This is a genomic window from Nocardia sp. NPDC057668, assembly GCF_042799795.1.
Classification (GTDB): domain Bacteria; phylum Actinomycetota; class Actinomycetes; order Mycobacteriales; family Mycobacteriaceae; genus Nocardia.
This window is the reverse complement of the sequence record NZ_JBHVIC010000008.1, coordinates 308419-363991: the sequence shown is the minus strand read 5'-3', so window position 1 is coordinate 363991 and position 55573 is coordinate 308419. Positions and strand designations below refer to the sequence as shown.

The window sequence follows — 55573 nt, the reverse complement described above, 5'->3', positions numbered from 1 at the left end:
GGGCCGAGCGCTCCAGGGACAGGCCCGCGGAGTGGCCGGTGAGGAAGCCCGCGCGGAAGCCGTCGCCGACGCCGGTCGGATCGACCTTGGCGTTGTCCGGGACCACATCCACGTGCAGTTCGGCGCCGTCGCGATCGACGATCTTGGCGCCCTTGGAGCCCAGGGTGGTGACCCGAATGCCCACGCGCTCACCGACTTCGGCCTCGGACAGGCCGGTCTTGGACAGCAGCAGGCCCCACTCGTACTCGTTGGTGAACAGGTACGCGGCGCCGTCGATGAGCGAGAGCGCCTGCTCGCCGTCCAGGCGGGCCAGCTGCTGGGAGGGGTCGGCGGCGAACGGGATTCCGGCCGCGCGGCTCTGCTCGGTGTGCCGGACCATCGCGTCGGGATCGTTCGCGCCGACCAGAACCAGCTCGAGCTCGCGGTCCGCGGCCAGGTCGCCGATGGCGATCTCGCGGGCCTCGCTCATCGCGCCCGGATAGAAGGACGCGATCTGCGCCATGGACTCGTCGGTGGTGCAGACGAAGCGGGCGGTGTGCGCCTCGGTCGAGATGCGCACGGCCGAGCAGTCCACGCCGTTGGACTCGAGCCACTGCCGGTACTCGGCGAAGTCGGGACCGACGGCGCCGACCAGCAGCGGGGTCCGGCCGAGCAGGCCCATGGCGTAGGCGATGTTGCCGGCGACGCCGCCGCGGCGGATCACCAGGTCATCGACGAGGAAGCTGAGCGAAACGTGCTGGAGCTGATCGGCCAGCAGCACATCGGAGAACTTCCCCGGGAAGCGCATGAGGTGATCGGTGGCGATCGAGGCGGACACGGCGATGGTCACGGGCGTCAATCCTTCAGGTGACATGCGCTGCGCACACCTGGTGCGGGACGCGAGCCGGCGGTGGGAGGGTGCGGAACGTGCTGTACGTCACGGCCGCACTTCGAAAATACACTGAGCAGAGCACACGACAGCGCGGAACATCTCCGGGGAGATGTTCCGCGCTGGTTCGTCAGATCAGTTGAAGCTGTCGCCGCAGGCGCAGGAGCCGGTGGCGTTGGGGTTGTCGATGGTGAAACCCTGCTTCTCGATGGTGTCGACGAAGTCGATCGAGGCGCCCTGGATGTAGGGGGCGCTCATGCGGTCGACCGCGAGCTTGACGCCACCGAACTCGACGACCAGGTCGCCATCGAGGCTGCGGTCGTCGAAGAAGAGCTGGTAGCGCAGGCCGGCACAGCCACCGGGCTGCACGGCGATGCGGAGCGCCAGGTCGTCACGGCCCTCCTGGTCGAGCAGCGCCTTCGCCTTGGCGGCAGCGGCGTCCGTCAGAGTCGCACCATGAGCGGTGGTGGTCTCGTTCTGCACAGTCATGAACTCTCCTAAAGGACCTGTTTTCAACCCGTGAGAAGCGCACGGCTCGTCCGCTGTCAACGCACCTTCGCGGGCGGCTATTCCCAATCGTACGCGGCGGCTATTGCAACGGCAGGCCACGGGTTGTGGTCGCTACAGAGTAGCCGGTCGGCGCGATGACACACAGAACGGACCGACCGGAGTTTTCTCCCGGACACGCCATCGAATAGCCTGGTCGGCGTGAAGTTCCTGCGCCGTGGCGAGACCAGCCCCTCCGAGACCAGCGCGGCCGAGGCCGGTGGTACGGCGACGGTCGCGGATCGTCCGACGACCGCCGGTAAGGGCCGTCCCACGCCCAAGCGGCGCGAGGCCGAGGCGCGCAAGCGCGGTCCGGTCGCGCCCGCGCCCAAGACCTCGAAGGAGGCGCGGGCCCGGCGCAAGGAGCTCAAGGGATCCCAGACCAAGGCCGAGCGCAAGGCGTCCTCGGCCGAGCGGCGCGCGCAGGTGCAGGATCGCCGGTCGCGCATGCTCGCCGGTGAGGAGCAGTTCCTGCTGCCGCGCGACAAGGGGCCGGTGAAGGGTTACGTGCGCGACATCGTCGATGCCCGCCGCAATCTGCTCGGGCTGTTCATGCCCCTCGCGCTGGTGTTGATCCTGAGCATGATCCTCTCGCCCGCGCTGCAGGCGATCGTGACGCTCGGCATGCTGATCATGATGCTGTTCATGATCATCGAGGGCGTGGTGCTCGGCAAGATCGTGAACAACCGTGTGCGCGAGCGGTTCCCGGATGCGAGCGAGTCCAGCTTCTCGCTGGGCTGGTACGCGTTCGTGCGGGCCTCGCAGATTCGCCGCATGCGTGCGCCGAAGCCGCGGGTCAGCGCGGGGGACAGCGTCTAGAACGCCGGTACGAAAAGCGCGAGGCCGCCGGGTATCCGGCGGCCTCGCGGCATTTCGGGGTGGTCGGCGGGCGGGTGCGATCGGCGGGTGCGCGACGCCGTGCGATTGCCGCGCCGTGCCGCCGATCGCTCGCGACACCGGGTGTTCGTGCGGCTCACCCGTGTTCGCGCACGGAGGCGATGGCGCGGATCTCCATGGACGTGCGGTCTAAGTCGCGGTCGGTGACGCCGGTGGATCCCCGGTACTCCCGGGCGGATTCGCGGTGGAAGGGGACGGCCCGGCCGGCGGCGGCGAACAGGGCGGTGAGGCGTGTGAACATGGCTGCTGCTCGGGATTCGGTCGTCGCGGGCTGGAATGCGCCGGTCGGGGCGCGGTGTTGCAGGGTGGGGGCGATGGCGGTCATACGTGGTCCTCGCTGTTCCGGAGAGATTCGGTGGCGCCGTACGCCATGGCGGCGTAGGTGAGGTAGCCCAGGGCGCTCATGGCGGTTCCGGCGGTGGTGATTGCGACGAGCGGGTGCATGGCAGTAAGTTTTCTTTAGTTCAGTTCCTGCCAACAGTGGCTGTTCTGACATTGTTCGCAAAGATCCAGCCAGGTAGGGTGGGGCCATGCTTTCCAAGGTCGCCGTCGTGCTCAACGACCGCCTCGCCATGTTCGAATTCGGCGTGGTCTGTGAGGTTTTCGGGCTGGATCGCACGATGGACGGCCTGCCCGCGTTCGACTTCCGGGTGTGCGGGGTGGAGCCCGGAAAGCCGCTGAGCACCTCCAGTCCGGGGATCAAGGTGACGCCGGAGTACGGGCTCGAACAGCTGCTGGACGCGGATCTGGTGGCTATTCCGGCCTTTCCGTTCGCGGCCCTGCAGAACGTGGACGCGCGGGTCGTGGACGCGGTGCGGGCGGCCGCGGACAACGGGGCCACCGTGCTGACCGTGTGTTCGGGCGCGTTCCTGGCGGGGGAGGCCGGGCTGCTGGACGGGCGCAAGTGCACCACGCACTGGCGGTACGTCGAACAACTGGCGCAACGGTTTCCGCAGGCCACCGTCGATCCCGACGTGCTGTTCGTGGACGAGGGCACGCTGATCACCAGCGCGGGGACCGCGGCCGGGATCGACGCGTGCCTGCATCTGGTGCGGCGCGAGCTGGGGAGTTCGGTGGCCAATGCCATCGCCCGGCGCATGGTGGTGCCGCCGCAGCGCGACGGCGGGCAGCGGCAGTTCATCGAGCGGCCCGTGGTGGATTGCAGCTCGGACAGTCTCAGTGACACCCTGCACTGGATGGGCGAGCACCTCGAGTTGCCGCACACGGTGGAATCGCTCGCCGAGCGGACCGCCATGTCGACCCGGACCTTCGCGCGCCGGTTCGCGGCCGAAACCGGGACCACGCCGGTGAAATGGCTGACCGGACAGCGGATTCTGCTCGCCAAGCAATTACTGGAGGACACCGAGCTGGATCTGGAGTCGCTGGCGCATCGGTGCGGGTTCGGATCCGGGGCGCTGCTGCGCCATCATTTCCAGCGGCTGGTGGGGATCGCGCCGGTGGAATATCGGCGCAGGTTCGGGGCCCGGGTGTCCTAGCGTGCGGGGTTCGCGGCGCGATCGTCGCGGGCGGTGGCGGCGGTGTGACCGCGCGGGCGCGCGGCGGGTCGTGCCAGTCGGCCCGCGGGGCGGTGCGGTTGATACCGTGCTGACGTGTCGCACACTGCTCAGACAACCGATCGACCGCTGCGGACGCTGGTGCTCGGTGGAGCCCGGTCCGGGAAGTCGGCCCTCGCGGAACAATTGGCCGAAGCCGCCGCGGGCGCGGCCGGGCGGGACGGGGCGGTGCGCTATATCGCCACCGCGGTGCCGGATCCGGGTGATCGGGATTTCCTCGAACGTATTGCGGCGCATCGGGCCCGGCGGCCCGGGCACTGGACCGTGGTCGAGGGCGATCCGATCGCCGCGCTGGGCACGCCGGCCGCCGCCACGCTGATCGATGATCTCGGGACCTGGCTGACCGCGCGGGTGGACGCGCGGGCGGCGTGGGGTTCGCCGCGCGGGACGCTCGCGCCGGATTTCGACGCGCTGGTCGCCGCCGTCACCGCGTACGAGCACCCGCTGGTGATCGTGAGCCCCGAGGTCGGGCTGAGCGTGGTGCCGTCGTCACCGTCGGGGCGGTTGTTCCGGGACGAGCTGGGGACGCTGAACCAGCTGCTGGCCGCGGTGTGTGACGAGGTGTACCTGGTGGTGGCAGGGCAGCCGCTGCGGCTGAAGCCGGATCTCGCGGGCGCGGCGACCGCCGTTGTGACGGGTGCGGTCGCGGGTGTGCCTGCCGCGCAGGCGTTCTCGGCCTCCGATGCCGAGGTGCAGGGACCGGCCGACTTCGATGTCGCGCAGGTCGAGGGGGTGGAGGCCGCTGGGGCGCAAGGGGTCTCGGCAGCCGAGGCGGTGAGCCCCGAGGTGTTGCTGCGGCCGAATTCTGTGCAGAGTCAGGTGCGGGCCGCCGGGACGGCCGGGGGCGCGGAGTCGAAGGATGAGGCGGATGCGCCCGCCACCGGCGCGGGCTCCGTGCCCGCGGGCGGTGCGGCGGGGAACGGTGCGGCTGCCGCGGCTGCCGTGGCGGTCGGCGCGGGTGTGGGTGTCGCCGGGGATTCGGCCGGCGGACTGGACTTTTCGAAGAAAGAGGTCGCCGAGGTTTCGTTCGGGGCGGTGCCCGGGCCGGACGCGGCGGTGCGGCTCGCGGCCGCGGAGCGGCAGGGGTCGCTGACCAAGCCGGGCGGGGCGCTGGGGCGGCTGGAGCGGCTGGCGAACTGGGTGGCCGCGTGCCAGGGCGTATGCCCGCCACGGCAGTTCGAGCGGGCGCGCGTCGTGGTGTTCGCCGGGGATCACGGGGTGGCCGAGCACGGGGTGTCGGCGTACCCGAGCGCGGTGACCGGGCAGATGGTGGCGAACTTCCTGGCCGGTGGGGCGGCGGTGAACGTGCTCGCGCGGGTGGCCGATGCCACGGTGCGTGTGGAAGACATTGCGGTGCAGGGCGATACCGCGCCGGAGATCTCGCGGCACAAGGTGCGGCGGTCCAGCGGGTCCATCGATCGGGAGGACGCGCTCACCGCCGAACAGGTGCGGGCCGCGCTCACGGCGGGTGTCGCGATCGCCGACGAGGAGATCGACTCCGGGGCGGATCTGCTGATCGCCGGGGATATGGGAATCGGCAACACCACACCGGCGACGGTCCTGATCGCGACGATCACCGATACCGAGCCGGTCATCGCGGTGGGGCGCGGGACCGGGGTCGACGATGCCGGGTGGATTCGCAAGACCGCCGCGATCCGCGATGCCATGTGGCGGGCGCGGCCGTTCGCGAAGGAGCCGATCGACCTGTTGCGCACCGCGTCCGGGGCCGACTTCGCCGCCATGGCGGGGTTCCTGGCGCGCGCCGCCGAGCGCCGCACGCCGGTGATCCTGGACGGGGTGGTGGTGACCGCCGCCGCGCTGGTGGCCAATCAGCTGGCCTCGGGCGCGAGCGAATGGTGGGTCGCCGGGCATCGCTCGAGCGAGCCGTCGCACAAGATCGCCCTCGACCGCCTCGGCATGGAACCGCTGCTGGAGATGGAGATGCGCCTGGGCGAAGGGTCGGGCGCGCTGACCGCGCTGCCGCTTCTGCGCGCGGCCGTCGCGACCCTGGGCGAGATGGCGACCTTCGCCGAGGCGGGCGTGAGCACCGCCGACGCGCCGGAAACCGCCGGTGCCTAGTGCCCCGGCACCGACCGCCGGGCCGAGCGGCTCGGCGGGAAGCAACGTTCGGCGGAACCGTCCGAGGCCGCGAATGCGCATGTGCGCTGAAGTGTGTAGCTGCGAAGGCGACTTCGAGATATGCGCGGCGGGTGGGGTGACAGGCGATTCCGCTCGGACTGCGGGGTGCGGTCGTGACCGTGCCGAGCTGCCTCGCCGCAGCCCTGGTGCGCGGCGGCGACCACGACCCGCACCGCCTCCGGCGCAACGGGGTTGGCGTCCGCGGCGGCACAGCGCCGGCGAGCGGGGTCGTTCTTGTCGCCGACGCGTCGGTCTGTGCGGTGGTGTGGCACGCAGGCCACCTGTGAACAATGCGGAGCTCAGCGGCTGGGCGTTCCGGGGGATCAGCGCCGGCCGGGTGGGGGTGCGGTGAACGCTGTGCGGCTGGTGGTGTCGTGGCTGACCGTCGTTCCGGTGCGAGGGCCGGAGACGGTGGATCGGGTGGGGGCGGGGCGGGCCATCGGGCTCGCGCCGGTGGTGGGGGTGCTGCTCGGGCTGGGGGCGGCCGGGTTGCTGTGGGGCTTCGACGTTGTGGGCGGGGTGGCGCTGCTCGGCGGTTTTCTGGCGGTGGCGGGGCTGGGGTTGATCACACGGGGAATGCATCTCGACGGGCTCGCCGACACCATGGACGGGCTCGGGAGCTACGGGTCGCCGGAGCGGGCCCGGGAGATCATGAAGAGTGGCGGGGCGGGGCCGTTCGGGGTGGCCGCGCTGGTGTTCGTGGTTGCCATGCAGGCGGTTTCGTTCGGGGCGCTGGCCGACGCCGGGCGGTGGGCGGGCGTGGTGCTGGCCGTCGCGGTGGGGCGCGTGGCCGTGGTGGTGGCGTGCAGGCGGGGTATCGAGGCCGCGCCGGGGGCGGGATTCGGTGCTCTGGTCGCGGGGACGCAGGGGCCGGTCATCGCACTCGGGTGGGCCGGAATCGCCTTGGTGGCGGGGGCATTCGTCACCGATCGGTGGTGGGTCGGGCCGGCGGGGGTCGCGCTCGCACTGGGGCTCGCGTGGGTGCTGGTGCGGCATTGCGTGCGGCGGTTCGGCGGGTTGAACGGCGATGTGCTCGGCGCCGCACTGGAACTCGCGGTCACGGTGAGTGCCGTCGCGTTCACGCTCGGCTAGTTCCGCCCCGGCGGTGCGGGGTGGTGCGGGGTCGGCCCGCGCCGGGTAATTCGATTGCGGCGCGGCGGCGGCGTTCCTAGGGTGGGCGCCATGCCATGTCACTACTGCGTGCGTTTCCGTTCCGCCCGGGCTCAGGCCCGCTAGCGGACGCAGGCGTTCTCTCGCGCGTCCGCAGGCGCGGCCCAGGGCCCTTCGAGACCTCCTATCTCTCGAAGCCCCGGAAGGGCACACGCTGTGGCGCAAAAATTCTCATCCCATACCTCCGGCTACCGGAACTACTCCCATACCCAGGGCAAGGTCGGCGCGAGCGGCGGGCACACACCCCGCGACCGCGCCCGGCGTGAACTGTCGCAGAACTTCCTGGTCGATCCGCGAGCCGTGGAATCGATCGTGCGGGCCGCCGAACCGAGCGGTGTCGTGCTCGAACCCGGCGCGGGCGACGGTGCGGTGACCGTGGCGCTGGCCGCGCGCGGAGCCCGGGTCACCGCGTACGAGATCGATCCGCTGCTGGCGGCGAAGCTGTCCGCGCGGACCCGCGCGGACGGTGGAATACGGGTCGTCCGCGGCGATTTCATCAAGGCCCGAGCCCCGCGTGAGGCGTTCGCGGTGGTCGGGAACATCCCGTTCTCCCGAACGGCCGCGATCGTGGACTGGTGCCTGAACGCGCCCGCGCTCACCTCCGCGACCCTGCTCACCCAGCGCGAGTACGCGCGCAAGCGCACGGGCGACTACGGGCGCTGGAGCCTGGTCACCGCGGCGACCTGGCCGTGGTTCGGCTGGGAACTGCGGGCGAGCGTGGGCCGGGACAGTTTCCGGCCGGTGCCCGCCGTGGACGCGGCGATCCTGCGCATCCAGCGCCGGGCCGAACCACTGGTGGGTGATCGCGCGGCCTTCACCGCACTGGTGGAGCTGGGCTTCACCGGGGTCGGCGGGTCGGTGCGGGCGTCACTGCGCACCCGATACCGGGGCGTGGACGCGGCGCTGGCCGCGGCGGGGATCGCACCGGACACGGTGGTCGGGTACGTGCATCCCGAGCAGTGGATCGCTGTGTACGACTCGCTCACTTCGTAAAGTCCCAGGGCCGAGTCGATTCCGGTGAATCGGCTCGGCCCCGGGAATTGATCGGCCCGGCGGAGTAATTCGAATTCGGACCGACCGGACGGTCGTTTGTATGTATTCGACTGCGGCATAACAGTTTAGTTGCTGTACGCAATCCGACCGGCCCGCAGCCCCGAATATGTTGATGAATGAGTTCCCCCGTGGCCTGGGAGGCGGAGTCGATCATGGCGTTGCAAATGGGTGCGCTCGTACTGTTCGCGGCGGTGGCGGTCGCGGTATTCATACTCGGCGATCGGATGCGTCCGGCGCGGTGGCGGCACGACGACGACGAAGCCTCCAGCACCATGGTGCTGGATCTGGTGAATATGTTCTTCGCCGCCATTGTGGCCTTCGTGGTCGTCATTCTGTGGCAGCAGTACGACAATGCGCACGCGCACACCGTGGCCGAGGGCAAAGCCCTGGTGGTCACGTATCAGGCGGCCAATGATCTGCCCGAGGCCGATCGCAAAGAGATTCAGTCGCTGGTGAAGGAGTACACCGAGGGCGTCATCACCGACGAGTGGAAATCCATGGACGAGGATTCCGCGCTGAGCGAGACCACCCAGGCGACCTTCGACGATCTGCGCGCCGCGGTCGGCGGGGTGAGTTCGCCGGATCCGGATGTGAAGGATCTGGTCGAAAAGGCCGACGGGGCACTGGATGTCATCGCCGAGGCCCGGTACGACCGCGCCCTGGACGCCGAATACCGGCTGCCCACCTTCATGTACATCGCGCTGTGGTTCGGCACCGGCATGCTGCTGGTGGGCACCGTGCTGTCGGGGATGGCGGTCACCAAGCGCAGCATCCTGATGACCGCGCTCTTCGGGTTCGTGGTCGGCGCGGTGATTCTGGCCGTGTACCAGCTCGATCGGCCCTTCGGCGGCGGCAACGTCATCTCCAAGGAAGCCTATGAGCTCGCGATCTCGCGGTTCGAGCAGATTCCGGCGCCCGAACCCGCACCGGTCCGGGTCGATCCCGCCGTGAGCGTGACGCCGCGCTGATCGGGCGGGGCCGGACGAGTCATTCGCACAAGGCATTCGGAGACAGACGATGGGGCGAAAACAGCGAGCCGCACGCGGGCTGGCGGTAGCGACGGCGGTTCCCGTGGCCGCGATTCTGCTGGCGGCGCAGCCGGGATCGGCGCTGGCGCAGCCGGATCTGCCGTCGATCGGTGAGATTCTCAGCGGTAGTGCGGGTTCGGCGGGATCCTCGGGCGGCGAGATCGACGCGCCGTCCGGCAGTGCGCTGGGACTGGGCACCGGAAGCGGCGCGGCGGCGAGCGGGTCCGGGGGCGGACTGCCTTCGGGCGGTGCGCTCGGGCTGCCCGATGCCGCCGCGGCCGTGGGCATTCCGCTGGGCAGCGGTAGTGCGGCGGGGATGCTCGAGCCGGTGTTCGACGCGGCCGAGGCCCTCGCGCTCAGCACCGGGCACGCGGCGGCGGCCGCGCCGGGCACGCTCGGGGAGTCCCTGGGTTTCGAGAACGGCAGTGTGCTGACCGCGTGCACGGGCAGTGCCGTGGTCGGCAGCGCCGTGCTGGCGCTGGGAATCTTCACCGGCAGCGGCTTCGGTTCCGGGCTCATCGGGCCCGGATTCGTGCCCGGCTCCAGCGGTTTGGTCGGGCCGGGGTCGAGCGGGCTGGGCAGCGTGGTGGTCGGCAGCGCCGTGCTGGGCAGTGCGGGGCTGACCTGTCTGCTGCTGTTGCCGATGCCGCTGGCGTCGCCGGGTATTCCGCTGGGGTTCCCGGCCGCGCCGGCCGCCGCGCCCGCGCCCGCCCCCGAGGTGATTCCGGCGGTGGTGCCCGAGCTCGTGCCGTTCCTGCCACCGCCGCCGCGGGTGGTTCCCCCGCCGCCGCGGGCGTTTCCGGCGAGTGAACCGCTGCCCGAGCCCGAGCCCTGGTCGGCGTTGCAGATGATGACCGTCATCGTGTTGACGATCATCGCCGCGACGCGCGCCAAGATCGCGCGCAGTCGCGGGGAGTGAGGGTGCATCGCCGCGTCGCGCACGCCGGCCGCTGTTCGGCCGTGCGCGGGCCGACCCGGTAGCCGCTGCGGGCCGGGCCGAGTCGGGCGGCGGCGGCGCGATCGTAGGATGGGCCGATGACCGGATCGGAAGGGGTGCGCGGTGGGCGGTGAGGACGGCGCGAACGCCGGTGTGCCCACCCGGACCCTGGTCGAGAGCATGCTGCGGGCGGATTCGACCATCGATGCCGGTGAGCTGTACGCGGTCGGCAACGCGCTGGGCATGAGTGATCAGCAGGTGCGGCTGTGCGTGCGCCGGTTGATCGGCGACGGGCAGGTGACGCAGGAGGGGCGCGGCCGCAAGGCGGTGCTGCGCGCCACCGAGGCGCTGCGCCGGTCGGTCGCGCCGAACGTGGACTACCTGCGGTACATGTACGCGCAGGATCGCGGCGACGCGCCCTGGGACGGCGTCTGGCACCTCGTGGCGTTCGCCGTGCCGGAGTCGGTGCGCCACGCCCGGGATGCCATGCGGGACAGGATCGTTCACCTCGGCGGGGCCCCGATTCAAGGCGGGCTGTACGTGTGCGCGAATCCGTGGGAGGCGCGGATCGCCGCCGCGGCGGCGGAATTCGCGGTGGGCGAGTTCATCACCACGATGACCTCCACCGACCTGCGGATCGGGGCGGTCGGCACGCCACGTGATCTCGCCGCGCGACTGTGGCCGCTGGAGCGCCTGGCGGCCGGGCAGCGGCGGCTGGCGCTGGCGGCCGAACGCCACCTCGACCGGCTGCACGCCGCCGAACCCCTCACCCCCACCGAACATCTCACCATCGCCGTCGAGCTGGCCGCCGAGTTCGACCGCGCCACCGATCCCGATCCGCTGCTGCCCCCGGAACTGCTGCCGTCGCCGTGGCCCGGTGCGGCGGCGCGTGAGCTGGTGGCGCGCTGCTGGGCCGAGTTGCTGAAAGCCCGTGCGGGCGAGTCGATTCAGCTGTTCGAGGTCTATGCCGAGGTACTCGGCGAGGTCGCCGCCGGGCGCTGACTCGGGCCGGGCGACCACTGCGTCGTCCAGTGCGGGCCGCGGTGCGCGCGGGGGTGCGGGATACGCGCTCGGTTCCGCACCGCCGCGCCCGGTCTCGGCGGGCAGGGAATCGATCTCCCTCTGCTCAGCGCCCTCGACACCGCTGCCGGTCCGGTCGGCGCCGCGCCTGTTCGCCGGCCTCCAGGCCGGCCGGCCTGTTCGCCGGCGGGTGGTTGCGGCCCGCCCTCCGAGCTGTCGATCATGCGATGCCCGGTGGCGATCGCCTCACCTCGCATTGCCGAACGGACTCGCGCAACCATCGAGCTCGTCCGGGTCCGCGCTGTCTGTGACGCCCTGTCCGTAGCGGGTGTGCCGCGTGAACGGCGGGCAGGGAGCAGGAATCGATGAGAGCTTCTGTCCGCGAGTTGATTCCGCCGCCGATGCTGTGGATGGTCCGGAGCAGGCCTCGGCGGTGTGGGCGATTTCCCGTAGCGCAGTATCGTTCGTGATACCGTCGATCGTATTGAATATGAACGATCTTGAAGGTTGGGAGGACCTCATGCGGGTGTTGGCACTGGGTGGAGGCGGGGCGATGGGGGCCGTTGCCGTGCGGACCGCCGCCGGGTTGGCGGGGGTGTCGGAGATCGTGGTCGCTGACCGCGATCTCGCTGCGGCGCAGCTGGTTTCGTCGACGCTTACCGCAGAGACCGTGCCGGTTCGCGCCGAGCGGGTTGACATCACCGATCCGGGTGAACTGCGGGCGGCGCTCGATGCCGCGGACGTCGTGCTCAATACCGTTGGGCCGTACTACGAATTCGGTGTCGGCGTACTGGGCGCGGCCATCGAGACCGGAACCCACTACCTCGACATCTGCGACGACTGGGAACCCACGCTCGAGATGCTCGAGCTCGACGAGCGGGCGCGGGCCGCGGGGGTGTGCGCGGTCATCGGCATGGGGGCCAGCCCCGGGGTCAGCAATCTGCTGGCGCTGGCGGCGGCGCGGGAGTTCGAAGTGCTGCGGGACATCTACACGGCGTGGCCGGTGGACGCCGGCGGGATGAATCCGGACATGGGGGAGCTGGTGGGGCCGCAGGGGCGGCCGTCGGCGGCCGCGGTGCACTGGATGCAGCAGTTGAGCGGCACCGTCGCGCAGGTGGGGGACGGGCGGATCGTGCGCCGGCGGCCGCTGCGGGCGGTGCGGCTGGACCTGCCGGGCGGGCTGGGCGGCACCGCGTACACGTGCGGACATCCCGAGCCGGTGACGCTGCACCGCACCCTGCGGCCGACGGGGGAGTCGGCCAACCTCATGGTCGTGCGGCCATCCACGGCCGCCTACCTGGATTCGCTGCGCCGCGATCTCGACGCGGGCCGGCTCACCAATGCCGAGGCCGCGGCCCTGGTCGCCGCGCCGGGCGTGCTGCGCGGCCTGCGGGCGGCCTTCGCGTCGCTGTGGTTCGCCTCGCCCCGGACGCTGCCGCCCTTCTTCGCGGTGGCGACCGGGACCCGGGAGCGGCGCGCGGAGACGGTGCTCGCGCGCCTGCCCGCGGCCGTGGAAGCCTTCGTCCTGACCGCGGACATGGCCACGGTCACCGGGGTTCCCTTGGCGCTGGGCCTGTCCCAGGTCATCGACGGCGGCGCGCTCGTGCCCGGGGTGCGCCCGCCCGAGGCCGTGATCGAACCGCGGCGCTTCTTCACCGACCTCGCCGCTCACCTCGGGCTCCCCGAATCCGGCGACGTGATCCTGGAAAGAGCCTGATACCCAATGGAAGTCCCTACCTACGGAACTTCTCCTCGAGCTCGGTCGCGGTGGCCTGGAGATCGGCCGGGGTGTTGTATTTGAAGATGCCCCGGTAGCCGGACTCCTCCTTGATGGCCTGCTCGACCGCCGGATCGTGGTAGATCTCGGTCAGTTTCAGGTACGTCGGGTTGTCCTTGTCGGCGGCGCGGGCGGCGAAGACGTTGATGTACTGCTTCAGGTCCGGGCGCTCGGGATCGTCGGTGTAGATGATCTCGTTCGCGGTCAGGCCGGCAGGGCGGGCGAAGGTGTCGTCCACGAAGGCGGCGGCCACGCTGCCCAGGGACTGCGCGGTGAGCGTCGGGTCGATGGGGGTGAGCCGCACCTTGGAGGCCGCCGGGTCCACGTCCTCGAGCTTGGAGTCCCAGCTCGCGCCGTTCTTCAGCACGACCAGGCCGGCCGCGGCCAGGCTCAGCAGCGGCCGCACCTGATTCGCGGGATTGTTGCTCAGGGTGATCTCGCCGCCCCGTGGAATGTCCGTCACCGACCTGTACTTCTTCGAATACAGCGCGAGCGGGAAGACCTCGGTCGCGCCGATGGGTACCAGGGTGTCGTTGTTGCGGGCGTTGTAGTTGGCCAGATAGCGCACGTGCTGGAACTTGTTGAGATCCACCTGTCGCTGCGAGAGTGCGGGATTCGGCTGGTTGTAGTCGCTGAAGCTGACGTACTCGACCGTGATGCCCGCGTCGGCGGCCTTGCTCTTGAAGACCTCCCAGTGCGGCAGCGCGAGATCGTTCACACCGATGCGCACCACGTCCGAGGGGTGGTCCCTGCCACAGGCGGCAGTCAGGGTCAGCGCGAACAGGAGTGGAATCACCAGAAGACGGCGCATTTGTCGCATTTTTGGCAAAGTAGCCGCGCGGAGGCGCCCTGCGGCAGTGTTTGGATCCGGGGGATCGCAACCATTGCCGGTCGGTTGCCGGTGGGCTTGCATGGTCGGGTTCAGTTTCGACGACCATGCGGGAGCGCGAGTGAAATTCCATCGGGTACTGGCGATCCCGGTACTGGTAGCGGCCGTCGCGACGCTGGGGCTCACCGCCTGCGGCAGCGACGAGGAATCCGCCGACGTGGTGCGCATCGGCACCACCGAGTCCGATCCGCAGTGGGACGTGTTCGAGAGCAAGGCGAAGGAGCAGGGGATCACGCTGAAGATCACCCGGTACTCCGACTACTCGCAGCCCAATACGGCGTTGGCGCAGAAGCAGATCGACGTGAATCTGTTCCAGCACCTGCAGTTCCTCGGACAGTTCAACGTTGCCAACAACGAGGATCTGACGCCGATCGGGGCCACGCAGATCGTGCCGCTGGGGCTGTACTCCAAGAAGCACAGGACCCTCGCGGACATCCCGCAGGGCGGTGAGATCGCCATCCCGAACGACCCGACCAATCAGGCGCGGGCGCTGTTCGTGCTGCAGTCCGCCGGGCTGCTGAAGCTGTCCGGGGATGTGCGCCAGCCCTCGCCCGCCGAGGTCGACAAGGGCGCGTCCAAGGTCAAGGTGACCCCGGTCGACGCCGCCCAGACCGCGCTGTCGCTGGCCTCGGTCGACGGCTCGATCATCAACAACACCTTCCTGCAGAAGTCGGGCATCGACCCGAGTTCGGCGCTGTACAAGGATGATCCGAAGAGCCCGGGCGCGGAGCCGTACATCAACACCTTCGTGACGCGGGCCGCGGACAAGAACAACGCCACGTACCTGAAGCTGGTGCAGATCTGGCACGACCCCGAGGTGCAGAAGGCGGTGTCGGAAACCTCCAAGGGCACCTCGGTCGAGGTGACCCGCGCGGGTCCGGAACTGGAGCAGATCCTGGCGCGCGTGCAGCAGACCATCCGCGAGAAGAAGTGAGCGACCCGGTCGCCGACGGCGGGGCGGACGCCCACCCCGCCGTCGAATTCCGTTCGGTCACCAAGGTTTTCCAGGCCGGTAAGCAACGGCACACCGCGCTCGAGGACATCGATCTGCGTATCGAGCGCGGCGAGATCTTCGGCGTGATCGGCTACTCGGGGGCTGGCAAGAGCACGCTGGTGCGGCTCATCAACGCCCTGGAGAAGCCGACCAGCGGGCAGATCCTGATCTCCGGGGACCCGATCACCGGGGTTTCGGAGTCGCGGGTGCGGCGGCTGCGGCGTGACATCGGCATGGTGTTCCAGCAGTTCAACCTGTTCCGATCCCGCACGGCCGCGGGCAATGTCGAGTACCCGCTGAAGGTGGCGGGCTGGCCGCGCGACAAACGCAAGGCCCGGGTCGCCGAACTGCTGGAGTTCGTCGGACTGACGGACAAGGCGCGCAGCTATCCGGATCAGCTGTCGGGCGGGCAGAAGCAGCGCGTGGGCATCGCCCGCGCGCTGGCCACCTCGCCCACCCTGCTGCTGGCCGACGAATCCACCTCGGCGCTGGACCCGGAGACCACGGGGGAGGTGCTGCGGCTGCTGAAGAAGATCAATCGCGAGCTCGGCGTCACCATCGTGGTCATCACCCACGAGATGGATGTGATCCGGGCGGTCGCCGATCGGGTCGCGGTGCTGGCCGAGGGCCGAATCGTGGAGCTGGCCAGGACCTTCGACGTGTTCGCCGATCCGCAGGCCGCGCCGACCCGCTCCTTCGTGGAGACCGTGCTGCACAATCGGCCCACCGCCGAGGAGTTGCGCAGACTCGGCGAGAAGCACGCGGGCCGCCTGGTCACCGTGGATGTCGACGACGAGCGCGGAATCGGCGCGGCGCTGACCGTGGCCGCGCGGGCGGGCGTCGCTTTCGAGGTGGTCTACGGCGGGGTGAGTTCGTTGCAGGACAAGACCTTCGGCAGCATCACCCTGGCGCTGGACGGACCCGAGGATGCCGTCGCGCGGGTCGTGGACGACCTCGAGCGCGGCGCCGAGCATCGGAAGAGCGCGTGAACTACGCCGCCGTCCCCACCGATTGGGACAAGCTGCAGCCGGTGCTGATCGAGGCCATCGGCACCACGATCTACCTCGTGCTGCTGACCTTCGTGGTCGGCGGGCTCATCGGCCTGGCCCTGGGCACCGCGCTCTACACCACCCGCAAGGGCGGACTGCTGGCCAACGCGCCCATCAACCTGGTGCTCAACTTCCTGGTCAATGTGGTGCGCCCGATTCCGTTCATCATTCTGCTCGCGGCCCTGGGACCGGTGACGCTCGAAGTCGTCGGCACCACGATCGGCACCGAGGCCGCCGCGTTCGTCATGATCGTGGCCGCCTCGTTCGGCATCGCCCGCATCGTGGAGCAGAACCTGGTCACGGTCGACCCGGGGGTGATCGAGGCGGCGCGGGCCATGGGCGCGACGCCGCTGCGCATCATCGCGACGCTGCTGATCCCGGAGGCGCTGGGGCCGTTGATCCTCGGCTACACCTTCATCATCATCGCCATCGTGGACATGTCCGCCATGGCCGGCACCGTCGGCGGCGGTGGCCTGGGTGACTTCGCCCTGGTCTACGGCTACCAGCGCTTCGACTGGCAGGTCACCCTGGTGGCCACGCTCATCATCATCGCGGGGGTGCAGGCCATCCAGTTCGTCGGGAACTGGCTGGCCCGCAAGGTGTTACGCCGCTGATCGACTACTGCGACTGCCGCATTCCGGCCTCTCGACCCCACCCGCTGACGCGCAGGTCGAGGGGCCGGAGCCGGTCGTAGTAGATATTGCGGAGCTGTTCGGGCGCCGAGGGGCGTTCGGGATCCACCTCGTCGATGGCGAACGAGATCGCCGCCAGCTCGCCGAGGAAGTCGTCGCGCTGGCCGGGAAGCTTGGCGCGGTCCTGGGCCTCGAGGCGCGGATTCGATTGCAGGTCGCTGTATTTGGCGCGAATGGCGATATCGGTCTCGTCCATGCGCTCGCGCAGCCAGCCGCGCAGCGCCGAGGGGGTCTGCTGCATGATGACGATCTCGCGGATGGCGGGAATCCGCATGCCTTCGCGGATCAGGTCGTCGAGCTTCTCGTTGACGCGCGGCCAGGCCACGAAATCGCCTGCCGCGTAGGCGGCCCGGCCCTGCGCCTCGAGGTCGTCGCGGCGCAGCCGGAAGGCCGGCGCCGAATCCGGTTCGGTGCGCTGCAACAGCAGGATGATCTCGTCGATCTGACGCAGATCGCGCTCGAACTCCGAGAGCGGGGGCTCGAGGTAGTCGTCCGGCCCGTGGCTGTTCAACAAACCCTGCACGATGGTCTCGGCCTCGAGCAGCAGGTGGTGCGCCTTGGCCTGATCCTGGGTGCGCAGGATCAGGGGTTCGAGCGCGGACAGGCGCTGTGCCATTTCGGGTTCGGCCTTGGCGGCCTCGGCCCGGTGCACCTCGCGGCGCACCTGCTGCCAATCCGTGCGCACACTCGCGGCGCGGGTACGCAATTCGGACCAGGGGGCGACCTCGCGCACCGGGATCTCGATCGCCGCGGTGGCCGAGCGATCCAGGTGCGGGATGCGTACCGCGGCGTGAATGGTCCAGCCCGCCGCGAATTCCAGGGTCAGCTCGACCGGGGTGCCGGGCTCGAGGTTGTCGGGCAGGTCGCGAATCTTCACCTCGCCGATGGGAATCCAGCCCTCGTACAGGCGCACCGCCAGGGTGGTGCCGCGATTGGCGGTCTCCAGGCGCTGATAGACCCGGTGCGGAATCTTGGTGCCGGCCTTGACCACTCGGCACAGCTGGCGGTCCAGCATCTCCACCGAGAAATCGTGGGCCAGGATGTCGCCGGCCAGATCCGGTACTGCCGGGCCGGATTCGACCCGCACGCTCAGGCGTTCGGCGGCGATCTCCGTGCCGTCGGCCAGTACCCGGATGGTGCATTCGCCACTCGGGAGCGGGATTTCGATGAACAGGAACGCGCCCTCGTCATCGGTGATGGTCTCGCGCACGGGTTCGCCGCCGTCGGGGTGCACCTCGACCACAACCTCGGCGGCCGCGATGTGCTTGCGCAGCACTCGCCCCGCGATGTCGGCGCAATCCCCCTCCGGCACCAGCGGTTCGAGCTCGAGCACGCTGCCGCGGCTGGTCAGGTTCCCGGCTTTGAGCGCCGCGCCCACCGCGACCACCAGTTCGGGATGGAACAGGCGCGGGGTGACCCCGAAGCGCTCCGCGAGCAGCTCGGCGACCAGCGGGATCCGCGAGGAGCCGCCGACCAGCACGATCTCGTCCAGATCGCCGGGTTTCAGCCGCGCCTTGTCGACCGCGTCGGCGCAGTGCTCGAGGGTGCCGCGCACGAAAGCGTCGATCATGCGCTGGAATTCGTGTCTGCCCAGCGGCAGGTTGATGCTCATGGGCGTGCCAGCACGGTCCTCGAGATCCTGGCTGACGATCTCGGTCTCGGTCTCGCGGGTGAGGTCGTGCTTGGCGGTCTCGGCCAGTGACAGCAGCCGGGCCTGGCGTTCGGCGTCGGCGGCGTCGCCGGGTTCGGTGCGCAGGTCGTAGGCGGGCAGCTGGGCGATCATCCACTCCACGATCGCCTGATCGAAGTCGTAACCGCCGAGGTAGCGGTCGCCGTCGAAGGAGCGGCTGGCGAAGCCCTCCTGCGCGTCCCAGGACACCACCGAGGTGTCGAAGGTGCCGCCGCCCAGGTCGTACACCAGGAAGCGGCGGCGCTCGGCGTGCGTCTCACCGGTCTCGTGCATGTGGGCCAGGGCCGCGGCGACCGGCTCCATGAGGGTTTCGGCCACCTCCAGCCCGGCCTCCGCGCCCGCCCGGGTGGTCTGGGTCTTGGCGCTGGTCTCGAAGTAGGCGGGTACGGTGACCACCGCGCGGTCGATCGGCACGCCCAGGGTCTGCTCGGCCACGGACTTGAGGTGGCGCAGCAGGTGCACCGACGCTTCGAGCGGGGTGAGGATCGCGTGGCCCGCGGTGACCAGGGCGTCGGTGCCCATGTTGCGCTTGAAGAACATGGCCGGCGGCGAACCGGGCAGGCGCGCTTTGCGTTTGGCGAGCGCGCCGACCAGCGGGGCGCCGTCGGCGCCGATCCAGACCGCGGACGGCGTGGTCAGCGACAGATCCGGATTGGCGACGATGAGCGCGCCGCCCAGCGGGCGCAACCGGCGGGAGTCGATGAGCTCCTGCTTGTTCGGGATGTCCGCGTCGGCGGGAATGGCGAGGCAGCAGTTGGTGGTGCCGAGGTCGATGCCGGCGACGATGCTCATGCGAGGGGCTCCTCATGGGTACGCGGGGTGGCGGGTTCGTCGCCGGTGGGGTGCGGCACCAGCGCGGGCAGCACCGAAAGCCGCAGTCGCAGTTCGGCGGAGCCCGGCGGGGGCGGCGGTGCGGCGGACAGGGTGCGGCTGAACTCCAGCAGCTCGGCCAGCTCGGCGAGGTCCTCGCCCGCGGCTTCGGGCCGGTGGGTGAGCAGGTCGGCCCGCAGCCGGGCGAGCGGGGTCGCGAGTTCCTCTTCGGCCGCGTTGATCTGCGCCACCGTCAGGGTCTCGCCGAAGAGCGGGAAGCGCTTGGCGTCGTAGGAGATCCGCTTGCGGCGGGCGGCGATGCGGGCGCGGGTGGTGGCCCGATCGGCGCCGGGATCGAGGTCCAGGATCTGAAAGGCGGTCTCGTAGTAGGGATTGCGATCGCGCCAAGCCCAGGGGTTCACGATGTGGTTGTCCTGTTCACGCTAGAAGAAGCCGATGGCGCTGCCCTGGGAGTAGCGCGCCCACTGACCCGCGCCGACCAGGATCTTGCGGGCCTGGTCGTAGGGGCTGTGGTCGGGAAGTCCCAGGGTCAGTGCGGTATTGAGGTGGTTGGCGGCGATCCGGAAACCGGCGCGATCCTCGAAGGGATTGCTCTGCAGCCGGTCGATGGTGGAGATCACGATGGCCAGGCCCAGCCAGAACTCGTGCCGGGCCAGTTTGGCGGCGAAGGCTTTACGGTCCGCGTCGTCCAGTCGCGGGCGCAGCGCCGAACTCAGCAATTGCCCCGGGGTGAGGCCGAGTTCGGTGCACAGCGGGCGCACCATGGTCTCGACGCGCTCGAGGACGGTGCGCGCCTGCTCGGCCCATTTGTCGCCGCGGCGCTGTGCGGTCTCGGCGGCTTCGATGCCGACGTCCAGGGCCTGTTCGGCGAGCGGGACGTTGTCCGCGTCGATCTCGACCCACATCTGGGCCTCGTCGAGGGCGCGTTCGAGGTGGCCCTCGCGGGTCGAGCGGCGGATCTGCGCGCCCGCTTCGCGGGCCAGCCGGGTCCGGGCGCGGGTCAGCTCGTCCGCGGCGAAGGGCGCGGTGCGAATGAGCTCCAGATGCGCACGGGCCCTGGGGAGTTGGTCGCGGCGCAGTTCCAGGACGCGGGTGACGTGCGGCTCCAGCAGCTGGCCGGGCAGTTCCGCGCGCGCCCGGTCGACGATGAGCGTGGTCTCCTCGGGGGTGCCGTCGGCGGTGACCGCGAGCGTACGGGTGCGCAGCTCGTCCCAGAAGTCGTCGGCGGCGTGCAGCCGGGACCACAGCGCCAGGGCCTCGCGCCAGGCCTCGAAAGCCTCGGCGTCCCCAACGATTTCGAGGGCGTACGCGCGGGCGTGGGCGGCGACGGCGAGGTGGTGCAGGCCGCGGGCGTCGGCGGTCTGCCCGGCGTCGCACTCGCGCCACAGGCGCAGCGCGGACGGCGTCCACGGGTGGATATCGCCGCCGGTGCGCAGTTCGGCGTAGGCCAGGCGCTCCAGGGGGCGTTCGGCGGCGCGGGCGCGGCGGGCGGTGGCGATCTCGGCGATTCTGGCCGCGGCGGCACGCAATCGGCCGGCGTCCTCGCCCTCGAGCCCGGCCAGCAGCCGCGCGGCCCGGGCCAGCGCGCGGTCGGCGTCCCGCGGCGCGTCGAAGAGTTCCGCGCGGGCGGCCTGCGCCAGGTCTGCTCCCGCCACGGTGATACGCAGCTCGCGCAACGCGTCGTCCGCGCCGGTGCTCGCACGGCCTACGTCCGTGCCGGTCGAGTCCGTACCGACGTCCGTACCGCCCACGTCCGTGCCGGTCGCGCCGATGAGTTCGGAGACCAGTTCCGGCGCATGGTGCGCGACCGCGGTCAGCAGGGTCGTGGGATCGAGCAGGGTGCGGGTGGGCCAGGCGCTGCCGTGCCGGGCGAGCAGGGTGCGCGCGCCCCGGGTGACGAGCTCGACGTCCGCGTCCAGCGTGCCCAGCGCCAATTGCCCGTTGGCCAGCAGGGTTTCGTCGGCGGAGGTGGTGCCCAGCAGCCGGCGCAGGTGTTCGCGCGCGCCGTCGCGGTCGTCCGCGCGGAGCCGGTCCAGGGCGGCGAGCAGGAGGGCGGTGGGCAGCAGACGCGGCTCGCCCGCCCGCAGCACCTCGGTCAGCCGGTCGCCGGGCGCGGTTCCGGACATGACGGCGGCCGCGCTCACCACCAGGTTCCGGTAGGGGCTTGGCGTGCCGGGGCCCTTCAGCTTGTCGCCGGCGGTGATGCCGCGCGCCAGACGGTGGTACGCGCCGATGTCGTGCAGCGCGCGAATGCGTTCGGCCGCCTGCTCGCCGCCGCCGAAGCGCTGGGCCAGTTCGTAGCGCCGGGCGGCCTCGTCCTGTTCGCCGCGTTCGGCGGCCAGATCGCCGACCAGCAGGAACCAGTCGGGTCTGCTCGCGGGTCCGAGCGCGTACAGCAGCAGCCATACCGGTGAGGTGGGGCCGGTGAACTGGTAGTGCTCGAATTCCTTGTCCAGCAGGCCGGACAGATGCCCGCGGGCCGCCCGCCGGAACTCGTCCGAGACCGCCGGACCCGGGGTGCGCACCGAATTGGCCAGCCACGCCGCGAGTTCGGCGTCCTCGGCCAGCAGGCCGCTCACCGAGAACCAGGTGCGCGCGAATTCGGCCGGGGCGGGCTCGCGCAGCCAGGCGCCGAACACCTCGTGCGCGGCGCGCGGGTCGACGGCGCAGCGGTCGGCCACCTCGCACAGCAGGCGCACGGCGGCATCCGGTGCGGTGGGGGCCGCCTCGACGAGCCGGGCCAGCACCCCGGCGCGATCGCGGGTGAGTTCGGCGTCGTCGTAGCGGTTCAGCAGCGCCTGGACCGCGGCCAGGACCGCGCGGGTGCGCACGGCGGGGTCGGTCTCCTGTTCGGCGCGCGCCACCTCGGTCTCGAAGACCGAAGGCCCCGTGGGGCGTTCGTCGCGCCGCGCGCCCCGCGCCGGCTCGGGCGTCGTCTCTCGCACCGGTTCGACCGGTCGCTCCTCGCCGCCCCGCGACCATGGCCAGTTCACGCGAAAACTCCTGCTGGAGGGCGGTATCGGGAAAGCGTGCCGGGGATAGCCACCCGAATCCGCCCCCTGCCCAAGTCGAGAATATCCCTCGCCCGGCCCTTTTCGTCAACCCGTTCGTTCCGGTCGGTCGCCGCGCCGGGGCGGCTGGGCCCGCCTTCCTCGGCGGCGACCGGTCGTGATTGTCGTCCGTGGTTGTCGCCTGCGGCCTGTCTGCGGCTATGTCCTGCGCCCGCCCGCCGTGGTTGTCGCCGACGGCCCGCCCGGTAGCGGTTGTCGCCTGCGCCGGCCGGTCGTGATGGCCGCGTACAGCCTGCCCGCCCATGGTCGTCGGGTCCGGTGCGCGTCGTGACCGTTCCGCGGGCGCGGTGCGGTCTAGCCGCGCTTCTGCACCGCGATCGCCGCCTTGCGGGCCGCGACCTGGACCGGGTCCCACACCGGGGAGAACGGGGGCGCGTAGCCCAGATCGAGGGCGATCATCTGTTCCGCGGTCATGCGGGCGGTCAGGGCCACCGCGGCGATGTCGATGCGTTTGGCAGCGCCCTCGCGGCCCACGATCTGCACACCGAGCAGGCGGCCGGTGCGGCGTTCGGCGAGCATCTTCACCGTCATGGGGGCGGTGCCGGGGAAATAGCCGGAGCGGCTGGTGGATTCGATGGTGACGGTCACGAACTGCAGGCCGACCGCGTGGGCGTCCTTCTCGCGCAGGCCGGTTCGGGCCACCTCGAGTTCGCAGACCTTGCTGACCGCGGTGCCGACCACGCCGGGGAAGGTGGCGTACCCGCCGCCGATGTTGGCCCCGATGATCTGGCCGTGCTTGTTGGCGTGGGTGCCCAGCGCGATATGGCGTTCGGTGCCCGAGACCAGATCCAGTACCTCCACGCAGTCGCCGCCCGCCCAGATGTGCTCGTGCCCGCGCACCCGCATGGCCAGGTCGGTGAGCAGGCCGCCGGACGCGCCGAGCGGGAGCCCGGCGGCGCGGGCCAGATCGGTGGCGGGGCGCACGCCGATGCCCAGCACCACCACGTCGGCGGGGAACTCCGCGTCGGCGGTGGCGACGGCCCGGACCCGGCCCGCGTCGTCGGTGTGGACAGCGATGAGCTCGGCGTCGCACAGGACGCGAATGCCCATGCCGTCCATCGCCTTTCGAATGAGCACGCCCATGTCGGGATCGAGCGTCGCCATCGGCTGGGACCCGCGGTTGATCATGGTGACCTGGTAGCCGCGATTGATCAGGGCCTCGGCCATCTCCACGCCGATGTAGCCCGCGCCGACCACCACCGCCCGGCGGCCGTCGGTGGAATCGAGGGTGTCGATCAGCGCCTGTCCGTCGTCCAGGGTCTGCACGCCGTGCACCCCGGGCGAGTCGATGCCGGGGATGGGCGGGCGGATCGGAGTCGCGCCGGTGGCGATGACCAGATCGGTGTAGTCCAGCCAGCTTTCGGCCCCGGTGGTCAGATCCCGGGCCCGCACACGGCGGCCCGGCGGGTCGATCTCCACGACCTCGGTGCGCATGCGCAGGTCGATGTCGCGCGAGCGGTGCTCCTCGGGCGTGCGGGCGATGAGGTGATCGCGGTGCTCCACGTCCCCACCCACCCAGTACGGAATGCCGCAGGCGGAGAAGGAACTGAAGTTTCCGCGCTCGAAGACCACGATCTCCAGCTCCGCCGCCGGCCGCATGCGACGAGCCTGCGAGGCCGCCGACATACCCGTCGCATCCCCACCGATGACCACCAGGCGATCGCTCATGGGTACGACGGTACGGCGCGGGGCGCGCGGGCGGTCGCGCACATGCCGAACCGTCCCCGGTGCGAGGTTCGCGCACCGCCCTTCGGGGCCGCCGCGAACCTGGTAGTACTGGACTTCGTGAGTATCGATGACATGGACGATGACAAAGTCCTGGAGCTGGCCACGCGCATCTTCGATTTCGCGCGCCAGGGCGACGCCGCACAGCTCGCGGCCTATCTCGAAGCCGGGGTGCCGGTGCAGCTGACGAACGCGCGCGGCGACAATCTGCTCATGCTCGCCGCCTACTACGGGCACGCGGCGGCGGTGGACACGCTGCTGGCCCACGGCGCGGACCCCAACGTCCTCAACGACAGCGGTCAGACCCCGCTGTCCGGCGCGGTCTTCAAGGGCGACACCGATGTCATCGGCGCGCTGCTGGCCGCGGGTGCGGACCCCGACGCCGGGGCGCCCTCGGCCCGCGAGACGGCGATCACCTTCGAGCGCACCGATCTGCTGAGGCTCTTCCCCTAGCCGGGGCGCGACGCGAAGGAGCGCCCGCCGCGGCGGACGCTCCCCGTGTTTCGGTACGCGGCTACACGTTGACCGGGTAGACCGGCTCCTGGATCTCCGGCTTGATGCGGTCCTCCACGAAGATGCCGTGCCAGATCATGAAGACCAGCAGCGTCCACAACCGGCGCGAATGATCCACCGGGCCGGTGCGGTGCGCCTCGAGCATGGCCGCGATGGCGGCCTTGTTCAGCAGGTGGTCGGTCTGACTGTCGGCGATCTGCTCCCGAGCCCAGTCGTGCAGCTCGGGGCCGCGCAGCCAATGCCGCAGCGGGACCGGGAAACCGAGCTTGGCGCGGTTGAGCACGTGCGCGGGCACGATGTCGCCCAGCGCCTGGCGCAGCGCGTACTTGGTGGTCTGCTTGGTGATCTTCTGTTCGAACGGAATCTTCTCCGCGACCTTGAAGACCTCGTGATCCAGGAACGGCACCCGCAGTTCCAGGGAGTTCGCCATGGTCATCTTGTCGGCCTTGACCAGGATGTCGCCGCGCAGCCAGGTGAACAGGTCCAGGTGCTGCATGCGCGCCACCGGGTCCATGTCGCGATGCTGGCTGCCGTAGATGGGGCCGGTCACGTCCTGATGCGTCCACTCGGGGCGGAAATCGCGCAGCACCGAACGCAGTTGGGCGTCGTTGAAGCTGCGGGCGTTGCCGTAGTAGCGATCCTCGAGCTTCAGCGAGCCGCGGTGCAGCAGGCTCTTGCCGCGGGTGCCCTCGGGAATGCGATCCGAGAGCTTGCCCGCGAGCTTGCGCAGCCCGCTCGGCAGGTACTCGAAGGGCTTGAGCGAGAGCGGTTCCCGGTAGATGGTGTAACCGCCGAACAGCTCGTCCGCGCCCTCGCCCGAGAGCACGACCTTGACGTGCTTGCGCGCTTCCTTGGCCACGAAGTACAGCGGCACCAGCGCCGGGTCGGCGACGGGTTCGTCCAGGTACCAGACGATCTCGGGGATCGCGCCCGCGAAATCCTCGGGGGTGACCGTGCGGATGAAGTGCTTGGCCCCGATGGCGGCGGCGGTCTCGGCGGCCACGTCGGCCTCGGAGTAGCCCTCGCGCTCGAACGCCGAGGTGAAGGTCAGCAGATTCGGGTTGTGCCGGATCGCCAGCGCCGCAATGGCGGTGGAGTCGATGCCGCCGGACAGGAACGAGCCGACGGTGACATCGGCGCGCATGTGCTTGGCGACCGAGTCCTCGAGCGCCTCGGCGATCTCGCGGTACCGGTTGGCCGGGGTGTTGGGCCGGACGCCGGTCGGGCGGGTGGTGGGGACGTGCGGGTTCACGTCGTCGGGCTTGCCGAAGGGCACCACCCGGAACCGGGGATCGAAGTAGCGCGTGATGCGCGGGGCCGCACCGGGTTCCACCCAGGCGTAGCAGCCCGACTCCAGCCGCCGGATGTCCCGGTGCAGCGTCTCGGGCTCGGGCACGTACTGCAGCACGGTGTAGTGCTCGAGCGCGCGCGGATCCAGGGCATCGGAGAGTTCGAGCTCGGGCAGCAGCTCCAGGACGCTCTTCTTCTCCGAGGCGAAGGCGGTGCCGCCGGGGCCGGTCGCCAGGAACAGCGGCTTGATGCCGAACGGGTCGCGGGCGATGAAGAGCTTGTTCAGCTCGGTATCCCAGATGGCGAAGGCGAACATGCCGCGCAGGCGCTTGGTGGCCTCGGGACCCCAGTAGTGGAAGGCGGCGACGATCGTCTCGGAGTCGCCCTCGGTGGCGAACATGGGGGAGTCGCCGAACTCGGCCCCGTGCGCGGCGGTCAGTTCCTCGCGCAGCTCGAGGTAGTTGTAGATCTCGCCATTGAAGGTGAGGGCGTAGCGTTCCCGGTTCTCCGGCGGGCCCCAGCGCAGCGGCTGGTGCGAGTGCTCGATGTCGATGATGGAGAGGCGATTGAAGCCGAAGATCATGCGATCGTCGTTCCAGGTGCCCTTCTCATCCGGGCCCCGGTGGCGCTGGCAGTGCAGGGCCTCGTACACCTGCGCCGCGGTGGTCTCGACCGTCCGCCCGTCCGGGGTAGTAGCCGTCTGAGCCGTCAGAAATCCGAGCAGTCCACACACTGCGGGCAGAACCTCGTTTCCGGAGTCAAGGGAAATGCGGGGATGTTCGCGCGTCGGCACGCGAAACGTACTGTCCGAGTATGCCGCACGCGTGCCGATCACGCCGCGAGAGGCCGTATCCACGGCTTATGAGCTTTCCGGAGTGTCGAAGCGGACCCCATCACAATGACCGGCCAGGTTTGGTCTACGCTGCGTAGTACTCGGGAACTCCTGGACCGGATCGCGCGTTGTGCGCGAACCTCGCCGGGAGCTCCCAAACGTGCTGTAGTTGTGTCGCCCGGCGGAAGGGAGCCCGGGCGACGCCAGTCGAATAGACGACCAGGAAGGCGTTGAGCGTGGCGCACAAGGCGAGCGAAGCGATAGGGGCACGATCCGCCCAGGGTCGGCAGGGCCGCATCCTTCGGCGGGCCGGGCTGGCGGTGTCCCTCGGGATGACCGCGATGCTCGTCTCCGGCTGCTCGATCGACAACCCGTGGCTGCGATTCGGTTGGCCCTCGGGTGTCACCCCGCAGGCCACGAAGATGCGGGAACTGTGGACCTGGTCCGTGATCGCCGCTCTGGTGATGGGCGTGCTGGTCTGGGGTCTGACCTTCTGGACGATCGCGTTCCACCGCAAGCGGCCGAACTCTCCGGAGTTCCCCCGCCAGACCGGTTACAACGTGCCGCTCGAGCTGAGCTACACGGTGGTGCCGTTCTTCATCATCGCGGTGCTGTTCTACTTCACCGTGGTCGTGCAGAACTACGTCCACGAGAAGGTCGACAACCCGGATGTCGTGGTCGATGTGACCGCGTTCCAGTGGAACTGGAAGTTCGGTTACCAGAAGGTCGACTTCAAGGGCGGCTACCAGTTCGACGGTGTCGACAAGGCCCGCCAGGGCATGAACACCGAGATCCGGGAGAAGTACGAGGAGCAGGTCAACGAGCACGGGCACCCCTCGCCCGGCCCGAACAACGGCCTGCCGGCCAACGACATCTCGTACCTGAACTACGACCGGGTCGAGACCGTCGGCACCTCCAACGAGATCCCGGTGCTGGTGCTGCCGACCGGCAAGAACATCGAGTTCCAGCTGGCCGCCGCCGACGTCATCCACTCCTTCTGGGTGCCTGAGTTCCTGTTCAAGCGGGACGTCATGCCGAACCCGAAGGAGAACAACTCCGACAACATCTTCCAGATCACGAAGATCGAGAAGGAAGGCGCGTTCGTCGGGCGTTGCGCCGAGATGTGCGGCACCTTCCACTCGATGATGAACTTCGAGGTCCGGGCGGTCTCGCCGGAGAAGTTCGAGCAGTACCTGAAGGCGCGTGAGGCGGGCAAGACCAATGCCGCGGCGCTGTCGGAGATCGGCGAGGAGCCGGTGGCCGTCACCACCAAGCCTTTCAACACCGACCGTACGGCCCGCGGCGCGGGCCTCACGGAAGCCAAGTGAGGACTGAACTGACATGAAGGTCGAAGCTCGCATCTTCGAACTGATCACGGTCTTCTTCGTGATCGTGGCCGTGGTGTACGGCTACTTCACCGCCCAGTCGCGCACCGGCGTCGAATGGGCCGGTACCACCGCCATCGTGCTGTCGGCGGGACTGTCCCTGATCGTGGCCACCTACTTCCGCTTCGTCGCGCGCCGCCTGGACCTGCGTCCGGAGGACTTCGAAGAGGCGGAGATCGTCGACGGCGCCGGCGACCTGGGCTTCTTCTCGCCCGGTTCGTTCTGGCCCATCCTGCTCGCGGCCGCCGGTTCCGTGGCCGCCCTGGGCTTCGCGTTCTTCCAGTACTGGCTGATCGCCGTCGGCGTCGTGCTGATCCTGATCGCCTCGGCCGGTCTGGTGTTCGAGTACCACCTCGGACCCGAGAAGCACTGAGTTCGAACCGCTGAACCCGCGAGCGCCCCATCCGAATCCGGATGGGGCGCTGTGCTTTGTCGCGGGGGTGTACCGGCTGCTCGCGCCGCTCAGATCCCCAGGGCGTGCCGGAGCCGGGTGCGCGGCGTCAGTCCCGTCAGGGTGAGCAGGGCGCGCGGGAAGCGCGGCTGCATCGTCGACGGGCGGGTGCGCACCGCGGTCTCGATCCAGCGCGCCGCCTCATCGGGGTCCGCGGTGTACTGCCCGCCGTGGCGGTCCGATGCCGTGGCGTCGATGTGTACCGCCGGATAGTGGACCGTGGTGACGTGGATGCCGCGCGGGGACAGCTCGGCGTCCGCGCACTGCCCGAACGTGGTCCAGGCGGCCTGGGAGCTGGCGTAGGACGCGAAGTTGGGAGCCGGGCCGGTGGCCGGGCTCCACGGGCCCACATTGATCACGTGCCCCGAGCCGCCGGCCAGCATGGCGGGCAGCAGGCCCAGGGTCAGGCGCAGCGGGCCGAAGTAGTTGGTGGCCATCATGCGCTGATAGTCGGCGAAGCGGTCCAGCGACTGCAGCACCGGGCGCCGGGCGGGCCTGCCCGCGTTGTTGATCAGGACGTCGACGCTGTCGAACTCGGCGCGCAGCCAGCGCACCAGCTCGTCCACGTCGCCCAGGGCGGAGATGTCGCAGCGGTGCCAGTGCGCCTGCCCGCCGGATTCGATGATGGCGGCGCAGTCTTCGATGAGCAGGCTCCCGCGGCGCGCGACGAGGAGTACCTCTGCGCCGCGGGAGGCCAGTAATCGCGCGGTCGCGCGACCGACCTCGGAACTCGCGTCGGTGATGACAATGCGTTTGCCCGCAACGGAACCGGCGGGGTGCGTGCGGCGGGCAGCACGAAATTCGATCATGGGACGGCAACCTTCACTCACGTTACGAGAGCTGAATGGTGCACCGGCATCCCGCCGACGTTACCGATGCGGACCGCGCCCAAGGGCTGCTGGAGCGTTGCCAGTGGTGCGGCAGCCCACATCCTAATCGGTGGGGTCGTACCGCCGGGCGCGTTCGGCGACGCAGATCTCGTCGATCGAGGAAACGATGTCGCGCAACAGTTCCGACGGCAGCGCGGCCGGGCGCAGGCGGCAGGTGAAGGTGATGAAGCCGTGCTCCTCGCCGTCCAGTTCCTGCAGGTAGCGCGACCGCACGCCGTAGGTGAGCGCGGAGATGACGGTGAAGCAGCCGGTGGCCTCGCGGTGCCCGGAGAACAGGTCGTGCAGGCGGTGGAAGACCCGCGGATAGGTCGACAGCGGCGCGAAGACCGAGATGCGATAGGCCGCACCGCGTTCGGAGGAGCTGATGACGGTATCGGCCAGATACTCCGCGTCGCGCAGCGTCAGCACCTTCGGAGCGAACATCAGCGCGCCGGCGGCGGCGTTGCGAACCGGCATGCCCGCCCGGCCGCCCGCGGACGCGGCGATGGCGCCCAGCGACTTACGCGCGCGCGAGCCCACCTCGCGTCTGGCGCGCAGTGAGAGGTTGGGCGCGGTGGGATGCAGGCTCGACCACTGGCCGAAGCGCACGGTGCCCAGCTGCACCTTGCCGGTGCCGACCGGGCGCGAGACCTTCAGCGGCGCGGTGTCGACCCAGCGGCCCACCTGCAGCAGCGCTTCGCCGGGGGACTGGATCTCCTTGAACGCCTGCTCGACGAAGGTGTCGAAGTCCAGGAAGCGATGCGCGTCGGAGGTGAGCCAGGTGCGGTCCTTGTCCACATCGGTCACCTCGAGGGTCAGCGCGGTGATGATGCCGGTGCGCCCGCCGCCGCCCAGGATGCGCCGGAAGCGCTCGACGTGGTGATTGCGCCCGCAGGTGCCGAAACGCCCGTCCTGATCGACGTATTCGAGCTCGACCACGTTGTCGCTGAACATGCCGAAGCGGTGCGAGGCGGCGCTGAGCCCGCCGACCGCCGCGAAGCCGCCCGCGGTGATGTCCCGATGGTCGCCCACGATCGGCAGGCCGAGCCCGTGCGCGCCCAGGGTGCGGTCGATGTCGGACAGACGGGCGCCCGCCTGCACCCGCACCGTGCGCGCGTCCGCGTCCACGACCTGAACGCGGTTCATCTTGCGCATGGACAGCACCGAACCCTGATCCGGTGGTGAGAGCTCCTCGTCCGGGCGCTCCCCACCGCGGATGATCAGCGGTTTCGTCGACTTGCGCGAATCCCGAACGGTCCGAACCACATCCGCGGTGTCGCGGGGGAGGAATTCTTCCGGGAGGGTGGAGACGGGCGTGCTCATGGCGCTACAGCTAACCATAGTCACGCGCATTGTGCTCGCGGATGGCGCGTCGTCTCAGTGAGCGGGGTCCAGACGCCGTGTGAACAGTACGTTTCCGGTTGCGTCACACAGGTTTACTGTGAGTTCGCTGGACCGGCCGTCGATGGTGACTTCGCCGAAATGCTGGTAGGCGCCGTCGAGCGGGGACGTGTTCTGGACGGGCGGGGCGTGGACGAAAACGGCCTCGGGGCCGAAGGTGCCGTCCAGCTCGTTGGGACCGAACGCGCCGGCGTTGAGGGGGCCCGAGACGAACTCCCAGAACTCGTCGAAATCGCCGACCGCGGCGCGGGCGGGCGAATAGTGGTGCGCGGCGGTGTAGTGCACGTCGGCGGTGAGCCAGACGACGTTGCGCACCCGATCGGATTTGATGGCGCGCAGCACCGCGGCGATCTCGGTTTCGCGACCCGACGGCGCGCCCGGATCGCCGTTGGCCGGACCTTCGAACGCGGTGTTCCCGTCCTTGACCGCCAGGCCGAGCGGCAGATCATTGGCGATGATCTTCCAGGTGGCGCGGGAATCCCGCAGACCCTCGATGAGCCATCGGGTCTGGGCCGCGCCGAAGATCGTGCCCGCGGGACCGCGGTTCGCGCCGTTGGCGTCCTTGTAGGTGCGCATGTCGAGCACGAAGACATCCAGCAGCGGGCCGTACGAGATCTTGCGGTAGAGGCGGCCGTCGGCGGCCTCCTTCGGCTCCACCGGCATCCATTCGTGGAATGCCTGCCAGGACCGGGTGGCGAGGGTGTCCATGGAGCGTTCGGTGTAGCCCTTGCCCTCGGCGATCTGCCCGCCGGGATACCAGTTGTTGACCGTCTCGTGGTCGTCCCACTGCACGAGCTGGGCGACCGCGGCGTTGAAGCGCAGGTAGTTGGCGTCGGTGAGGTTGTAGGCGTAGTTCCCGCGGAACTGGTCCAGGGTCTGGGCGACCGCGCTCTTGGCCTCGGAGACGGTGTTACGCCAGATCCGGCCGTCCGGGAGGGTCACCGATTCCGCGAGCGGGCCGTCGGCGTAGATGGCGTCACCCGAATGCAGGAACAGGTGCGGATCGCGGGCGGCCATGGCGGAGAAGATCTTCATACCGCCCAGATCCGGATTGCTGCCGTAGCCCTGGCCCGCCACGTCGCCGGACCACAGCAGCGTGATGTCGGCCGGCGCGACGGGGGCGGTGCGGAAGACGCCGGTGACGGGCTCGGAGGTCGCGCCGTCCTCGGCTTCGAGGGTGACGCGGTAGTGCACCTGTTGTCCGGCGGGCAGTCCGTTGACGCGGATCCGGCCGGTGCCGTCGGTGGCCGGGGTCAGCAGAGCGCCCTCGAAACGACGTGCGTCCCTGAAGGATTCGGTCGCGGCGGTTTCGACGATCAGGGTGGCGGGGCGGTCCGCGCGCGCCCAGATCAGCGCGCCGTCGGTGCGCGGGTCGCCGACCGCGACGCCGTGCGTCAGGCGCGGGCGCTCGCGCACCAGGGCCGGGCCGCCGTTGGTCGAACAGGCCGACAGGGCGGGCGCGACCAGCAGCCCGGCGGCGGAGGCGCGCAGCAGGGTGCGGCGGGAGAGACCGAATTCGCGTGCGGGGAAGAGCGAGGCCATGGGCCGACCATGGCGCAGCCAACGCAACATCGGCTGAACTCTGCCGTGCGGTCCGGCGAATCTTCGGCAACGGGGCGACGTGTCGTGCGCGGGTTCGGGTTCGGGCCGCCGGATATCCTTCGGCGCGCGCGGGTTCGGATCGGTAGGGTCCTACGGCGTGGACAGAGCGCAATTGACGGCCGAGATCGCGGCGGGTGCGTCGCCGGAGCTTCTCTTCTTCTGGGGGCACACCCGTACGCCCGGTCACGCCGTGGGCAAGTGGGTGCTGAGCCAGTGGTGGCCGGTCGAGTTCACCGTGGACGGGCAGAGCTACGGCAGCGCCGAGCATTTCATGATGGGGGAGAAGGCACGGCTGTTCGGCGACGAGGAGATGCGTGCGAAGGTCCTCGCGAGCGAGACGCCCGCCGACGCCAAACGGATCGGGCGCGCGGTGCGGGGATTCGATCAGGACGCGTGGGTGGCGCATCGGTACGACATCGTCCTGCGCGGCAGCATCGCCAAGTTCGGGCAGCACACCGAGCTGCGCGACTTTCTGCTCGCCACCGGGGACAAGGTGCTGGTGGAAGCCGCACCGCGGGACACCATCTGGGGGATCGGCCTGGGTGCGGAGAACCCGGCCGCCGCGGATCCGGAGCAGTGGCGCGGGGAGAACCTGCTGGGCTTCGCGCTGATGGACGCGCGGTCCGCGCTCGTCTCGGCGACCTAGGCGAGCAGCGGCCCCGCGTGCGTGCGGGCGGCCAGGTCGGCGAAGACCGCGGCGGTGCGGGAGCCGGGCGCGGGGCAGTAGACGATCATGCGCTGGTCGGTGTCGGCGATGTGCAGGACCTGGCATTCGAAGTCGAGGGGGCCGAGGCCGGGATGGTCGACGCGTTTGGCGTGGCCGCGCCGGACCTCGACGTCGTGGGCGTGCCACATCTGCGCGAAACGCGATGCGGTGCCCAGCAGTTCGGTGACCAGGGCGGCCAGGGCCGGATTGCCCGGATAGCGGGCGGAGGCGGCGCGCAGGTCCGCGACGGTGGAGTGCGCGAAACCGACCATGGACTCGTCCGACCACAGCGGATGATCGAGTGGTACGGCGAACATCCAGCGCACCATGTTGCGCTCGTGGCCGGGCACGGTGTCGAGATCGCCGATGAACGGGACCGCCAGGGCGTTCCAGGCCAGGATCTCGTAGGTGGCGTCCACCACGTAGGCGGGGGTGCCCATGGTGTCGAGGATGACCCGGACCGATTGCGGGATGGTGCGATCGGGCCCCGCCACCGCGGGCGGATTCTCCCCGCCCACGCGGAAGAGGTATTCGCGCTCGTCGGCGGTGAGCATGAGGGCGCGGGCCACCGCGGCCAGCACCTGACGCGAGGGCTTGGCCCCGCGCGCCTGTTCCAGGCGGATGTAGTAGTCCACCGAGATGCCGGCCAGCTGAGCGACCTCTTGCCTGCGCAAACCCGGTGTGCGGCGGTTGATTCCGGTGGGCAGCCCGACATCGGCCGGGGTCAGGCGTCCCCGCCGGGTACGCAGGAACGACGCCAGTTCGCTTCGATCGGCCATGGGTCCAGTGTCGGGCACGTCCGCCCGCGGTGGGTGGTACAACTTGGCCCTCCCGGGCGTGCGCGAGCGGTGTGAGGCTGAAACCCATGACGACAGCACTCATTACCGGGGCCAATCGCAGCATCGGTTTCGAAACCGCCCGTCAGCTCGCCGAGCGGGGGCTGACCGTGTTGGTGGGGGCCCGCGACGCCGAGCGCGGCCGGACCGCCACCGAGAAGTTGAAAGCCGAAGGCGCGCAAGCGCATTTCGTGCAGCTCGACGTGACCGACGCCGAATCCATCGCACGGGCGGCGGCGTGGATCGAGGCCGAGTTCGGATCGCTGGACGTGCTGGTCAACAACGCGGGGATCCTCGGCGGCTTCGACCTGGACGGCAAACCCTCCAACACGCGGGTGCCCACGTTCGCGCAGACCCTCGAGACCAATGTGTTCGGCGTGGTCGCGGTGACCAACGCGCTGCTGCCGCTGCTGCGCCGGGCGCCGGCCGCGCGCATCGTGAACGTCTCCAGCGAGGTCGGCTCGATCGCGGGCATGCTCGATACGCGGGGTCCGATGTGGCCGATGGTGAGCATCTCCTATCCGGTGTCGAAGGCGGCGCTCAATATGGTCACCGCCCAGTACGCCAAGGAACTCTGGGACACCCCGATCAAGGTGAACGCGGCCAATCCGGGCTACTGCGCGACCGATTTCAACGGCAACACCGGTTTTCGCACGGCTGCCCAGGGCGCCGAACCGTCGGTGTATCTGGCGACTCTGCCCGCGGACGGGCCCTCCGGGCAGTTCTGGGGCTACCTCTGGGGTGGTGACACCGAGTACGGTCTGCTGCCCTGGTGACGATTTACGTGACCGTCACCGGCGGGAAACGGACACTGTTGGTCAATTGACCAGTATTGGTGTCCGGTCGGGCATACCCTTGCGACCCGGCTCGACTCGGCGGAAGGATGCCCGTGAACATAGGCCGCAGAACAGTGCTCAGAGGTGCGGCGATGGCCGCGGCGGCGGGACTGGCCGGAGCCGCCGCGGCCCGCGCCACACCCGGTGCGCCCGGGGCGAACCGGGACGCCGAGGTGATCGTGGTCGGGGCCGGGCTGTCCGGCCTGGCCGCGGCCAAGGCCCTGCGCGCGGCCGGGCAGCGGGTGCTGCTGCTCGAGGCGCGTGACCGCGCGGGCGGGCGCGTGTTCAACGCCACCACGCGCGGGGGCATCGCCGTCGACGGCGGGGCCGAGTTCCTCGGGCCCACCCAGGACCGCATCGCGGCGTTCGCCGCGGAGTACGGGGTGCCCACGCTGCCCACCTACAACCGGGGCGAGTCCATCTTCGCGATCAACGGTGCGCTGCACCGGGTTCCGGCGGCGGTGCCGCTGCCCATCCTGCCGGGCACGGCCGAGACGGCGCTGGCCATGGCTCGCATCGACGCCACCGCGCTCGGATTCCCGGTCGGGGAGCCGTGGCGGCATCCCGAGGCCGCGTACCTGGACTCCATCACCTGGCAGGACTGGATCGACGCCAACGCCGGAACCTACGAGGGCAAGCTGTTTCTCGCCCTGGCCCAGAGCGCACCGCTGTCGGTGCGGCCGCACGAACTCTCGGCGCTGTTCATGATGAACTACTTCGCCGCCTCCGGAAACGAGAGCAACCCCGGCACTTTCGCGCGGCTGCTCAGCGTGGAGGGCGGCGCGCAGGAGCGGTTCTTCGACGGCGGCGCGGCGCTGGTGCCGCTGCGGATGGCCGAATCCTTCTCGGACAGTATCGTTTACGGAGCGCCGGCGCGCGCCATCGAACAGCACGAGGCCGGGGCGTCGGTGATCACCGATCGGGGGACCTTCCGCGCGGCGAAGGTGGTGGTCGCCATGTCGCCCGCCATCAGCGGGCGGATCGAGTACCGGCCCGGACTGCCGAGTGAGCGCGTCGAACTGACCCGGGGCTACACCATGGGCCGGATCGCCAAGTTCCTCGCGGTCTACGAGCGGCCCTTCTGGCGCGAGGACGGGCTCTCGGGGCAGGTCGTGGGCGACGGCACGCCCATCGACGTCACCTACGAGAGCTACGGCCAGGGGCACCACATCCTCATGGGCTTCATCTCCGCCGACGCCATGGCCGACCTGGACGCCCGGCCCGACCGGGACCTGGTCGAGACCGGGCTGGAAAGCCTGGTGCGGTACTTCGGCCCCCGGGCCCGGTCCGAGGCCGTCGACTACGGATTCAAGAAGTGGGACAACGATCCCTACTCGTGGGGCGGGCCCACGGCCACCACGCGCCCGGGGATTCTCACCCGGTTCGGTCCCGCGCTGCGCGCCCCCGTCGGTGACATCCACTGGGCGGGCACCGAAACCGCGGACTACTGGCAGGGCTACATGGACGGGGCGATCCGCAGCGGTGAACGGGCCGCACGGGAGATCCTGGCGCTGTGATCGGCTGCGGGACGGGCGGATTCGGCGCCCCGATCGACCCGGAAACGCGAATGCACTCCTGGCGAAGGGATTTCGCCGGGAGTGCATCGTCGCTGGGACGCGTCAGTTGACCACTTCGATGATGTCGCCCGGATTCACATGGTTGTAGAGCCGCTCGGCGCCCTCGGGCACCATGCGGATGCAGCCGTGCGACTGCTCCTCGATCGGGCCGATATGGGTGGCGATGTCACCGTTGAAGAACACGGCCCAGAGCATCTCCGCGTGGTGCATGGTGCTCCAGTGGTACTCCTTCTTGAAGGCCACGTGGAACACCCCGGGCGGGGTCTCGTAGCCGGGCCGGCCGTGGGAGATCGGCGTCGGGCCGTAGGTGACGTTGCCGTCCTCCATGAGCCACGCCTCGTTGCGCGACAGGCTCATGCAGACCCGGGCGCCCTGCGTGGTGCAGGGCGCGACCACCGGGGCCGGTGGGCTGGGAATGATCGACGGGACACCCGGAATATCGGGTCCGCCGGGCCATAGCGGTTCCGCCTGGGCGGGAGCCGCCATCAGCACGGCGGCCGACGCGATTCCGGTTAGCACCGCCGCTCGGGCGATAGGTTTACGGAAGATGGTGCCGCTCATATGTGAACCTCGCTCTTCCCGGGCGCAAGAGTGCGCGGCGGTGACCGGTGATCAGGTCACCTGGTGGTCATGCAAAGGAACTATCACCGCATCTTAAACGGGAATTGTGAGGATTCGGGCGGAATCGGCACCCTGAACAATTGGTGGGTACACCGCTCGGAACCGGCTCTGACCGGGCGGTCGGCAGCTTTGCCGAACTGTGATCGGAAATCACTCGGCGGGGTTATTTCGCTCGTGTAGAAGCAGGAGCAGATACGCCGCGACCGTTTGCGAATCGACGATTACGCCATTCGCGATCATCGTTTCCACTTCGGTCCTGGAGAACCACGCGGCGCGCATGTCCTGTTCGGAGGGCTCGCGTTCGGGTTCGCCCGCGGTCAGTCCGGTGGCCAGCACGACGTGGCCGTAGTGATTGCTGGTGCCGGGCGCCGGCGCGATCTTGCCGAGCAGTGCGAGATGCGCTGCGCGCAAACCGGTTTCCTCGCGCAGCTCCTGCCGGGCGGCGGCGATCGGATCGAAGGGCGTGCCGGGCACCGTGCCGCCGGGGAACTCCCAGCTGCGGCGGCGCAGCGGATACCTGAACTGTTCCACCAGGTGGAATCGATCGCCGTCGCGCGGAATGACGATGGCGAAGTGCGCCTTGTCGATGTAGGCGTACAGCCCGTCGCCGTCGGGTCGGCGAATGATGTCCTCGTGCAGGGTGATCCAGGGATTGGTGTAGATCTCCCGCGATGAGATGGGGTCCATCGCGCAATCCTGCCGCATCGGGTGCGCACGGCGGCGCACCCGCCTCAGGGACGCAGGCTCGCGGTGATCGATTCCGCGGCGGTGACGGTGGCCGCGGCCAGCTCGCGCAGGGCCGCGGCGGGCAGGTGGGCGTCCGGGCAGCTGACCACCGAGGCGATGACCGCGCCGGCGGGCCCGAAGATCGGGGCGGCCACCGAGACCACGGCGTTGTTCTCACCCAGTTCGTCGGGCAGGTAATCGATGGTGATGAGTTCGGTGATCATGGCGCTGAGGCGGTGCCGCAGCGGGTCGGTGACGGGGGAGTGCCGCAGCGCGGACAGCGCCTCGAGCATGGGGGCGGAATCGTCGGCCAGGCGCTCCACCGAATAGCCGCGCGAGGCGATGGCGTCCAGCACCGTGGCCAGGCGGTCCCGATGGGCCGGGTCGGCGGCGGCGAGCCAGGCGCGCCGTTCGGACTCCGGCGCCCAGGCGATGAATTCGCGGCACACCGGGGGTGCGAAGGGTATGCGCCTGGCATGCCGGATCCACGGCACCGAGGGTGTGCCGATGACCTCGGTGACGGCGATCGTGTCGCGTTCGCGTTCGGCGAGGAAGACCGGTACGCCCCGGTCGGCGGCGAGCGCGCGCATGGCGTCGGCGGCCGTGCGGCGCAACGGGAACGCGGCCTCGGCCCGCCGGGCCACCGACATCAGGCCCAGGCCCAGGGCGTAGTTGCCGTCCTCGTCGCGGACCGTCCAGCCCTCGGCGGTGAGCTGGGTGAGCACCGCGTGCGCGGTGGCCCGGGACATGCCGGTGGCCCGGACTATGCGGGCGAGCGAGAGCTGTTCGGCCGCATGCCGGGACAGCAGTTCGACGGTCTGCACGACGCGGCGGGTGGGCGGGGAGGGCGCGCCCGTCTCGCTCGGGCCGGCGGTAGCGGAGGCGTCCCGGGCGCCGTTCGACGCGGCGGCGGTGCGGGCCTCGGTCACGGTGTCCTCGATTGCTGTGCGGCGGAGGGGGTTCGGTCCATTCAACAGCAGTCCCGGCGGTCGCACGCGGGGCCGGGTCCGGGTGTCGCGGTGCGAACGGCGGGCAGCCCGCGCCGGGCAATTCGGCGCGGGGTATTGACCAGTACTGGGCAACCGACCTATCGTCGGTGTCACATTATCGAACAATAGCGTCGAATATTCGACACCGCAAGTCCCGGGCACACGACGCTCCGGGCAACGGCGGGGGCCGGATCGGCGCGGCGAGTGAGTGAAGCGAATGCGCGCGGGATACGAGCTGACGCACCTGGACGCCCTGGAGGCGGAATCGGTGCACATCATTCGGGAGGTGGCCGCCACCTTCGAGCGGCCGGTACTGCTGTTCTCGGGCGGCAAGGACTCGGCGGTCATGCTGGAACTGGCGCGCCGGGCCTTCTGGCCCGCGCCGCTGCCGTTCCCGCTCATGCACATCGACACCGGCCGGAATTTCGACGAGGTGATCGACTTCCGCGATCGCACCGTCGCCCGGCTCGGGGCGCAGCTGCTGGTCGGCAGCGTGCAGGACGACATCGACGCCGGCCGGGTCACCGAGAAGGCCGGGGAGAGCCGCAATCGGCTGCAGACCGCGACCCTGCTGCGCGCCATCCGGGAGAACCGCTTCGACGCGGTCTTCGGCGGGGCGCGCCGCGACGAGGAGAAGGCCCGGGCCAAGGAGCGGGTCTTCAGCTTCCGCGACGAATACGGGGCCTGGGATCCGCGGGCGCAGCGGCCGGAAGTGTGGAACCTCTACAACGGCAGGCACAACAAAGGCGAGCACATCCGGGTGTTCCCGCTCTCGAACTGGACCGAGCTCGACATCTGGGAGTACATCGACCGCGCCGAGGTGGCGCTGCCGTCGCTGTACTACGCGCACCGGCGGCTCGTGCTCGAGCGGGACGGAATGCTGCTGGCGGACAACAGATTCGTCACCCCCGGACCCGGCGAACCGCTGGTCGAACACAGCGTGCGTTTTCGCACCCTCGGTGACGCCGACTGCACCGGCTGCGTGGAATCGACCGCCGCCACCCCCGCCGAGGTGATCGCCGAAACCGCGGTCACCCGGCTCACCGAACGCGGCGCGACCCGCGCCGACGACCGCATCTCCGACTCCGGCATGGAGGATCGCAAGCGAGAGGGCTACTTCTGATGCGCCGCAACCTATTGCGCCTGGCCACCGCCGGCAGCGTCGACGACGGCAAGTCCACGCTCATCGGCCGCCTGCTCTACGACTCCAAGGCGCTGTTCACCGATCAGCTCGACGCCATCGAACGCGTGAGTCTCGGGCGCGGCAGTGCGCAGCCGGATCTGGCGCTGGTCACCGACGGGCTGCGCGCCGAACGCGAGCAGGGCATCACCATCGACGTCGCCTACCGCTACTTCACCACCCCTCGTAGGAAATTCGTCATCGCGGACACCCCCGGGCACGTGCAGTACACCCGCAACATGGTGACCGGCGCGTCCACCGCGGACCTGGCGCTCATCCTGGTCGACGCGCGCAAGGGCGTCTCCGAGCAGACGCGGCGGCACGCGTTCCTGTCCTCGCTGCTGGGCGTGGGGCACCTGGTGCTGTGCGTGAACAAGATGGACCTGGTCGACTGGTCCGAGGAGCGGTTCGAGGAGATCCGTTCCGAGTTCGCCGATTTCGCCACCAAACTCGACGTCGGCGACCTCAGCTTCCTGCCGGTGTCCGCGCTCACCGGCGACAACGTGGTCGAAACCTCCACGCACACACCGTGGTACGCCGGACCGCCGCTGCTGCGGCACCTCGAGGAAGTGCACATCGCCTCGGACCGCAACCTCATCGACGCGCGGCTGCCCGTGCAGTACGTCATCCGCCCGCACGGGCAGAGCGAGCGCTCCTACGCGGGCACCATCGCCGGGGGGATCTTCAAGCCGGGCGATGAGGTCGTGGTGCTGCCCTCGGGGCGCGGCAGTCACGTCAGCGAGATCTGGGGACCGGGCGGCGGCAAGATCGAGGAGGCGTACGCCGGGATGGCGGTCTCGCTCACCCTCGACGACGACATCGATGTCGGTCGCGGCGACATGCTCGCCCGGCCCGGCAATCAGCCGCATCAGGATCGCGAACTCGACGCCATGGTGTGCTGGTTCTCCGACACCACCGTGCTGCGCGCCGGGAACGACTACAGCCTGCGCACCGCCACCCAGGCCACCAAGGTGCGGGTCACCGAACTGGACTACCGGCTCGACGTGAACACCCTGCACCGTGAGACCGAGGCGGAACAGCTGGGGCTCAACGACATCGGGCGACTCACCCTGCACGGCCGCCAGCCGGTCATGTTCGACGCCTACCGGGACAATCGCGCCACCGGCAGCTTCATCCTCGTCGACGACGCCACCAATCAGACCGTGGCCGCGGGCATGATCACCGGGCGCACCCCGGGCAAGCTCGAGACCAGCAGCGACCGCGGGCACCGCACCAGCGGGCGGCGGCCGCGCCCGAACCTGGTGTGGCACAACTCCAAGGTCGATCGCGAGCAGCGGCTGAGCGCGGGGGCGACCATCTGGCTCACCGGGCTGTCCGGGTCCGGAAAGTCCACCATCGCCGTGGAATTGGAGCGCCAGCTCATCGCGTCGGGCCGGCCCGCGTACCTGCTGGACGGGGACAACCTGCGGCACGGACTGACCAGCAACCTCGGATTCACCGACGAGGATCGGCGCGAGAACATCCGGCGCGTGGCCGAGGTCGCGGCGCTGTTCGCCGACGCGGGCACCGTCGCCATCGTCTCGCTCATCAGCCCGTTCCGGGAACAGCGCCGCGACGCGCGAAAGCTGCACGACGACAAGCGATTGCCGTTCTATGAGGTCTTCGTGGACACGCCCCTGGCAGAGTGCGAACTGCGCGATCCCAAGGGCCTGTACAAGCGCGCCCGCGCCGGGGAACTGCGCGAGTTCACCGGCATCGACTCCCCGTACGAGCGGCCCGAATACGCCGAACTCACCATCACCCCGCAGGCCGGGACACCCGTCGACATCGCCCAACTGATCCGCCGCGAACTCGGCGGACTCTCCGAGAGGAATGGCTGAGGCCAGATGGCACAACCCGATATCGAGCAGGCCGAACTACCGCTGACCGAGCCGTTCCTGGCCGCGGTCGCCGAGGCCGAGAAGCTCATCGCCGCCGCGGAATTCATTCGCGACGAGCACGACCTCGCCGAGGGCTACGACTACCTGCAGGGCAGCATCGCCGCCGTGCTGCAGCTCTCGCGCGCGCACGGCACCTCGCACCCGTACTTCGTGTCCTCCACCGGTCCGTACGCCAAGATGGGCCTGGACAACCCGGACACGCTGTACTACCACGCCAATGTCGAACCGGGCGCGGAGTACCTGCTCACCGGCGTGCGCGGCAGCACCGTCGATCTGAGCTTCCAGGTCCTCAAGGGCGACTACACCGCCACCGATGTGCCGGGCGGACAGGACGCCTTCGACGATCGCCGCCTCGACATCGCCGCGGACGGCAGCTACCAGCTGCGTTTCGGGCCGCCCAAGGAGAATCCGGAGCCGAACTATTTCGTGCTCGGCGAGGGCGCGTCCATGCTCGCGGTGCGAGAGGTGTACGGGGACTGGCTGTCCGAGCGCAAGGGCACCATTCGCATCGAACGGGTCGACACCGTGGGCACCGCGCCGGTCGAGCCCGACGTGACCCAGCTGCGCAAGCGCTACCGGGCCGCCGGGCGCATGCTGCTCACCCGCGTGCACACCTGGTTCAACTTCCCCAAGTGGTTCTACCTGGATCTGCCGGTCAACACCCTGACCGAACCCCGGCTCACCCCCGGCGGATTGAGCACCCAGTACTCCTCGGTCGGGCACTACGACCTCGCCGACGACCAGGCGCTGATCATCACGGTGCCGAAATCGCAGGCGCCGTACCTGGGTTTCCAGCTCGGCAGCCGCTGGTACATCTCGCTGGACTACGTGAACCACCAGACCAGCCTCAATCACGCACAGGCGCAGGTGGATCCGGACGGGCTCGTCCGCCTGGTGGTGTCGGCGCGCAACCCCGGCATCGCCAACTGGATAGAGACCACCGGTCGCGGGCGCGGCATCCTGCAATTCCGCTGGCAGCGCGTCGACGCCCCGGTCACCCCGGATCAGGGTCCCGCGTTCGAGCTGGTGCCGTTCGACAAGGTGGCCGAACGGCTGCCGCACTTCGCACACAATCGGATCGACGACGCGGGGTGGCGCGAACGAATCGCCGCCCGTCAGCGTGGTTTCGCGGAAAGGATGCTGGGATGAGCCGGCTCGAAACAGGACTGCTCGCGGGCAAGGTCGTCGTGGTCAGCGGCGTCGGTCCGGGGCTGGGGCGGTCCATCTGCCTCGAGGCCGCCGCGGCCGGGGCCAAGGTCGTGCTCGCCGCTCGGACCGAGGCGCGGCTGAAGGAGGTCGCGGCCGAGGTCGAGGCCGCCGGCGGCGAAACCCTCAGCGTGGTCACCGATATCACCGACGCCGACGCCGTCGCGAACCTGGTGGCGCGCACGCTCGAGGCATTCGGGCGGGTGGATGTGCTGGTGAACAACGCGTTCTCGGTGCCGTCCATGAAACCGCTCGCGCGCACCGACTACGCGCAGATCACCACCAGCCTCGATCTCACCGTGCTCGGGAACCTGCGGATGACACAGGCTTTCACCGAAGCGCTGACCGAGACCGCGGGCAACGTGGTCATGATCAACTCGGCGGTGTTGCGGCACTCCGAGCCGCGCTACGGCAGCTACAAGGTCTCCAAGTCGGCGCTGCTGGCGCTGTCGCAGACCCTGGCCACCGAGCTCGGCGAGAAGGGAATCCGCGTCAACAGCGTTGCCCCCGGCTACATTTGGACCGATCAGCTGAAGTGGTACTTCGGGGAGATCGCCAAGAAGTACGGGATCACCGAGGAACAGGTGTACCAGCAGACCGCGTCCAAGTCCGACCTCAAGCGGCTGCCGCTGCCGGACGAGATCGCGCAGACCGTCGTGTTCCTGGCCTCGCCCTGGGCCAACGCCATCACCGGCCAGACCATCGACGTGAACTGCGGCGAATACCACGTCTGACCAAGCTTTTCCGGGGTCCACGGCAGCTGCGCAAGGCTGTCGCGGACCCCGGTTCGACAAGGAGTTACCTGAATGAGCGCACGCACCACCGTCGGCACCGTCGAGGATCTGCACGCCTCGGCCACCCGGGTCTGCGGCCTCGAGGATTTCGGCGGCGACGACCACCTCGAGGGGCTCGGCGTCCTGCTGGAGTCCTACCAGCGCGACGCCGGGCTCACCGAACTCGGCTCCAAGATGAGCCGATACTTCCTGCGCGGGGCGCTCGTCGCCCGCGCGCTGAGCGAGGCGTCCTGGAAGGCCAATCCGGCCTACGCCGACACCCCGGTCCAGCGGCCGATTTTCGTGACCGGCCTGCCGCGCACCGGCACCACCGCCCTGCACCGCTTGCTCGCGGCCGACCCGCAGCATCAGGCGCTGGAGATGTGGCTCGCCGAACTGCCGCAGCCGCGCCCGCCGCGCGAGACCTGGGCCGACAACCCCATCTATCAGCGCATCGACGCCGGGTTCGCCCAGCACCGGGTCGAGAACCCGGACTTCATGGGGCTGCACTACATGAGCGCCTCCGACGTGGAGGAATGCTGGCAACTGCTGCGCCAGACGGTGAAGTCGATCTCGTACGAGACGCTGGCCTACCTGCCCACGTACTCGCAGTGGCTGCGCAAGCAGGACTGGACCGACGCCTACGCCCGGCACCGGAAGAACCTGCAGCTCATCGGACTCGGCGACAACCGCCGCTGGGTGCTCAAGAACCCCAGCCACCTGTTCGCCCTGGACGCGCTGATGGCGGCGTACCCCGACGCGCTGATCATCCAGACCCACCGCGACCCGGTCACGATCGTCGGCTCCGCGTGCAGCCTGGCCGATCACGCCGCCCGCGGCTGGTCCGACACCTTCGTCGGTGACAAGATCGGCGAGACCCAGCTCGAACTGTGGTCCCGCGGCCTGCGCGAGTTCAACACCGCCCGTGCGCGATACAACCCCGACCAGTTCCTGGACGTCCAGTTCGACGACCTGCGCGCCGACCCCCTGGGCACCGTGGACAACATCTACACCGCCTTCGGCCTGGACTTCGACGACCCGGCCCGCACCGCCATGACCTCCCTCGACGAGGAGAGCAAGAGCGGCGACCGCAAACCCACCCACAACTACTCGCTGGCCGACTACGGGCTGACCGAGGACCGGGTCCGGGCGGCGTTCGCGGAGTCCTGATCGGCCGCACCGGGTCCGGCACGCGTGATGGCCGGTGACGGTCACCGCCGCGCCGGTCTCCGAACACGCGGGCCCCGAGCCGAAATCGGCTCGGGGCCCGCGCGTTCGAGTGGGCCGGACCTGCCGGGCTTGCTGGACTTGCCGGGCTTGCCGGACCTGCCGGGCTTGCCGGACCTGCTGGACCTGCCGGGCTTGCTGGACTTGCCGGGCTTGCTGGACTTGCCGGGCTTGCTGGACCTGCCGGGCTTGCTGGACTTGCCGGGCTTGCTGGACCTGCCGGGCTTGCTGGACCTGCCGGACCTGCCGGACCTGCTGGACCTGCCGGGCTTGCCGGACCTGCCGGACCTGCCGGACCTGCCGGACCTGCCGGACCTGCCGGGCTTGCCAGGCTTGCCTGCCGGGCCTGCCCTGCCGTGCCCTGCCCTGCCCTGCCCTGCCGGGCCTGCCCTGCCGTGCCCTGCCGGGCTCGGTCCCATCCGAGGGCGCGCACAGCTCCGTGCCCGAACCCGCAGGTCCGGACACGTCGAGCGGACGCGGAGACTCGCACCCCGGCGTACCGAAAAGCGCAGGCTCCGAGCCGATCACCGAGCCTGGGGTCAGCATGGCCGGCGCGCCGCGCACGGTTCTCAGTGCATCGTCGCTACGCGTCGCAGCCTTGCCATCGTCGCGGGGTCCGGGTGCTGGCGCAGCAGATAGCGGGGCGGGGACATGTCCGGGACCGGCTTCGCCTGGACTATGCCGACGATCAGATCCAGTGGGACGGCGAAGTGTTCGTCGGCCTCGGCGTCGTGCACGATTACCTGGTTCACGATCGGCATCAGCGTGTTGTCGGCGGCCACCCAGGGGGCCGAGGTGAGGCCGGTGCCGTCGGCCCGCAACGCCGCGATCACGTCGGCAACCAGCCAGTTGTAGCCGCCGTCCGTGCGCAGGGCGCGCAGGCGTTCGGCTTGGGTCCGGTAGCAGTCTGCGGTGAATCGGGCCGAAGCCTCCTCTACCGCACGGAATTCGGGTGATTCGAAGCCGGGCTGATAGGGCGTGAGGCGGCCGCGGTCGCAGACGTACGGCAGCGGTGAGAGCGGGCGTTTGGCGCGCTCGTAGCGCCGCTGGATCTCCTCCCACAACCACGTCCCGCCGCCCATCAGGTTGCGGCCGAGCACCAGTTCGCCCTCGGCGGGCATGAACAACAGGGTGTTCGAGCCGAGCGCGTGGCAGACCTGCTCGTACCAGCCGTCGAGCATGGGGAAGGACCCCGCGAAATCACCCGGCTCGCCGGACAGTTCGATGAGCTCGGGCTTGCCCGTGCCCGCGGGCGTATCGTCCAGCGCTACCGCCGACGCCCCCTCCATGTTGCGGTACGCCGCCGCGAACGCCTGCTCGGCGGTGATGCCCCAGTGTCGCAGCAGCGCCGGGACCACGTAGCTGCCCAGCAGCTCCGGGAAGACGTAGCCGTGCGCGCCGGGCAGATCCATCAGCACGTACTGATCGATGAGCGGCGACACCAGCGGGAGCGAGATGGGGGTGTAGTCACCGATATCCAGACCCAGGTCCGCGATGATGCGCCGGCGCTTGTGCACGGACTCGTCGCCGAAGCCCGAACGCCGGATCACCGGCCGCAGCAGCGGTGCGATGTCGTCGAGGTCCGGCACGGTGGTGTGGGTGAATGCCGGATTCGTATTCTGTTGTCCCGGGGAATGATTCATAGTGCGTTCCGCCAAAGTTCCAAAAGCTCGCCGGTTTCGGCGGTCTGTGCCCGGATCGTGTCTGCCCTGAAGTCGACGTCGAAGCGCAATTCGCGCAAATCCGGGCCCCCGCCGGAGAGTGGTCCGCGGTCGCCGAGTTCCTCGTACGCGCCCGGCCGCCACCAGTACAGGCGCAACAGCAACTGGTGTTCGGACTGCGTCATGTACTGCTTGGCGATCCAGTAGACCAGGGCCGTCGTCGTGGCGATACTGAGCACCGGTCCGATCTCGTACACCACGACCACCTCGGGAGTCGGGAACGAGACCAGCGCGCCGAGCCGCGCGGTGGCCGGATTCACGTAGCGGGACAGCATGTGCGCATGGGCGCCGATGTAGCGGTGACCGGCTTCCAGCGCCAGCACCGTGACCGGCCCGTAGCTGTGCTCGAAAACCCGGAAGTGATCTTCCGCCAGCGAGTTCCGGATGGCCGCGCCGAAGACGGCGTTCGGATCCCGCCCTTTCACCTCCTGACGGTTCAGCGTCCGGATCGAGTCGGGGGTGTCGATCACCACCGTTTCCATCAGGCCCGGCGCCAGTCGTCGGGTCAGCAGGGCGTCGCCGCGCCGGACACGCAGATCACCGAGGGTGGCGACCTGGTTCATGTATTCGTCGGTGTATATCCGGATGCGCAGGTTCGAGTCGGTCGAATCGACGTTCGCGAACAGCGATACTGCCTGATCGGCGTAGCGCGTGGCGGCGGTGGGCAATCCGTGCTCGGCATGCGCGTCGATGAACCGGAACCACGGCTCGATCGGGAGGTCGGCGCGCTCGCCGTTCGGGGCGGTGATGGTGATCGCGGCCGGGTTCTCGAGGACTCCCCGATAGCCCCGAGACTCCAGCGCGTCGAGCAGCGAGTCGATATAGACGTTGTGCGCCAAGGTATTCCTAGCGATTCGGTGACGATGAAGCGAAGGGGGACCGGGTCCCGCTTCATCGGGAACCCTACGTCGGCGCGAATCTCTCTGCCACAAAAAGCAATACAAAACTGACGGGTAGCTTCGGCCGTCGCCGCCGCGGGTGTCGCGCTACGAAAGCCGTTCGGCCGTGGCCGTTTCCGGGGGATAGCGCAGGGACAGGCCGTCGACGAAAGCTGTCAGGGCCAATTCGAAGCTGTCGGCATCTATTTCGTCGGCCTTCGCGCGCAGCAGGTGGGCCTGGTCCAGGTGGGGGTAGCGGTCGCGGTAGAGGTGGGCGTCGTCCACGAAGCCGCGGGAGAACGAGCCCAGGGTCGCGCCCATCACCAGGTAGCGGGTGGCCGCGCCGATCAGGGTGGCCTCGCGCGGGGGCCAGCCGGCGGTGATCAAGCCGCCGTGGACGGCGTCGGCGGCGCGCAGATTCTCCTCGCGGGTGCCGGGGCCCGCCGCCAGGTAGGGGACGAAGTTCGGGTGGGTCGCCAGGGCCGCGCGGTACGAGCGCGCCCAGGAGACGAGGCCGTGCCGCCAGTCGCCCGCGGCGAAGGCCGAGGTGTCCACGCGGGCCATGATGCCGCGGGCGATGTCGTCCAGGAGATCGTCCTTGGTCGGGTAGTGGCCGTAGAGGGAGGCGGCCTGGACGTTGAGCTCGGCGGCCAAGCGGCGCATGGAGAGTTCGGGCAGGCCGTCCCGGTCGATCAGGGCGAGCGCGGCGGTGCGGATCCGGTCGCGGCTCAGCAGCGGGATCTTCGGTCTGGCCATGGTGAACACCTCCCGCTTCGGGCGTCGCGGCGGGTTGCGCCGGGAGTCTTGAAAAACCGAACAGCGTTAGGATAGCTTCGTGGCATTAACCTAACAACGTTCGGTTAGGAGCTTTCGCCGATGGATTTCGAGCTCGACGACGCGCAGCGGCAATTGCGCGACCTGGCCCGCGCCTGGGTGGAGAAAGAGGTCGTGCCCTACGCCGCCGCCTGGGATCGGGCGGAATCGGTGGACACCGCCATCGTCGGAAAGCTCGGTGCGATGGGGTTTCTCGGCATCGAGATCCCCGAGGAGTACGGCGGGTCCGGCGGGACCGCCCTGGACTACTGCCTGCTGCTGGAGGAACTGGGCGTCGGCGACAGCTCGGTGCGCGGGATCGTCTCGGTGTCGCTGGGGCTGGTGGCCAAGACCATCAAGACCTACGGGACCGAGGCGCAGCGGCGGGAGTGGTTGCCGCGCCTGTGTTCCGGCGACGCGCTGGGCTGCTTCGGGCTCACCGAACCCGGCACCGGATCCGACGCGGGCAGTCTGATCACCAAGGCCGAACGCGACGGCGACGACTGGCTGCTGACCGGCACCAAGATCTTCATCACCAACGGCACCTGGGCCGACGTCGCGATCATCTTCGCGCGCACCGGCGGACCCGGGCCCCGCGGGGTGAGCGCCTTCCTGGTGCCCACGGGCGCACCGGGATTCACGCGCACCGAGATCAAGGGGAAGCTCGGCCTGCGCGGGCAGGCCACCGCCGAACTGGTCCTGGACGGGGTCCGTGTGCCGGACTCCGCGCGCCTGGGCGCGGAGGGGCAGGGCTTCAAGATCGCCATGGCGGCGCTGGACAAGGGCCGCATGGGCGTGGCCGCCGGCTGCGTCGGCGTCGCCCGCGGTTGCCTGGAAGCGTCGGTGAAGTACGCGACCGAACGCGAGCAATTCGGTAAGCCAATCGCCTCGTACCAGCTGGTTCAGGAACTGCTGGCCGACATCGCGGTGGAGGTCGAGGCCGCGCGGCTGCTGGCCTGGCGGGTCGCCGATCTCGTGCAGCGCGGCAGGCCGTTCGGCACCGAGGCCTCGGTCGCCAAACTCTTCGCCAGCGAGGCCGCGGTCAAGGCCGCCAACAACGCCATTCAGGTATTCGGCGGATACGGATACATCGACGAGTACCCGGTCGCCAAGTATCTGCGCGACGCCCGCGTGCTGACCCTGTACGAGGGCACCAGCCAGATTCAGAAACTGCTCATCGGCCGCGCGCTGACCGGCGTCAACGCCATCGTCTGAAACCCTTCCGCGACAAGGAGATACCCATGAGTTCCAAGGTAGCGTTCGTCACCGGAGCGGCCCGCGGCATCGGCGCGGCCACCGCCGCGCGCCTGGCCGCGGACGGCTTCACCGTCGCCATCGCCGACCTCGACGAGGCCGCCTGCAAGAGCGCCGTCGACGCCATCGCCGCCGCGGGCGGCACCGCGATCGCGGTGGGCTGCAACGTCACCGACGAGGCCTCGGTCGACGCGGCCTTCGAACGCGTTGCCGCCGAACTGGGTTCGGTCGACGCGCTGGTCAACAACGCGGGCGTGCTGCGCGACAACCTGCTGTTCAAGATGTCGGTCGACGACTGGGACACCGTCATGTCGGTGCACCTGCGCGGCGCGTTCCTGTGCAGCCGGGCCGCACAGCGGTACATGGTGAAACAGAAGTCCGGCAAGATCGTGAACACCTCCAGCGTCTCTGCGCTCGGCAGCCGCGGGCAGGCCAACTACTCCGCCGCCAAGATGGGTATCCAGGGCTTCACCCGCACGCTGGCCATCGAACTCGGGCCGTACGGCATCAATGTCAACGCCGTGGCCCCGGGCTTCATCGTCACCGACATGACCGATGCCACCGCCGCCCGCGTCGGCGTCGACCCCGAGGTCTTCCGGGCCCAGGCCGCCGAGATCACCCCGCTGCGCCGGGTCGGCGAGCCCGCGGACATCGCGAACGTGGTGTCCTTCCTGGTGTCGCCGGACGCCTCCTTCGTCACCGGCCAGACCATCTACGTCGACGGCGGCCGCCGCATCTGAGAAGGGCTCGACCCATGATCGACTTCACCTCCTTCGAACTGCTGCGCGCCGCCGTCGGCACGGACATCGGTGTGAGCGACTGGATCTCCATCGACCAGGAGCGCATCGACCGCTTCGCGCAAGCCACCGGCGACCAGCAGTGGATCCACGTCGACGCCGAGCGCGCGGCCGCCGGGCCGTACGGGCGCACCATCGCGCACGGCTTCCTGACCCTCTCGCTCATCGTGCCCATGACCGCGCAGGTGATGCGGGTCAGCTCCGCGCGGATGGCCATCAACTACGGGCTGGACAAGGTTCGGTTCATCAACCCGGTGCCGGTCGGCAGTCGCATCCGCGGCCGCGTGCATCTGACGGCGGCGCACGACATTCCGGGCGGGGTGCAGATCGAGCGGACCGTCACCGTCGAGATCGAAGGGGAGAGCAAGCCCGCGTGTGTGGCGGCCGCCATCGCGCGTTTCCTGGAATGAGGGCGTGGTCGGCGGAGCGTCGGCGCGCACGCCGCGGCGTAGCCCCGCTCGTGCGGAGACCCGGCCTCCGCCGATCCGGAGGCCGCGTTGCCGCCGGGGCGGGGTAACGGGGGCGCTCTGCAAACAGCTTGCGGGGCAACGTCATCAGCTTCACTGAGCGGTCGAAGGCCCGCTCACCGTTCGGTGAGCGGGCCTTCGATCCGCGGTGACGGCGGTGATTCGAGCCGCTAGCGAAGCGGCTCGCCGGGCCCGAACGGCTGGGCCGAGAGCGGGGTGTGGTCCGGGGTCATGGTGGCGACCACCGCGATCCCCGCGGCGCGGAAGTTGGTGAGCGCCCGGCCGATATGGTCCGCGGAGGTGATCAGGATCGCCGCGTGCGCGCCGATCGCCTCCATGACCCGGGCCGAGAACGCCGCGTTCTGGACCGTCGAATTCGCCTGGGTCTCACTGTGAATGCGCAGGGGGTCGATGCCGCGCCCGATCAGCCAGTCCGCCATGGCCTGGGCCTCGGTGCGCCCGTTCTGCGGATTCCCGCCGGTCACGATCACCGGCGAATGGGGCGACAGCAGGGCCGAGACGTACCCGGCGTACAGCCGGTTGATCAGTTCCGGCCGCATCTCGCCGTCCGGCAGCAGGCCGTAGCCCAGCACGACGATGGCGGTGGTCGGGCTCAGCGCGGTCGGCAGATCCTGGCCCGGTAACTGCAGCGTGGTCACCGAGTCGATCATCTTGATCACATCGGTGCCGATGCTCGCCACCGGATCGGGGACGTGCTCGGGCGCGGCATGCGCCGGTACGGCCGCGGCGATCACCGCGACCGTGGCACCCGCGAGCAAGGTCCGCGCGGCCAGGCGCGCGGTGCGGCGAGTGATGTTTCGAAGGACCGGAACGGCCGGAATCAGATCTAGCATCGAAAACCCCCTGCGTAGCCCCAAGGTGACTACTGGTCGGTTCACATTTCGATCCATGATCACCCAAAACGGTCACACCGGACGCGGATTCGCGGAATCAAGCCCTGGATTTCCCCAGCTTGCACCGGGGGTTACAGATAGCTCCGCGTGTGCGGGAACGAGTTCGGGTGGCCCGCGGGGGAGCTGTGCCGTCCGCGGGCGCGATCCGCGCGGCCCGCCGCGCCGGCACCGGCATCGCCTAGGGTGGTCCCATGATTACCGCGATCGTGCTGATCCACGCAGAATCCGACCGCATCCCCGAGACCGCCCAGGCCCTGGCCGATATCGAGGGCGTCGCCGAGGTCTACTCGTGCGCGGGCGACGTGGACCTGATCGGCATCGTGCGGGTGCGCGACCACCAGCAGATCGCCGAGGTCGTGACCGGGCACATCAACAAGACCCCGGGCGTGGTCCGGACCGCCACCCACATCGCGTTCAAGTCCTACTCGAGCATCGACGTCGAGGCGGGCTTCTCGATCGGGGAGTGATCGCTAGTCGGCGCCGAGCTTGTTGGTCAGTTCCGCCCAGCGCTCGAGCAAATCGCCGGCCCGGCCCGAATCGACCGTCGCCGCAACCCGTTCCAGGGCGGCGCCGAGCCGGTCGTGCAGATCCTCGCCGACCTGATCGGCGGTGAGCTCGAAGGCCACCACCGCCGCGGCCGAGTTCAGCAGCACCGCGTCGCGCACCGGACCGGCCTCGCCGGCCAGGAAATTCCGGGCGATCACCGCGTTCAGGGTGGCGTCCCCGCCCTTGAGCGCCTCGGGGGCGACCCGCCCGATGCCGAGTTTCGTGGGGTCGATGGTCGTTTCGGCCCGGCGGCCGCCCGCGACCACCCAGGCATCGGTGGTGTCGGCGGTCGTGATCTCGTCCAGGCCGTCGTTGCCCCGGACCACCAGCGCCGACGCGCCGCGATCGGCGAACGTGCCGGCGATGACCGGCAGCAGATCCGCGAACGCGCAACCGATGAGGCCCGCGCCCGGCTGGGCCGGATTGGTCAGCGGGCCCAGGATATTGAAGACCGTCGGAATGCCGATCTCCCCGCGGGCCGGCCCCGCGAACCGCAGCGACGGATGGAACACGGGCGCGAAGCAGAAGCCGATCCCGACCTCGCGCACACTCGTGGCGACCGACTCCGGGCCCAGCGCGATCTTCACCCCGAGCGCCTCGAGCACGTCCGCGCCGCCGCTCTTGGAAGAGGCCGCGCGATTACCGTGCTTGACCACGGGAATGCCGGTGGCCGCCACCACGATCGAGGACATGGTCGAGATGTTGACCGTGCCGGACCGATCGCCGCCGGTGCCGACGATGTCCACCGCGGCGCCGTCCACCTCGACCCGGCGGGCGTGCGCGAGCATCCCCGCGGCCAGCCCGCTCAGTTCGACGGCGGTGGGGCCCTTCATCTTCATGGCGACGCCGAAGGCCGCGATCTGCGCGGAGGTGGCGCTATCGGTGAAGATCTCGTTCATCGCCCACGCGGCCTCGTCCGCGGCCAGATCGTTGCCATCGGTGAGGATGCCGAGGATTTCTCGCCAGCTGCGCGCGCTCATTGCTCATCTCTTCCGTCGCCGGTGAAGGTCCGTACACCAGTGTTGTCGCCGTCAGCCTAGTGCGCGGAGGCTATTTCTTTTCTCCCGGACGCCCGGGAGCGGGTTGCAGCGCCTCCCAGCCCAGCAGCACCGCGTCGTGGCGATGGGCCACCGCGGTCAGGCGGGAGCGCTCCTGCGCGCAGTGCACGGCGTCCAGGACCTGTACCCGCTGCACGAGCAGGGCGACGGTGTCCGGGGCGGCCTCGGGCTCGGCGCTCACCGTGTCATAGCCGAGCTGCCCGGTGATGATCTGCACCGCATCGAGGCGATCCGCGGGCACCCGCAGGTGCTGGCGCAGCACCACGGGCTGGTCGGCGGTCCAGCTGCCGGTGCGGCCCAGGGCCGCCGAACACGCCTCCGCGTCATCGAAACTCGACGCCACCGTCACCAGGTCGCCACGCCCGGGATCCAGTTGCGTTGTCCCGCCGCGCCGCAGCAGCCTGCCCACCCATGACATCGCCGTCACCTTCCCTTCGAAAATCAGCCTATGGATAGCTCAGCTTTCTCTTACCGAGCCAATCTATGCTGCTCCGAGACACGCCGAGCGCCCACCGAGAGGCTCGCTCGCGCTGCGGTTTCCGACACGCTGACCGAGTTTTCCAACCCGGCTACGCCTGTCGTACTACGACAGGTCATACTTACCGGCGTGACGACCGCAGTAGGGACCCCAGGATCGGCCATTACTCAGCGTGTGCATTCGCTGAACCGGCCCAACATGGTCAGCGTCGGTACCATCATCTGGCTGTCCAGCGAGCTGATGTTCTTCGCCGGCCTGTTCGCTATGTACTTTGTCGCCCGCGCGCAAGCCGGCGGCGAGAAGTGGCCGATGGAGCCGACCGAGCTGAACCTCGGTCTCGCCGTCCCGGTGACCGCTGTCCTGGTGGCTTCCTCGTTCACCTGCCAGATGGGCGTCTTCGCGGCGGAGCGGGGCGATGTCTTCGGCCTGCGCCGCTGGTACGTCATCACCCTGATCATGGGTGCCTTCTTCGTCGGTGGCCAGGGGTACGAGTACTACCACCTGGTTCAGGAGGGCACGACGATCTCGAGCACCGTGTACGGCTCGGTCTTCTACATCACGACCGGCTTCCACGGCCTGCACGTCATCGGCGGTCTGATCGCGTTCGTGTTCCTGCTGATCCGCACCAAGGTCAGTAAGTTCACCCCCGCGCAGGCCACCGCGGCGATCGTCGTCTCGTACTACTGGCACTTCGTCGACATCGTCTGGATCGGGCTCTTCGCCACGATCTACTTCGTCCGCTGATTTCGGACAGATCCACGGCACAGCCCGCCGTAGGCAAGAAGCTTCTGTACAAGTCGGTTCCGTCTACTCCAAAGGGACACAGATGAGTTCATCTCCCCCGTCAGCGCCAGATCCGCGCCCCGAATCCTCGGGCGCCGCGATCGGCGAGGCCACCAAGACGCGTAAGCAGCGCCGCTTGCGTCGGCGTATCGCCGGCGGTCTGGTTCTCCTGATGGGCCTCGTCGGAGCCGGCTTCGCGGCATCGGCCCTGACGCCCACGGCGCAGGTCGCCACGGCACACGAGGACCAGTCCGCGCTGATCCGCGAGGGCAAGCAGATCTACGACACCTCCTGCATCACCTGTCACGGTGCCAACCTGCAGGGTGTCGCCGATCGCGGCCCGAGCCTGATCGGCGTCGGCGAGGCCGCGGTGTACTTCCAGGTCTCCTCCGGTCGTATGCCCGCGGTGCGCAACGAAGCCCAGATCATGCGCAAGCCCCCCAAGTTCGACGCCCGTCAGACCGACGCCCTCGGCGCCTTCATCCAGGCCAACGGCGGCGGCCCGACCGTGGTGCGCGACGCCAACGGCGAGATCGCCCAGGAATCCCTCATCGAGGGCGCCGACCTGGGCCGCGGTGGCGAGCTGTTCCGCATGAACTGCGCGTCCTGCCACAACTTCACCGGCAAGGGCGGCGCGCTGTCCTCCGGCAAGTTCGCGCCGCCGCTCGCGCCGGCCAGCGAACAGCAGATCTACCTGGCCATGCTCACCGGCCCGCAGAACATGCCCAAGTTCTCCGACCGGCAGCTGACGCCGGAAGAGAAGAAGGACATCGTCGCGTACATCAAGGACCGGATGGAGACCCCGTCCGAGAGCGGCTACGGCCTCGGCGGCTTCGGCCCCGCGACCGAGGGCCTCGCGGCGTGGATCATCGGCATCGTGCTGCTCGTCGGCTCGGCGATGTGGATCGGTTCCCGGTCATGAGTGAACAGGAGCAAAAGAGCATGGGGGACAGCCCCACCGGCGTGGACTACACCGATGAACAGCTCGACGCC

Annotated in this window: 53 protein-coding genes (2 of these 53 running past the window's edge); 30 read left to right on the top strand and 23 right to left on the bottom strand. The window is 69.6% G+C overall.

The window, feature by feature from the left end; genetic code table 11:
* Both ACFVBH_RS37770 and ACFVBH_RS37765 read right to left on the bottom strand, forming a co-directional pair.
* Nucleotides 1–829, bottom strand: partial view of a carbohydrate kinase family protein gene (locus ACFVBH_RS37770; RefSeq protein ID WP_354991176.1) — the 5' portion only. It extends 143 nt beyond the left edge of the window; only the first 829 of its 972 coding nucleotides appear in the window; its start codon is at nucleotides 827–829; its stop codon lies off the left edge, out of view.
* A gap of 174 nt (nucleotides 830–1003) precedes the next feature.
* Entirely contained in the window at nucleotides 1004–1357 is a 354-nt protein-coding gene (locus tag ACFVBH_RS37765; protein WP_354991175.1) for an iron-sulfur cluster assembly accessory protein, read from the bottom strand.
* Nucleotides 1358–1576: 219 nt separating this feature from the next.
* On the opposite strand from ACFVBH_RS37765, the gene ACFVBH_RS37760 reads away from it, so the two are divergent.
* Nucleotides 1577–2233 carry a DUF3043 domain-containing protein gene (locus tag ACFVBH_RS37760; RefSeq protein WP_354991174.1) on the top strand — a complete coding sequence of 219 codons (657 nt, stop codon included), beginning with the start codon at nucleotides 1577–1579 and terminating at the stop codon, nucleotides 2231–2233.
* Between the two features lie 154 nt (nucleotides 2234–2387).
* Here ACFVBH_RS37760 and ACFVBH_RS37755 read toward each other — a convergent pair whose 3' ends face one another.
* Nucleotides 2388–2636, bottom strand: a complete 249-nt coding sequence (locus ACFVBH_RS37755; RefSeq protein ID WP_379009470.1) for a hypothetical protein — start codon at nucleotides 2634–2636, stop codon at nucleotides 2388–2390.
* Nucleotides 2633–2755, bottom strand: a complete 123-nt coding sequence (locus ACFVBH_RS37750) for a hypothetical protein (protein ID WP_354989301.1) — start codon at nucleotides 2753–2755, stop codon at nucleotides 2633–2635. The genes ACFVBH_RS37755 and ACFVBH_RS37750 overlap by 4 nt, the downstream gene beginning before the upstream one ends.
* Nucleotides 2756–2841: 86 nt before the next feature.
* Here ACFVBH_RS37750 and ACFVBH_RS37745 point away from each other — a divergent pair, with 86 nt between their 5' ends.
* The 8 genes from ACFVBH_RS37745 to ACFVBH_RS37710 all read left to right on the top strand — a co-directional run bounded on the left by ACFVBH_RS37745 (nucleotide 2842) and on the right by ACFVBH_RS37710 (nucleotide 12949).
* Entirely contained in the window at nucleotides 2842–3807 is a 966-nt protein-coding gene (locus ACFVBH_RS37745; protein ID WP_354989300.1) for a helix-turn-helix domain-containing protein, read from the top strand.
* A gap of 114 nt (nucleotides 3808–3921) precedes the next feature.
* Nucleotides 3922–5964 carry a nicotinate-nucleotide--dimethylbenzimidazole phosphoribosyltransferase gene (gene cobT / locus ACFVBH_RS37740; protein WP_379009464.1) on the top strand — a complete coding sequence of 681 codons (2043 nt, stop codon included), beginning with the start codon at nucleotides 3922–3924 and terminating at the stop codon, nucleotides 5962–5964.
* Nucleotides 5965–6372: 408 nt separating this feature from the next.
* A complete protein-coding gene (locus ACFVBH_RS37735; protein WP_379009459.1) occupies nucleotides 6373–7116 on the top strand; it encodes an adenosylcobinamide-GDP ribazoletransferase in 744 nt (247 codons plus the stop codon).
* Between the two features lie 345 nt (nucleotides 7117–7461).
* Nucleotides 7462–8187, top strand: coding sequence for an ErmE/ErmH/ErmO/ErmR family 23S rRNA (adenine(2058)-N(6))-methyltransferase (erm, locus tag ACFVBH_RS37730; RefSeq protein WP_379009944.1), 726 nt, complete (start codon nucleotides 7462–7464; stop codon nucleotides 8185–8187).
* A gap of 176 nt (nucleotides 8188–8363) precedes the next feature.
* Nucleotides 8364–9215 (top strand): DUF4239 domain-containing protein, encoded by an 852-nt coding sequence (locus ACFVBH_RS37725; protein ID WP_354989296.1) that lies wholly within the window; start codon nucleotides 8364–8366, stop codon nucleotides 9213–9215.
* A gap of 49 nt (nucleotides 9216–9264) precedes the next feature.
* Nucleotides 9265–10194, top strand: a complete 930-nt coding sequence (locus tag ACFVBH_RS37720; protein WP_379009450.1) for a hypothetical protein — start codon at nucleotides 9265–9267, stop codon at nucleotides 10192–10194.
* Between the two features lie 198 nt (nucleotides 10195–10392).
* The gene (locus tag ACFVBH_RS37715; RefSeq protein ID WP_379009939.1) at nucleotides 10393–11214 is read left to right on the top strand and encodes a PaaX family transcriptional regulator C-terminal domain-containing protein; all 822 of its coding nucleotides are present in this window, start codon (nucleotides 10393–10395) and stop codon (nucleotides 11212–11214) included.
* Between the two features lie 538 nt (nucleotides 11215–11752).
* Nucleotides 11753–12949: a saccharopine dehydrogenase family protein gene (locus ACFVBH_RS37710; protein ID WP_379009934.1), complete on the top strand. Its 1197-nt coding sequence runs from the start codon at nucleotides 11753–11755 to the stop codon at nucleotides 12947–12949.
* Between the two features lie 16 nt (nucleotides 12950–12965).
* On the opposite strand, the gene ACFVBH_RS37705 is transcribed toward ACFVBH_RS37710, so the two are convergent.
* Nucleotides 12966–13820: a MetQ/NlpA family ABC transporter substrate-binding protein gene (locus ACFVBH_RS37705; RefSeq protein WP_379009430.1), complete on the bottom strand. Its 855-nt coding sequence runs from the start codon at nucleotides 13818–13820 to the stop codon at nucleotides 12966–12968.
* A 139-nt stretch (nucleotides 13821–13959) separates the two neighbouring features.
* On the opposite strand from ACFVBH_RS37705, the gene ACFVBH_RS37700 reads away from it, so the two are divergent.
* Genes ACFVBH_RS37700 through ACFVBH_RS37690 form a run of 3 tightly spaced genes read left to right on the top strand, consistent with a single transcriptional unit; the run spans nucleotide 13960 to nucleotide 16555 of the window.
* Nucleotides 13960–14832, top strand: coding sequence for a MetQ/NlpA family ABC transporter substrate-binding protein (locus ACFVBH_RS37700; RefSeq protein WP_379009423.1), 873 nt, complete (start codon nucleotides 13960–13962; stop codon nucleotides 14830–14832).
* Nucleotides 14829–15881 carry a methionine ABC transporter ATP-binding protein gene (locus ACFVBH_RS37695; RefSeq protein WP_354989293.1) on the top strand — a complete coding sequence of 351 codons (1053 nt, stop codon included), beginning with the start codon at nucleotides 14829–14831 and terminating at the stop codon, nucleotides 15879–15881. The genes ACFVBH_RS37700 and ACFVBH_RS37695 overlap by 4 nt, the downstream gene beginning before the upstream one ends.
* Nucleotides 15878–16555 (top strand): methionine ABC transporter permease, encoded by a 678-nt coding sequence (locus ACFVBH_RS37690; RefSeq protein WP_354989292.1) that lies wholly within the window; start codon nucleotides 15878–15880, stop codon nucleotides 16553–16555. Before ACFVBH_RS37695 ends, ACFVBH_RS37690 begins: the two co-directional genes overlap by 4 nt.
* Before the next feature lie 4 nt (nucleotides 16556–16559).
* On the opposite strand, the gene ACFVBH_RS37685 is transcribed toward ACFVBH_RS37690, so the two are convergent.
* The 4 genes from ACFVBH_RS37685 to ACFVBH_RS37670 form a co-directional block, all read right to left on the bottom strand.
* A complete protein-coding gene (locus ACFVBH_RS37685; protein WP_379009413.1) occupies nucleotides 16560–19115 on the bottom strand; it encodes an Hsp70 family protein in 2556 nt (851 codons plus the stop codon).
* Complete coding sequence (locus ACFVBH_RS37680; protein ID WP_379009409.1) at nucleotides 19112–19555, bottom strand: hypothetical protein; 444 nt, start codon at nucleotides 19553–19555, stop codon at nucleotides 19112–19114. Before ACFVBH_RS37680 ends, ACFVBH_RS37685 begins: the two co-directional genes overlap by 4 nt.
* A gap of 21 nt (nucleotides 19556–19576) precedes the next feature.
* Entirely contained in the window at nucleotides 19577–22147 is a 2571-nt protein-coding gene (locus tag ACFVBH_RS37675) for a hypothetical protein (RefSeq protein ID WP_379009405.1), read from the bottom strand.
* A gap of 372 nt (nucleotides 22148–22519) precedes the next feature.
* Nucleotides 22520–23893, bottom strand: coding sequence for an FAD-dependent oxidoreductase (locus ACFVBH_RS37670; RefSeq protein ID WP_379009398.1), 1374 nt, complete (start codon nucleotides 23891–23893; stop codon nucleotides 22520–22522).
* Between the two features lie 132 nt (nucleotides 23894–24025).
* Here ACFVBH_RS37670 and ACFVBH_RS37665 point away from each other — a divergent pair, with 132 nt between their 5' ends.
* The gene (locus ACFVBH_RS37665; RefSeq protein WP_379009395.1) at nucleotides 24026–24403 is read left to right on the top strand and encodes an ankyrin repeat domain-containing protein; all 378 of its coding nucleotides are present in this window, start codon (nucleotides 24026–24028) and stop codon (nucleotides 24401–24403) included.
* A gap of 61 nt (nucleotides 24404–24464) precedes the next feature.
* On the opposite strand, the gene asnB is transcribed toward ACFVBH_RS37665, so the two are convergent.
* Complete coding sequence (asnB, locus tag ACFVBH_RS37660; RefSeq protein WP_354989286.1) at nucleotides 24465–26486, bottom strand: asparagine synthase (glutamine-hydrolyzing); 2022 nt, start codon at nucleotides 26484–26486, stop codon at nucleotides 24465–24467.
* A 431-nt stretch (nucleotides 26487–26917) separates the two neighbouring features.
* Here asnB and ACFVBH_RS37655 point away from each other — a divergent pair, with 431 nt between their 5' ends.
* Together ACFVBH_RS37655 and ACFVBH_RS37650 are read left to right on the top strand one after the other, a co-directional pair.
* Nucleotides 26918–27913 carry a cytochrome c oxidase subunit II gene (locus ACFVBH_RS37655; protein WP_379009386.1) on the top strand — a complete coding sequence of 332 codons (996 nt, stop codon included), beginning with the start codon at nucleotides 26918–26920 and terminating at the stop codon, nucleotides 27911–27913.
* 13 nt (nucleotides 27914–27926) lie between these two features.
* Entirely contained in the window at nucleotides 27927–28343 is a 417-nt protein-coding gene (locus tag ACFVBH_RS37650; RefSeq protein WP_379009382.1) for a cytochrome c oxidase subunit 4, read from the top strand.
* Nucleotides 28344–28432: 89 nt separating this feature from the next.
* On the opposite strand, the gene ACFVBH_RS37645 is transcribed toward ACFVBH_RS37650, so the two are convergent.
* The 3 genes from ACFVBH_RS37645 to ACFVBH_RS37635 all read right to left on the bottom strand — a co-directional run bounded on the left by ACFVBH_RS37645 (nucleotide 28433) and on the right by ACFVBH_RS37635 (nucleotide 32233).
* A complete protein-coding gene (locus tag ACFVBH_RS37645; RefSeq protein WP_379009376.1) occupies nucleotides 28433–29230 on the bottom strand; it encodes an SDR family NAD(P)-dependent oxidoreductase in 798 nt (265 codons plus the stop codon).
* A gap of 123 nt (nucleotides 29231–29353) precedes the next feature.
* Nucleotides 29354–30613: an FAD-dependent oxidoreductase gene (locus ACFVBH_RS37640; protein ID WP_354989282.1), complete on the bottom strand. Its 1260-nt coding sequence runs from the start codon at nucleotides 30611–30613 to the stop codon at nucleotides 29354–29356.
* A gap of 54 nt (nucleotides 30614–30667) precedes the next feature.
* Nucleotides 30668–32233 (bottom strand): alkaline phosphatase D family protein, encoded by a 1566-nt coding sequence (locus ACFVBH_RS37635; protein WP_379009368.1) that lies wholly within the window; start codon nucleotides 32231–32233, stop codon nucleotides 30668–30670.
* A 157-nt stretch (nucleotides 32234–32390) separates the two neighbouring features.
* Here ACFVBH_RS37635 and ACFVBH_RS37630 point away from each other — a divergent pair, with 157 nt between their 5' ends.
* Nucleotides 32391–32939 carry an NADAR family protein gene (locus ACFVBH_RS37630; protein WP_354989280.1) on the top strand — a complete coding sequence of 183 codons (549 nt, stop codon included), beginning with the start codon at nucleotides 32391–32393 and terminating at the stop codon, nucleotides 32937–32939.
* Here ACFVBH_RS37630 and ACFVBH_RS37625 read toward each other — a convergent pair.
* Nucleotides 32936–33778: a helix-turn-helix transcriptional regulator gene (locus tag ACFVBH_RS37625; RefSeq protein ID WP_379009359.1), complete on the bottom strand. Its 843-nt coding sequence runs from the start codon at nucleotides 33776–33778 to the stop codon at nucleotides 32936–32938. The genes ACFVBH_RS37630 and ACFVBH_RS37625 overlap by 4 nt on opposite strands.
* Nucleotides 33779–33864: 86 nt before the next feature.
* Between ACFVBH_RS37625 and ACFVBH_RS37620 the strand changes: the two genes are divergently transcribed.
* Nucleotides 33865–34611: an SDR family oxidoreductase gene (locus tag ACFVBH_RS37620; RefSeq protein ID WP_354989278.1), complete on the top strand. Its 747-nt coding sequence runs from the start codon at nucleotides 33865–33867 to the stop codon at nucleotides 34609–34611.
* A 152-nt stretch (nucleotides 34612–34763) separates the two neighbouring features.
* On the top strand, nucleotides 34764–36188 hold the full coding sequence (locus ACFVBH_RS37615; protein WP_379009352.1) for a flavin monoamine oxidase family protein: 1425 nt from the start codon (nucleotides 34764–34766) through the stop codon (nucleotides 36186–36188).
* A 102-nt stretch (nucleotides 36189–36290) separates the two neighbouring features.
* Here ACFVBH_RS37615 and ACFVBH_RS37610 read toward each other — a convergent pair whose 3' ends face one another.
* From ACFVBH_RS37610 to ACFVBH_RS37600, 3 genes are all read right to left on the bottom strand, one after another.
* On the bottom strand, nucleotides 36291–36809 hold the full coding sequence (locus ACFVBH_RS37610; RefSeq protein ID WP_354989276.1) for a L,D-transpeptidase: 519 nt from the start codon (nucleotides 36807–36809) through the stop codon (nucleotides 36291–36293).
* Nucleotides 36810–37019: 210 nt separating this feature from the next.
* Complete coding sequence (locus tag ACFVBH_RS37605) at nucleotides 37020–37556, bottom strand: NUDIX domain-containing protein (RefSeq protein WP_379009337.1); 537 nt, start codon at nucleotides 37554–37556, stop codon at nucleotides 37020–37022.
* A gap of 44 nt (nucleotides 37557–37600) precedes the next feature.
* The gene (locus tag ACFVBH_RS37600; RefSeq protein WP_379009328.1) at nucleotides 37601–38524 is read right to left on the bottom strand and encodes a helix-turn-helix domain-containing protein; all 924 of its coding nucleotides are present in this window, start codon (nucleotides 38522–38524) and stop codon (nucleotides 37601–37603) included.
* Between the two features lie 277 nt (nucleotides 38525–38801).
* Between ACFVBH_RS37600 and cysD the strand changes: the two genes are divergently transcribed.
* The 5 genes from cysD (at nucleotide 38802) to ACFVBH_RS37575 (ending at nucleotide 44814) form a co-directional block, all read left to right on the top strand.
* Nucleotides 38802–39707 (top strand): sulfate adenylyltransferase subunit CysD, encoded by a 906-nt coding sequence (cysD, locus tag ACFVBH_RS37595; protein WP_354989273.1) that lies wholly within the window; start codon nucleotides 38802–38804, stop codon nucleotides 39705–39707.
* A complete protein-coding gene (gene cysC, locus ACFVBH_RS37590; protein ID WP_354989272.1) occupies nucleotides 39707–41605 on the top strand; it encodes an adenylyl-sulfate kinase in 1899 nt (632 codons plus the stop codon). The genes cysD and cysC overlap by 1 nt, the downstream gene beginning before the upstream one ends.
* A gap of 6 nt (nucleotides 41606–41611) precedes the next feature.
* The gene (locus tag ACFVBH_RS37585) at nucleotides 41612–42814 is read left to right on the top strand and encodes a hypothetical protein (protein WP_379009317.1); all 1203 of its coding nucleotides are present in this window, start codon (nucleotides 41612–41614) and stop codon (nucleotides 42812–42814) included.
* On the top strand, nucleotides 42811–43605 hold the full coding sequence (locus ACFVBH_RS37580) for an SDR family oxidoreductase (RefSeq protein WP_354989270.1): 795 nt from the start codon (nucleotides 42811–42813) through the stop codon (nucleotides 43603–43605). Before ACFVBH_RS37585 ends, ACFVBH_RS37580 begins: the two co-directional genes overlap by 4 nt.
* A 72-nt stretch (nucleotides 43606–43677) precedes the next feature.
* Nucleotides 43678–44814: a sulfotransferase gene (locus tag ACFVBH_RS37575; protein WP_354989269.1), complete on the top strand. Its 1137-nt coding sequence runs from the start codon at nucleotides 43678–43680 to the stop codon at nucleotides 44812–44814.
* 626 nt (nucleotides 44815–45440) lie between these two features.
* Here the strand turns inward: ACFVBH_RS37575 and ACFVBH_RS37570 are convergent.
* The 3 genes from ACFVBH_RS37570 to ACFVBH_RS37560 form a co-directional block, all read right to left on the bottom strand.
* Complete coding sequence (locus tag ACFVBH_RS37570; protein ID WP_379009302.1) at nucleotides 45441–46514, bottom strand: hypothetical protein; 1074 nt, start codon at nucleotides 46512–46514, stop codon at nucleotides 45441–45443.
* On the bottom strand, nucleotides 46511–47431 hold the full coding sequence (locus ACFVBH_RS37565) for a hypothetical protein (RefSeq protein WP_354991799.1): 921 nt from the start codon (nucleotides 47429–47431) through the stop codon (nucleotides 46511–46513). Before ACFVBH_RS37565 ends, ACFVBH_RS37570 begins: the two co-directional genes overlap by 4 nt.
* Before the next feature lie 147 nt (nucleotides 47432–47578).
* On the bottom strand, nucleotides 47579–48226 hold the full coding sequence (locus ACFVBH_RS37560; RefSeq protein ID WP_379009295.1) for a TetR/AcrR family transcriptional regulator: 648 nt from the start codon (nucleotides 48224–48226) through the stop codon (nucleotides 47579–47581).
* A gap of 120 nt (nucleotides 48227–48346) precedes the next feature.
* On the opposite strand from ACFVBH_RS37560, the gene ACFVBH_RS37555 reads away from it, so the two are divergent.
* The 3 genes from ACFVBH_RS37555 to ACFVBH_RS37545 are packed head-to-tail and all read left to right on the top strand — an operon-like array spanning nucleotide 48347 to nucleotide 50744.
* Complete coding sequence (locus ACFVBH_RS37555) at nucleotides 48347–49498, top strand: acyl-CoA dehydrogenase family protein (RefSeq protein ID WP_379009274.1); 1152 nt, start codon at nucleotides 48347–48349, stop codon at nucleotides 49496–49498.
* 26 nt (nucleotides 49499–49524) lie between these two features.
* On the top strand, nucleotides 49525–50277 hold the full coding sequence (gene fabG, locus ACFVBH_RS37550; RefSeq protein WP_354991796.1) for a 3-oxoacyl-ACP reductase FabG: 753 nt from the start codon (nucleotides 49525–49527) through the stop codon (nucleotides 50275–50277).
* A 14-nt stretch (nucleotides 50278–50291) separates the two neighbouring features.
* Nucleotides 50292–50744 carry a MaoC family dehydratase gene (locus ACFVBH_RS37545; RefSeq protein ID WP_354991795.1) on the top strand — a complete coding sequence of 151 codons (453 nt, stop codon included), beginning with the start codon at nucleotides 50292–50294 and terminating at the stop codon, nucleotides 50742–50744.
* 227 nt (nucleotides 50745–50971) lie between these two features.
* On the opposite strand, the gene ACFVBH_RS37540 is transcribed toward ACFVBH_RS37545, so the two are convergent.
* Complete coding sequence (locus ACFVBH_RS37540) at nucleotides 50972–51655, bottom strand: YdcF family protein (RefSeq protein WP_354991692.1); 684 nt, start codon at nucleotides 51653–51655, stop codon at nucleotides 50972–50974.
* A gap of 251 nt (nucleotides 51656–51906) precedes the next feature.
* Between ACFVBH_RS37540 and ACFVBH_RS37535 the strand changes: the two genes are divergently transcribed.
* Nucleotides 51907–52182, top strand: a complete 276-nt coding sequence (locus tag ACFVBH_RS37535) for an Lrp/AsnC ligand binding domain-containing protein (protein ID WP_354991691.1) — start codon at nucleotides 51907–51909, stop codon at nucleotides 52180–52182.
* Between the two features lie 3 nt (nucleotides 52183–52185).
* Here ACFVBH_RS37535 and trpD read toward each other — a convergent pair whose 3' ends face one another.
* Entirely contained in the window at nucleotides 52186–53241 is a 1056-nt protein-coding gene (gene trpD, locus ACFVBH_RS37530) for an anthranilate phosphoribosyltransferase (protein ID WP_379009229.1), read from the bottom strand.
* A 70-nt stretch (nucleotides 53242–53311) separates the two neighbouring features.
* A complete protein-coding gene (locus ACFVBH_RS37525) occupies nucleotides 53312–53737 on the bottom strand; it encodes a hypothetical protein (RefSeq protein WP_379009226.1) in 426 nt (141 codons plus the stop codon).
* 189 nt (nucleotides 53738–53926) lie between these two features.
* On the opposite strand from ACFVBH_RS37525, the gene ACFVBH_RS37520 reads away from it, so the two are divergent.
* The 3 genes from ACFVBH_RS37520 to ACFVBH_RS37510 form a co-directional block, all read left to right on the top strand.
* Complete coding sequence (locus tag ACFVBH_RS37520; RefSeq protein ID WP_354991688.1) at nucleotides 53927–54541, top strand: heme-copper oxidase subunit III; 615 nt, start codon at nucleotides 53927–53929, stop codon at nucleotides 54539–54541.
* Nucleotides 54542–54623: 82 nt separating this feature from the next.
* Nucleotides 54624–55502 carry a cytochrome c gene (locus ACFVBH_RS37515; RefSeq protein ID WP_354991687.1) on the top strand — a complete coding sequence of 293 codons (879 nt, stop codon included), beginning with the start codon at nucleotides 54624–54626 and terminating at the stop codon, nucleotides 55500–55502.
* Nucleotides 55499–55573, top strand: partial view of a ubiquinol-cytochrome c reductase iron-sulfur subunit gene (locus tag ACFVBH_RS37510; RefSeq protein ID WP_354991686.1) — the 5' portion only. It continues 1080 nt past the right edge of the window; 75 of the gene's 1155 nt are visible here — the first part of the coding sequence; its start codon is at nucleotides 55499–55501; the stop codon falls past the right edge of the window. Before ACFVBH_RS37515 ends, ACFVBH_RS37510 begins: the two co-directional genes overlap by 4 nt.

Excerpts from the sequence above, each read along its gene's own strand:
- ACFVBH_RS37765 (WP_354991175.1), bottom strand. The coding sequence starts at position 1,357 with ATGACTGTGCAGAACGAGACCACCACCGCTCATGGTGCGACTCTGACG.
- ACFVBH_RS37755 (WP_379009470.1), bottom strand. The coding sequence starts at position 2,636 with ATGACCGCCATCGCCCCCACCCTGCAACACCGCGCCCCGACCGGCGCA.
- ACFVBH_RS37750 (WP_354989301.1), bottom strand. The coding sequence starts at position 2,755 with ATGCACCCGCTCGTCGCAATCACCACCGCCGGAACCGCCATGAGCGCC.
- ACFVBH_RS37745 (WP_354989300.1), top strand. The coding sequence starts at position 2,842 with ATGCTTTCCAAGGTCGCCGTCGTGCTCAACGACCGCCTCGCCATGTTC.
- ACFVBH_RS37725 (WP_354989296.1), top strand. The coding sequence starts at position 8,364 with ATGAGTTCCCCCGTGGCCTGGGAGGCGGAGTCGATCATGGCGTTGCAA.
- ACFVBH_RS37720 (WP_379009450.1), top strand. The coding sequence starts at position 9,265 with ATGGGGCGAAAACAGCGAGCCGCACGCGGGCTGGCGGTAGCGACGGCG.
- ACFVBH_RS37715 (WP_379009939.1), top strand. The coding sequence starts at position 10,393 with ATGCTGCGGGCGGATTCGACCATCGATGCCGGTGAGCTGTACGCGGTC.
- ACFVBH_RS37710 (WP_379009934.1), top strand. The coding sequence starts at position 11,753 with ATGCGGGTGTTGGCACTGGGTGGAGGCGGGGCGATGGGGGCCGTTGCC.
- ACFVBH_RS37705 (WP_379009430.1), bottom strand. The coding sequence starts at position 13,820 with ATGCGCCGTCTTCTGGTGATTCCACTCCTGTTCGCGCTGACCCTGACT.
- ACFVBH_RS37685 (WP_379009413.1), bottom strand. The coding sequence starts at position 19,115 with ATGAGCATCGTCGCCGGCATCGACCTCGGCACCACCAACTGCTGCCTC.
- ACFVBH_RS37670 (WP_379009398.1), bottom strand. The coding sequence starts at position 23,893 with ATGAGCGATCGCCTGGTGGTCATCGGTGGGGATGCGACGGGTATGTCG.
- ACFVBH_RS37665 (WP_379009395.1), top strand. The coding sequence starts at position 24,026 with ATGGACGATGACAAAGTCCTGGAGCTGGCCACGCGCATCTTCGATTTC.
- ACFVBH_RS37655 (WP_379009386.1), top strand. The coding sequence starts at position 26,918 with ATGACCGCGATGCTCGTCTCCGGCTGCTCGATCGACAACCCGTGGCTG.
- ACFVBH_RS37650 (WP_379009382.1), top strand. The coding sequence starts at position 27,927 with ATGAAGGTCGAAGCTCGCATCTTCGAACTGATCACGGTCTTCTTCGTG.
- ACFVBH_RS37645 (WP_379009376.1), bottom strand. The coding sequence starts at position 29,230 with ATGATCGAATTTCGTGCTGCCCGCCGCACGCACCCCGCCGGTTCCGTT.
- ACFVBH_RS37640 (WP_354989282.1), bottom strand. The coding sequence starts at position 30,613 with ATGAGCACGCCCGTCTCCACCCTCCCGGAAGAATTCCTCCCCCGCGAC.
- ACFVBH_RS37635 (WP_379009368.1), bottom strand. The coding sequence starts at position 32,233 with ATGGCCTCGCTCTTCCCCGCACGCGAATTCGGTCTCTCCCGCCGCACC.
- ACFVBH_RS37625 (WP_379009359.1), bottom strand. The coding sequence starts at position 33,778 with ATGGCCGATCGAAGCGAACTGGCGTCGTTCCTGCGTACCCGGCGGGGA.
- ACFVBH_RS37620 (WP_354989278.1), top strand. The coding sequence starts at position 33,865 with ATGACGACAGCACTCATTACCGGGGCCAATCGCAGCATCGGTTTCGAA.
- ACFVBH_RS37615 (WP_379009352.1), top strand. The coding sequence starts at position 34,764 with ATGGCCGCGGCGGCGGGACTGGCCGGAGCCGCCGCGGCCCGCGCCACA.
- ACFVBH_RS37610 (WP_354989276.1), bottom strand. The coding sequence starts at position 36,809 with ATGAGCGGCACCATCTTCCGTAAACCTATCGCCCGAGCGGCGGTGCTA.
- ACFVBH_RS37605 (WP_379009337.1), bottom strand. The coding sequence starts at position 37,556 with ATGGACCCCATCTCATCGCGGGAGATCTACACCAATCCCTGGATCACC.
- cysD (WP_354989273.1), top strand. The coding sequence starts at position 38,802 with ATGCGCGCGGGATACGAGCTGACGCACCTGGACGCCCTGGAGGCGGAA.
- cysC (WP_354989272.1), top strand. The coding sequence starts at position 39,707 with ATGCGCCGCAACCTATTGCGCCTGGCCACCGCCGGCAGCGTCGACGAC.
- ACFVBH_RS37585 (WP_379009317.1), top strand. The coding sequence starts at position 41,612 with ATGGCACAACCCGATATCGAGCAGGCCGAACTACCGCTGACCGAGCCG.
- ACFVBH_RS37580 (WP_354989270.1), top strand. The coding sequence starts at position 42,811 with ATGAGCCGGCTCGAAACAGGACTGCTCGCGGGCAAGGTCGTCGTGGTC.
- ACFVBH_RS37575 (WP_354989269.1), top strand. The coding sequence starts at position 43,678 with ATGAGCGCACGCACCACCGTCGGCACCGTCGAGGATCTGCACGCCTCG.
- ACFVBH_RS37570 (WP_379009302.1), bottom strand. The coding sequence starts at position 46,514 with ATGAATCATTCCCCGGGACAACAGAATACGAATCCGGCATTCACCCAC.
- ACFVBH_RS37560 (WP_379009295.1), bottom strand. The coding sequence starts at position 48,226 with ATGGCCAGACCGAAGATCCCGCTGCTGAGCCGCGACCGGATCCGCACC.
- ACFVBH_RS37555 (WP_379009274.1), top strand. The coding sequence starts at position 48,347 with ATGGATTTCGAGCTCGACGACGCGCAGCGGCAATTGCGCGACCTGGCC.
- fabG (WP_354991796.1), top strand. The coding sequence starts at position 49,525 with ATGAGTTCCAAGGTAGCGTTCGTCACCGGAGCGGCCCGCGGCATCGGC.
- ACFVBH_RS37545 (WP_354991795.1), top strand. The coding sequence starts at position 50,292 with ATGATCGACTTCACCTCCTTCGAACTGCTGCGCGCCGCCGTCGGCACG.
- ACFVBH_RS37540 (WP_354991692.1), bottom strand. The coding sequence starts at position 51,655 with ATGCTAGATCTGATTCCGGCCGTTCCGGTCCTTCGAAACATCACTCGC.
- ACFVBH_RS37535 (WP_354991691.1), top strand. The coding sequence starts at position 51,907 with ATGATTACCGCGATCGTGCTGATCCACGCAGAATCCGACCGCATCCCC.
- trpD (WP_379009229.1), bottom strand. The coding sequence starts at position 53,241 with ATGAGCGCGCGCAGCTGGCGAGAAATCCTCGGCATCCTCACCGATGGC.
- ACFVBH_RS37525 (WP_379009226.1), bottom strand. The coding sequence starts at position 53,737 with ATGTCATGGGTGGGCAGGCTGCTGCGGCGCGGCGGGACAACGCAACTG.
- ACFVBH_RS37515 (WP_354991687.1), top strand. The coding sequence starts at position 54,624 with ATGAGTTCATCTCCCCCGTCAGCGCCAGATCCGCGCCCCGAATCCTCG.